50 protein-coding genes and 4 pseudogenes (1 of these 54 cut by a window edge) are annotated in these 56,877 nt (G+C 68.9%); 24 read left to right on the top strand and 30 right to left on the bottom strand.

The window, feature by feature from the left end:
- The 6 genes and pseudogenes from ACFQ6S_RS07880 to ACFQ6S_RS07855 all read left to right on the top strand — a co-directional run.
- Positions 1–239: the end of a PH domain-containing protein gene (locus tag ACFQ6S_RS07880; protein WP_383404897.1), read on the top strand. It extends 349 nt beyond the left edge of the window; only the last 239 of its 588 coding nucleotides appear in the window; the start codon falls outside the window, past its left edge; its stop codon occupies positions 237–239.
- Positions 240–580: 341 nt separating this feature from the next.
- A pseudogene (locus ACFQ6S_RS07875) lies at positions 581–1,357 on the top strand (ABC transporter ATP-binding protein); the annotation flags it as partial.
- Between the two features lie 137 nt (positions 1,358–1,494).
- Positions 1,495–2,295, top strand: coding sequence for an ABC transporter ATP-binding protein (locus ACFQ6S_RS07870; RefSeq protein ID WP_383404895.1), 801 nt, complete (start codon positions 1,495–1,497; stop codon positions 2,293–2,295).
- Entirely contained in the window at positions 2,292–3,191 is a 900-nt protein-coding gene (locus tag ACFQ6S_RS07865; RefSeq protein WP_383404893.1) for a branched-chain amino acid ABC transporter permease, read from the top strand. Before ACFQ6S_RS07870 ends, ACFQ6S_RS07865 begins: the two co-directional genes overlap by 4 nt.
- Positions 3,184–4,323 carry a branched-chain amino acid ABC transporter permease gene (locus ACFQ6S_RS07860; RefSeq protein ID WP_383404891.1) on the top strand — a complete coding sequence of 380 codons (1,140 nt, stop codon included), beginning with the start codon at positions 3,184–3,186 and terminating at the stop codon, positions 4,321–4,323. Before ACFQ6S_RS07865 ends, ACFQ6S_RS07860 begins: the two co-directional genes overlap by 8 nt.
- Complete coding sequence (locus tag ACFQ6S_RS07855; protein ID WP_383404889.1) at positions 4,320–5,615, top strand: ABC transporter substrate-binding protein; 1,296 nt, start codon at positions 4,320–4,322, stop codon at positions 5,613–5,615. The genes ACFQ6S_RS07860 and ACFQ6S_RS07855 overlap by 4 nt, the downstream gene beginning before the upstream one ends.
- Positions 5,616–5,685: 70 nt before the next feature.
- Here ACFQ6S_RS07855 and ACFQ6S_RS07850 read toward each other — a convergent pair whose 3' ends face one another.
- The gene (locus ACFQ6S_RS07850; RefSeq protein ID WP_383404887.1) at positions 5,686–6,120 is read right to left on the bottom strand and encodes a subtilase-type protease inhibitor; all 435 of its coding nucleotides are present in this window, start codon (positions 6,118–6,120) and stop codon (positions 5,686–5,688) included.
- 298 nt (positions 6,121–6,418) lie between these two features.
- Between ACFQ6S_RS07850 and ACFQ6S_RS07845 the strand changes: the two genes are divergently transcribed.
- Positions 6,419–7,084 (top strand): nitroreductase, encoded by a 666-nt coding sequence (locus tag ACFQ6S_RS07845; protein WP_383404885.1) that lies wholly within the window; start codon positions 6,419–6,421, stop codon positions 7,082–7,084.
- Positions 7,085–7,092: 8 nt separating this feature from the next.
- Here the strand turns inward: ACFQ6S_RS07845 and ACFQ6S_RS07840 are convergent, their stop codons facing one another.
- On the bottom strand, positions 7,093–9,555 hold the full coding sequence (locus ACFQ6S_RS07840) for a SpoIIE family protein phosphatase (protein ID WP_383404883.1): 2,463 nt from the start codon (positions 9,553–9,555) through the stop codon (positions 7,093–7,095).
- 76 nt (positions 9,556–9,631) lie between these two features.
- On the bottom strand, positions 9,632–13,903 hold the full coding sequence (locus ACFQ6S_RS07835; RefSeq protein ID WP_383404881.1) for a HAMP domain-containing protein: 4,272 nt from the start codon (positions 13,901–13,903) through the stop codon (positions 9,632–9,634).
- 334 nt (positions 13,904–14,237) lie between these two features.
- On the opposite strand from ACFQ6S_RS07835, the gene ACFQ6S_RS07830 reads away from it, so the two are divergent.
- A complete protein-coding gene (locus tag ACFQ6S_RS07830) occupies positions 14,238–15,854 on the top strand; it encodes a phospholipase D family protein (protein WP_383404879.1) in 1,617 nt (538 codons plus the stop codon).
- Between the two features lie 46 nt (positions 15,855–15,900).
- Positions 15,901–16,866, top strand: a complete 966-nt coding sequence (locus tag ACFQ6S_RS07825; RefSeq protein ID WP_383404877.1) for a YihY/virulence factor BrkB family protein — start codon at positions 15,901–15,903, stop codon at positions 16,864–16,866.
- Between the two features lie 555 nt (positions 16,867–17,421).
- Here the strand turns inward: ACFQ6S_RS07825 and ACFQ6S_RS07820 are convergent.
- The 5 genes from ACFQ6S_RS07820 to ACFQ6S_RS07800 all read right to left on the bottom strand — a co-directional run bounded on the left by ACFQ6S_RS07820 (position 17,422) and on the right by ACFQ6S_RS07800 (position 22,111).
- Positions 17,422–17,685 (bottom strand): GlsB/YeaQ/YmgE family stress response membrane protein, encoded by a 264-nt coding sequence (locus ACFQ6S_RS07820; protein WP_383404875.1) that lies wholly within the window; start codon positions 17,683–17,685, stop codon positions 17,422–17,424.
- A gap of 70 nt (positions 17,686–17,755) precedes the next feature.
- Positions 17,756–18,592 carry a carbohydrate ABC transporter permease gene (locus tag ACFQ6S_RS07815; protein ID WP_383404873.1) on the bottom strand — a complete coding sequence of 279 codons (837 nt, stop codon included), beginning with the start codon at positions 18,590–18,592 and terminating at the stop codon, positions 17,756–17,758.
- Positions 18,589–19,569 carry a carbohydrate ABC transporter permease gene (locus ACFQ6S_RS07810; RefSeq protein ID WP_383404871.1) on the bottom strand — a complete coding sequence of 327 codons (981 nt, stop codon included), beginning with the start codon at positions 19,567–19,569 and terminating at the stop codon, positions 18,589–18,591. The genes ACFQ6S_RS07815 and ACFQ6S_RS07810 overlap by 4 nt, the downstream gene beginning before the upstream one ends.
- 2 nt (positions 19,570–19,571) lie before the next feature.
- A complete protein-coding gene (locus ACFQ6S_RS07805; RefSeq protein WP_383404869.1) occupies positions 19,572–20,873 on the bottom strand; it encodes an ABC transporter substrate-binding protein in 1,302 nt (433 codons plus the stop codon).
- Positions 20,870–22,111, bottom strand: coding sequence for an aminotransferase class V-fold PLP-dependent enzyme (locus ACFQ6S_RS07800; protein WP_383404867.1), 1,242 nt, complete (start codon positions 22,109–22,111; stop codon positions 20,870–20,872). The genes ACFQ6S_RS07805 and ACFQ6S_RS07800 overlap by 4 nt, the downstream gene beginning before the upstream one ends.
- A 233-nt stretch (positions 22,112–22,344) precedes the next feature.
- Between ACFQ6S_RS07800 and ACFQ6S_RS07795 the strand changes: the two genes are divergently transcribed.
- Positions 22,345–23,073 (top strand): FadR/GntR family transcriptional regulator, encoded by a 729-nt coding sequence (locus tag ACFQ6S_RS07795; protein WP_383404866.1) that lies wholly within the window; start codon positions 22,345–22,347, stop codon positions 23,071–23,073.
- 94 nt (positions 23,074–23,167) lie between these two features.
- Here ACFQ6S_RS07795 and ACFQ6S_RS07790 read toward each other — a convergent pair whose 3' ends face one another.
- The 3 genes from ACFQ6S_RS07790 to ACFQ6S_RS07780 all read right to left on the bottom strand — a co-directional run bounded on the left by ACFQ6S_RS07790 (position 23,168) and on the right by ACFQ6S_RS07780 (position 25,596).
- Positions 23,168–24,037, bottom strand: a complete 870-nt coding sequence (locus ACFQ6S_RS07790; protein WP_383406488.1) for an endonuclease/exonuclease/phosphatase family protein — start codon at positions 24,035–24,037, stop codon at positions 23,168–23,170.
- Between the two features lie 247 nt (positions 24,038–24,284).
- Positions 24,285–25,052, bottom strand: coding sequence for a hypothetical protein (locus ACFQ6S_RS07785; RefSeq protein ID WP_383404864.1), 768 nt, complete (start codon positions 25,050–25,052; stop codon positions 24,285–24,287).
- A gap of 19 nt (positions 25,053–25,071) precedes the next feature.
- Positions 25,072–25,596, bottom strand: a complete 525-nt coding sequence (locus ACFQ6S_RS07780; RefSeq protein WP_383404862.1) for a MepB family protein — start codon at positions 25,594–25,596, stop codon at positions 25,072–25,074.
- Between the two features lie 300 nt (positions 25,597–25,896).
- On the opposite strand from ACFQ6S_RS07780, the gene ACFQ6S_RS07775 reads away from it, so the two are divergent.
- The 4 genes from ACFQ6S_RS07775 (at position 25,897) to ykgO (ending at position 27,524) form a co-directional block, all read left to right on the top strand.
- Positions 25,897–26,721: a class I SAM-dependent methyltransferase gene (locus ACFQ6S_RS07775; RefSeq protein ID WP_383404860.1), complete on the top strand. Its 825-nt coding sequence runs from the start codon at positions 25,897–25,899 to the stop codon at positions 26,719–26,721.
- 169 nt (positions 26,722–26,890) lie between these two features.
- Positions 26,891–27,055, top strand: coding sequence for a 50S ribosomal protein L33 (gene rpmG / locus ACFQ6S_RS07770; protein WP_383404858.1), 165 nt, complete (start codon positions 26,891–26,893; stop codon positions 27,053–27,055).
- Positions 27,056–27,105: 50 nt separating this feature from the next.
- Positions 27,106–27,366 (top strand): type B 50S ribosomal protein L31, encoded by a 261-nt coding sequence (locus ACFQ6S_RS07765; protein ID WP_383404856.1) that lies wholly within the window; start codon positions 27,106–27,108, stop codon positions 27,364–27,366.
- Between the two features lie 35 nt (positions 27,367–27,401).
- A complete protein-coding gene (gene ykgO, locus ACFQ6S_RS07760; RefSeq protein ID WP_055619862.1) occupies positions 27,402–27,524 on the top strand; it encodes a type B 50S ribosomal protein L36 in 123 nt (40 codons plus the stop codon).
- Positions 27,525–27,653: 129 nt separating this feature from the next.
- Here the strand turns inward: ykgO and ACFQ6S_RS07755 are convergent, their stop codons facing one another.
- The 4 genes from ACFQ6S_RS07755 to ACFQ6S_RS07740 form a co-directional block, all read right to left on the bottom strand.
- Positions 27,654–28,271, bottom strand: coding sequence for a VOC family protein (locus tag ACFQ6S_RS07755; RefSeq protein ID WP_383404854.1), 618 nt, complete (start codon positions 28,269–28,271; stop codon positions 27,654–27,656).
- A 262-nt stretch (positions 28,272–28,533) separates the two neighbouring features.
- On the bottom strand, positions 28,534–29,292 hold the full coding sequence (locus tag ACFQ6S_RS07750) for an SDR family oxidoreductase (protein ID WP_383404852.1): 759 nt from the start codon (positions 29,290–29,292) through the stop codon (positions 28,534–28,536).
- A gap of 213 nt (positions 29,293–29,505) precedes the next feature.
- Positions 29,506–31,500, bottom strand: a complete 1,995-nt coding sequence (locus ACFQ6S_RS07745; RefSeq protein WP_383404850.1) for a spermidine synthase — start codon at positions 31,498–31,500, stop codon at positions 29,506–29,508.
- Between the two features lie 174 nt (positions 31,501–31,674).
- Positions 31,675–32,802: a hypothetical protein gene (locus ACFQ6S_RS07740; protein ID WP_383404848.1), complete on the bottom strand. Its 1,128-nt coding sequence runs from the start codon at positions 32,800–32,802 to the stop codon at positions 31,675–31,677.
- A 294-nt stretch (positions 32,803–33,096) separates the two neighbouring features.
- On the opposite strand from ACFQ6S_RS07740, the gene ACFQ6S_RS07735 reads away from it, so the two are divergent.
- Both ACFQ6S_RS07735 and ACFQ6S_RS07730 read left to right on the top strand, forming a co-directional pair.
- Complete coding sequence (locus tag ACFQ6S_RS07735; RefSeq protein WP_383404846.1) at positions 33,097–34,776, top strand: SpoIIE family protein phosphatase; 1,680 nt, start codon at positions 33,097–33,099, stop codon at positions 34,774–34,776.
- A 192-nt stretch (positions 34,777–34,968) separates the two neighbouring features.
- Positions 34,969–36,174, top strand: coding sequence for a glycoside hydrolase family 64 protein (locus tag ACFQ6S_RS07730; RefSeq protein WP_383404844.1), 1,206 nt, complete (start codon positions 34,969–34,971; stop codon positions 36,172–36,174).
- A gap of 129 nt (positions 36,175–36,303) precedes the next feature.
- Here ACFQ6S_RS07730 and ACFQ6S_RS07725 read toward each other — a convergent pair whose 3' ends face one another.
- Positions 36,304–36,873: a hypothetical protein gene (locus ACFQ6S_RS07725; RefSeq protein ID WP_383404842.1), complete on the bottom strand. Its 570-nt coding sequence runs from the start codon at positions 36,871–36,873 to the stop codon at positions 36,304–36,306.
- A gap of 112 nt (positions 36,874–36,985) precedes the next feature.
- Between ACFQ6S_RS07725 and ACFQ6S_RS07720 the strand changes: the two are divergent.
- A pseudogene (locus tag ACFQ6S_RS07720) lies at positions 36,986–37,477 on the top strand (class I SAM-dependent methyltransferase); the annotation flags it as partial.
- A gap of 179 nt (positions 37,478–37,656) precedes the next feature.
- The gene (locus ACFQ6S_RS07715; protein WP_383406556.1) at positions 37,657–37,914 is read left to right on the top strand and encodes a hypothetical protein; all 258 of its coding nucleotides are present in this window, start codon (positions 37,657–37,659) and stop codon (positions 37,912–37,914) included.
- Between the two features lie 4 nt (positions 37,915–37,918).
- Here the strand turns inward: ACFQ6S_RS07715 and ACFQ6S_RS07710 are convergent, their stop codons facing one another.
- Both ACFQ6S_RS07710 and ACFQ6S_RS07705 read right to left on the bottom strand, forming a co-directional pair.
- Positions 37,919–38,296 (bottom strand): DUF6069 family protein, encoded by a 378-nt coding sequence (locus ACFQ6S_RS07710; protein ID WP_383406485.1) that lies wholly within the window; start codon positions 38,294–38,296, stop codon positions 37,919–37,921.
- A gap of 56 nt (positions 38,297–38,352) precedes the next feature.
- Complete coding sequence (locus ACFQ6S_RS07705) at positions 38,353–38,967, bottom strand: TetR/AcrR family transcriptional regulator (RefSeq protein WP_383404840.1); 615 nt, start codon at positions 38,965–38,967, stop codon at positions 38,353–38,355.
- Between the two features lie 234 nt (positions 38,968–39,201).
- Here ACFQ6S_RS07705 and ACFQ6S_RS07700 point away from each other — a divergent pair, with 234 nt between their 5' ends.
- Together ACFQ6S_RS07700 and ACFQ6S_RS07695 are read left to right on the top strand one after the other, a co-directional pair.
- On the top strand, positions 39,202–39,654 hold the full coding sequence (locus ACFQ6S_RS07700; RefSeq protein ID WP_383404838.1) for a VOC family protein: 453 nt from the start codon (positions 39,202–39,204) through the stop codon (positions 39,652–39,654).
- A 51-nt stretch (positions 39,655–39,705) separates the two neighbouring features.
- Positions 39,706–39,948, top strand: a complete 243-nt coding sequence (locus ACFQ6S_RS07695) for a DUF4291 family protein (protein ID WP_383404836.1) — start codon at positions 39,706–39,708, stop codon at positions 39,946–39,948.
- A gap of 38 nt (positions 39,949–39,986) precedes the next feature.
- Here the strand turns inward: ACFQ6S_RS07695 and ACFQ6S_RS07690 are convergent, their stop codons facing one another.
- Together ACFQ6S_RS07690 and ACFQ6S_RS07685 are read right to left on the bottom strand one after the other, a co-directional pair.
- The gene (locus ACFQ6S_RS07690) at positions 39,987–41,006 is read right to left on the bottom strand and encodes a hypothetical protein (protein ID WP_383404834.1); all 1,020 of its coding nucleotides are present in this window, start codon (positions 41,004–41,006) and stop codon (positions 39,987–39,989) included.
- 263 nt (positions 41,007–41,269) lie between these two features.
- Positions 41,270–43,330, bottom strand: coding sequence for a restriction endonuclease (locus ACFQ6S_RS07685; RefSeq protein ID WP_383404832.1), 2,061 nt, complete (start codon positions 43,328–43,330; stop codon positions 41,270–41,272).
- Positions 43,331–43,465: 135 nt separating this feature from the next.
- Between ACFQ6S_RS07685 and ACFQ6S_RS07680 the strand changes: the two genes are divergently transcribed.
- Positions 43,466–44,068, top strand: coding sequence for a DUF4291 domain-containing protein (locus tag ACFQ6S_RS07680; protein WP_383406483.1), 603 nt, complete (start codon positions 43,466–43,468; stop codon positions 44,066–44,068).
- A gap of 61 nt (positions 44,069–44,129) precedes the next feature.
- On the opposite strand, the gene ACFQ6S_RS07675 is transcribed toward ACFQ6S_RS07680, so the two are convergent.
- Positions 44,130–44,921, bottom strand: a complete 792-nt coding sequence (locus tag ACFQ6S_RS07675; RefSeq protein ID WP_383404830.1) for a hypothetical protein — start codon at positions 44,919–44,921, stop codon at positions 44,130–44,132.
- Complete coding sequence (locus ACFQ6S_RS07670) at positions 44,918–46,573, bottom strand: serine/threonine-protein kinase (RefSeq protein ID WP_383404828.1); 1,656 nt, start codon at positions 46,571–46,573, stop codon at positions 44,918–44,920. The genes ACFQ6S_RS07675 and ACFQ6S_RS07670 overlap by 4 nt, the downstream gene beginning before the upstream one ends.
- A gap of 229 nt (positions 46,574–46,802) precedes the next feature.
- Between ACFQ6S_RS07670 and ACFQ6S_RS07665 the strand changes: the two are divergent.
- Positions 46,803–47,676: pseudogene (locus ACFQ6S_RS07665) on the top strand (IS5 family transposase).
- An 18-nt stretch (positions 47,677–47,694) separates the two neighbouring features.
- On the opposite strand, the gene ACFQ6S_RS07660 reads toward ACFQ6S_RS07665, so the two are convergent.
- On the bottom strand, positions 47,695–48,192 hold the full coding sequence (locus tag ACFQ6S_RS07660; protein ID WP_383404826.1) for a DUF1877 family protein: 498 nt from the start codon (positions 48,190–48,192) through the stop codon (positions 47,695–47,697).
- A gap of 114 nt (positions 48,193–48,306) precedes the next feature.
- On the opposite strand from ACFQ6S_RS07660, the pseudogene ACFQ6S_RS07655 reads away from it, so the two are divergent.
- Positions 48,307–48,531, top strand: a pseudogene (locus tag ACFQ6S_RS07655) (VOC family protein); the annotation flags it as partial.
- Positions 48,532–48,539: 8 nt separating this feature from the next.
- Here the strand turns inward: ACFQ6S_RS07655 and ACFQ6S_RS07650 are convergent.
- The 7 genes from ACFQ6S_RS07650 to ACFQ6S_RS07620 form a co-directional block, all read right to left on the bottom strand.
- Positions 48,540–49,529 carry a zinc-dependent alcohol dehydrogenase family protein gene (locus ACFQ6S_RS07650; protein WP_383404824.1) on the bottom strand — a complete coding sequence of 330 codons (990 nt, stop codon included), beginning with the start codon at positions 49,527–49,529 and terminating at the stop codon, positions 48,540–48,542.
- Positions 49,526–50,413, bottom strand: coding sequence for a carbohydrate ABC transporter permease (locus ACFQ6S_RS07645; RefSeq protein ID WP_383404822.1), 888 nt, complete (start codon positions 50,411–50,413; stop codon positions 49,526–49,528). Before ACFQ6S_RS07645 ends, ACFQ6S_RS07650 begins: the two co-directional genes overlap by 4 nt.
- Positions 50,410–51,369, bottom strand: a complete 960-nt coding sequence (locus ACFQ6S_RS07640) for a carbohydrate ABC transporter permease (protein WP_383404820.1) — start codon at positions 51,367–51,369, stop codon at positions 50,410–50,412. Before ACFQ6S_RS07640 ends, ACFQ6S_RS07645 begins: the two co-directional genes overlap by 4 nt.
- A gap of 77 nt (positions 51,370–51,446) precedes the next feature.
- Entirely contained in the window at positions 51,447–52,802 is a 1,356-nt protein-coding gene (locus tag ACFQ6S_RS07635) for an ABC transporter substrate-binding protein (protein WP_383404818.1), read from the bottom strand.
- Between the two features lie 88 nt (positions 52,803–52,890).
- A complete protein-coding gene (locus ACFQ6S_RS07630) occupies positions 52,891–53,652 on the bottom strand; it encodes a DeoR/GlpR family DNA-binding transcription regulator (protein WP_383404816.1) in 762 nt (253 codons plus the stop codon).
- An 839-nt stretch (positions 53,653–54,491) separates the two neighbouring features.
- Positions 54,492–54,785, bottom strand: coding sequence for a peptidase inhibitor family I36 protein (locus ACFQ6S_RS07625; RefSeq protein ID WP_383404814.1), 294 nt, complete (start codon positions 54,783–54,785; stop codon positions 54,492–54,494).
- A gap of 544 nt (positions 54,786–55,329) precedes the next feature.
- Positions 55,330–55,767 (bottom strand): winged helix-turn-helix transcriptional regulator, encoded by a 438-nt coding sequence (locus ACFQ6S_RS07620; RefSeq protein WP_383406480.1) that lies wholly within the window; start codon positions 55,765–55,767, stop codon positions 55,330–55,332.
- Between the two features lie 141 nt (positions 55,768–55,908).
- Between ACFQ6S_RS07620 and ACFQ6S_RS07615 the strand changes: the two genes are divergently transcribed.
- On the top strand, positions 55,909–56,781 hold the full coding sequence (locus tag ACFQ6S_RS07615; protein ID WP_383404812.1) for an aldo/keto reductase family oxidoreductase: 873 nt from the start codon (positions 55,909–55,911) through the stop codon (positions 56,779–56,781).
- Positions 56,782–56,877: the final 96 nt, after the last annotated feature.

The raw sequence follows: 56,877 nt of genomic DNA, 5'->3' as shown, positions 1-56,877 counted from the left end.
CGGGCGACAGGACCGAGATCAGGCAGGTGCCGAGAGATCAGGGGAAGGCACTCGCCGATCTGCTGGGGCAACGGATCTCGGCCGGCGCGCTGCGCCCTGAGGCACAGCCCGCGCGCACCCTCGGGTCTGCCGATTACATCGCTGCCCGCCTGGGGACGCTGGACCAGTTGCGCGCGGCCGGCGCGATCACGGAAGAGGAGTACCGGGGCCGCCGGACCACCATCCTGCACGGCCTCTAGGGGAAGCGGCTCCGTGCGCGGACCCGCGGGGCGTCCGGCCGGCGCGGGAACGAGCGCCGCGAACGGCTGTTTGGCACCGCCCCGTTGAGTGCACGCGTGCCCCCTCGCCTGAGTGCATGCGCACCCGCTCGCCCGAGTGCACACGCGCCCGCCCCGCCGATCCGTGGCCCGGCCTTCGGCACCACTGCCCCTGGGCACCCGCACAACCCCCGGCCACCTGCGTTGGGACCACGCAGCGACCTCGCCCGAACACCTGTACCGCCCGCCCGACCCCGTGCTGTCGTGGGCTGCCCCTCCCCCCGAAGCACCCGTGCCCGACGGCACGGATCCGAGGAGTCGTGATGCCCGAAGCACCACCGGACGAAGAGCCCGCCCTGTACGTCGAGGGCCTCGACGTGACCTACGGCCGCGCCCTGTCCGCCCTTCGTTCCGTGTCCCTGACCGTCCCGCACGGCACGGTCGTCGCCCTGCTCGGCGCCAACGGCGCGGGCAAGACGACCCTGTTGCGGGCGGTGTCGGGCACCCTGCGCCTGCACCGCGGCGCGATCACGGCCGGCCGTATCCGCTACGGCACCACGGAACTCGACGGGCGTGACCCGGTCGCCGCGGTGCGCGCCGGAGTCGTCCAGGTCCCCGAGGGCCGCCGGGTCTTCGCCGGGCTCACCGTCGACGAGAACCTGCGCAGCGGCGGTCTCGGTCTCGGACGGCGCCGCCCCGCTCAGGTCGCCGAGGCCCGGGACCGGGTCTTCGCGCTCTTCCCGCGACTGGCCGAGCGCACCCGGCAGGCGGCCGGTCTGCTCTCCGGCGGCGAGCAGCAGATGCTCGCCATCGGCCGCGCCCTGATGGCCGCACCGCGACTGCTCCTGCTCGACGAGCCCTCCCTGGGCCTCGCCCCGCAGATGGTGTACCGGATCGCCGAGGTCGTCCGCGAGATCAACACCCAGGGCACCGCAGTCCTGCTGGTCGAGCAGAACGCGGGCATGGCACTGTCCCTCGCCGACACCGCCCACGTCTTGGAGGTCGGAGAGGTCCGCCTCTCCGGGCCCGCCGACGAACTCGCCCGCACCGACGCCGTACGGCGCCTGTACCTGGGCGAGACCCCAGAGGCCATGGACGCCACAGAGGCCATGGAGACCCCAGAGGTCATGGACACCACAGAGACCATGAGGACCACAAACACCACGGAGACCACCTCGGACACGGAGACCAGCGAGGTCGCCAAGGCCGCCGGAACCACCGAGGGGCAGGGAGCCGCGTGACCGTCCGCGCCACCGCACCGCCCGAACTCGCCGTGACGGACGTGACAGTCCGGTTCGCCGGGCTCACCGCCCTGGACGCGGTGTCCTTCACCGTCGCCCCGGGCTCGATCCACGCACTCATCGGACCCAACGGAGCGGGCAAGTCGACCTGTTTCAACGTGCTGTCGGGGCTGTGCCGCCCGGCCGCCGGGGCCGTACGCCTCGGCGACGCCGAACTGACCCGGCTCGCCCCACACCGCATCGCCGCCCTCGGCGTCGCCCGCACCTTCCAGAACATCGTTACCACCCAGGGCACGGTCGCCGACAACCTGATGCTCGGCCGCCATGTCCTGTCCCGGGCCGGATTCGCCGCCAGCGCGCTGCGCCTGCCCCACGCACGGCGCGAACAGCGCGAACACCTCGACCGCGCCCGCGAGATCGCCGAACTCACCGGTCTGGCACAGCACTTCGAAAGCCCGGTCGCCCTGCTCTCCTACGGCGACCGCAAGCGAGTGGAGTTCGCCCGCGCCCTGTGCCTGGAACCCAGCGTCCTGCTGCTGGACGAGCCGGTCGCCGGGATGAACGCGGCCGAGCGCGCCCGCACGGCGCAGGTCGTACACGCCGTACGTGCCGAACTCGGCCTGTCCGTAGTGCTGGTGGAGCACGACATGGGGCTGGTGATGCGGCTCGCCGACGAGGTCACCGTCCTCGACTTCGGCCGGGTCATCGCGCACGGCACCCCGGACGAGGTCCGCAGTGACCCGGAAGTGCTGCGCGCCTACCTCGGCACCGGGGCCGAAGAGGAGGACGCGGCATGACCACCTTCCTGGACAACGTCTTCAACGGCCTCGCCCTCGGCGCGGTCTACGCCCTCGTCGCCCTCGGCTTCGTGATCATCTTCAAGGCGTCCGGGGTGATGAACTTCGCCCACGGCTCGCTGCTCCTGCTCGGCGGCTATCTCACCGCGGTACTCCACGACGACCTCGGCTTCGCGGCGGCCCTCGCGGTGTCCGTCCTGGTGACCGCGGCCGTGGCCGGGGCCATGGACCGCTTCCTGCTCCAGGCCGGCGGGGGAGCGGACCCGCACGCCGCCCATGTGCAGACCATCGTCACCATCGGCGTCGACATCGTCATCCTCACCGACCTGTCGCGGCGCATCGGCGGCGACCTGCTCACGCTCGGCGACCCGTGGGGCGACTCGGTCAGCGGGCTGGGTCCGGTGACCGTCGCCGACAGCCGCATCGCCGCGATCGTGGTCTCCACCGTGGTCATCGCCGGTGTCTTCGCCCTGTTCCGGTACACCTCCTGGGGCCTGTCGCTGCGCGCCTCGGCCGAGGACGTCGAGGCGGCCGCCCTGATGGGCGTACGGCTGGTGCGGGTGCGCACGCTCGCCTGGTGCCTGGCCGGTGCGCTGGCGGCCCTCGCGGCGGTCTTCCTCGCCGCGTTCCCGGCGCCCGGCCTGGAGCGCACCACGGGACAGATCGCCCTGAAGGCGTTCCCGGCGGCGATCCTCGGCGGCATGGCCTCGCCGCCCGGCGCCCTCGCGGGCAGCCTGCTGATCGGCCTGACCGAGGCGCTCGTCGCGGGCTACCAGTCCGATCTCCACGTCCTGGGCGAGGGGTTCGGCGACGTCGCCCCCTACGCGGTGATGGTGCTGGTCCTTCTGGTGCGGCCCACCGGGCTGTTCGGCGGAAAGGCGGCGGTCCGTGTCTGAGCGACTCTCCCGCGCCCGCGCCGTACGCCTCGGCTGGACCTTCGCCGCCGTCACCGTCCTGTGCGCGCTGCCGTTCTACCTCGACGCGTTCTGGCTGCGCATCGGCCTGTTCGCGATGGCGGCGGCCGTCGGGGCGGTGGGCCTCGGCCTGCTGTCCGGCACCGCCGGCCAACTCTCCCTCGGCCATGCCTTCTTCCTCGCCGTGGGCGCCTACGGCTACGTATGGCTGGCCGGTGAGCCCGGACCCGGGTTGCCCACCGCCCCGGCCGCCGTACTCGCGGTCCTGCTCGCCGGAGCGGCGGGCGGCCTGTTCAGCCCCGTCGCCGGCCGGGTGCGCGGCATCTACCTCGGCGTCGCCACCCTCGCCCTGGTCTTCCTCGGACACCACGTCCTGCTCACCGCGGACTCCGTCACCGGCGGATTCAACGGCCGTTCGGTGCCACCGCTGGAAGTGGGCGGCTTCTCCTTCTCCGCCGACTCCGAACTGACCCTGCTGGGTGTGCCGTTCGGCGCCGAGGAACGGCTGTGGTACCTGGGGCTCGCGCTGTTCGCGCTCACCTGGTTCACCGCCAGAGGCCTGCTCCGCGGCCGTCCCGGACGCGCCCTGGTGGCCCTGCGCGACAGCGAGACCGCGGCCGCGGTGATGGGCGTCGACGTCTCCCGCTACCGCTCGGCGGCCTTCGTGGTGTCGTCCATGTACGCGGGCCTGGCCGGGGTGATGCTCGCCCTCTCCTTCCGCCGCGTGGTGCCCGACTACTTCGGCCTCGTCCTATCGGTCGACTACCTCGCCATGATCGTCATCGGCGGGCTCGGATCGGTGGCCGGAGCCACCGTCGGCGCCGTGTTCGTCACGGCACTGCCGCTGCTGATGACCCGATACGCCGATCAACTCCCGCTGGTGGCCGCCCCCGGCACCACCGGCGGCACGGTCGGCCCCACCGAGGCGGCCCGCTACCTCTACGGAGCGTCGATCGTCCTGATCCTCCTCTTCGCCCCCGACGGCCTGCACGGCCTGGTCCGGCGCCTGCGCGCCCGCCTGCGCAAGCCCCGGACCGCACCACCACCCTCGAACGCCACCTCCCCGTCCCAGCCACCCGCGCCAGCCGTACGAGCCAAGGAGCCCACCCCGTGAAGCCCACGCACGACCACACGCACCGCGCCGCACCGCGCACCAAGCCGCTCCTGGCCGCGGCCCTCGCCGCCCTCCTGCTCGCCGGCACCGGATGCAGCTCCAAGGCCAACTCCTCCGACAGCGCGGGCGACGGCGCCGACGGCATCAAGACCGGGCCCGGAGTGAGTGACAAGACCATCAAGCTCGGCGCCCTGACGGACCTCACCGGCCCGTACGCGACCCTCGGCAAGAGCATCGTGCAGGCCCAGCAGATGTGGGCCGACGAGGTCAACGCCGACGGCGGCATCTGCGACCGCCGCGTCGAAATCGTCGTCAAGGACCACGGCTACGACGTCCAGAAGGCCGTCACCGCCTACGCCGACATCTCCGCGGACGTCGTGGCGATGCCCCAGGTCATCGGATCGCCCGTGATGGCCGCCCTGCTCGACGACATCGAGCGGGACAAGGTGCTCACCTTCCCGCAGGCCTGGGCCGCCTCCCTCCTCGACCGGGAGTCCGTGCAAGTCCTGGGCACCACCTATGACATCGACATGATCGCCGCGGTCGACTTCCTCACCCGCACCAAGGGGCTGGCGAAGGGCGACACGATCGGTCACGTCTACTTCGAGGGTGACTACGGCGCCAACGCGCTCGAAGGCTCGCAGTGGGCCGGGAAGAAGGCGGGCCTGAAGGTCGTCGGACAGAAGATCAAGGCCACCGACACCGATCTGTCCGCGCAGGTCTCGGCGCTGCGAAAGGAGGGCGTCAAGGCGATCCTGATCAGTGCCGGACCGGCCCAGACCGCCTCGCTGGTCGGCGTCGCGGCCTCCCGCGGCCTGAAGGTCCCCGTCGTCAGCAGCGCCCCCGGATACGCGCCGCAGCTGATGAAGACGCCGGCGGCGCCCGCCCTCACCGCCATGCTGAACATCGTCAGCGCCGCACCGGCCGCAAGCTCCGACCTGGCCGGGGTGCGCAAGATGGTCGCCTCGTACAAGAAGAAGTACCCGGACTCCCTGGTCGATGCCGGAGTTCTCTCCGGCTACAACGCCGCTCAGATCATGGGCGCCGACCTGAAGAAGGCCTGCGAGAACGGCAGCCTCGCCCGCGAGGACGTGGTCAAGGCGCACCGCGCCCAGTCCAACGTCGACGTCGGCCTCGGCACCGCGCAGGACTTCTCCGACAAGGCGCAGCCCGCGAGTTCCTCGACGTACGTGCAGAAGCCGGACGCCAAGGCGGTCGGAGCCGCGGTGAACGTGGAGGAGGCGCACACCGCGCCGGGTGTCGAGGAATACCTCGCCTCTCGGAGCCAGTGACCCCGGGGGCTCCCTGACGGCACGTCGGCCGGGCCGCGGCACCATCGCCGTGGCCCGGCATGACGGTGGCTCAGAAGGCGAATGCCGATGCTCCCTGAGTTTCCTTGATGCATGAATTGGCGAATGTGTGCTCGTAGTTCACGCGCGTACCCCGCCATACACCCACGATGGTGACGACAACGGGCCGGTACTCCCTCGTGCAGGGGCGTCCCGTGTCATTTCCGCGGAGGGTGGCCAGGCGGTCGAGGTCGCCGTTCACGCGATCCAGTTCCGCACAGGCCTGCCGCGAGTCGGGGTGAGTCCCCGAAGTGGTGTACGCACAGTTCAGCGTCACCGCGCGCTCCGGGGTCGCGCTGACGGCGCTCTCGCCGTGGCCGGTGGTGAGGACCAGGGCCGAGGGGGCGTACAGCGAAGCGGGGGCACTGTGGGCGGGCGTACTCAAGGGCCCCGCCACGGCTGCGGTGAGCAGAACTCCCGACATTGCCCAGCGTGTCATCGGTCGCATGGTGTGTCTCCCTTGTGGTCGTGGTGCTGAAGGCCTCGAAGTACCCGTCCTATTGCCTCTGTTTCAGGGCGGACAAGAATGAAGCACTCGCATCGCTTCAATTCAGACCAAATTGCCTATTGAATCACTGGCTTGATTGGCCAAGTGGGCTTCACGGTCGAGGAGGTGAGGGGTCTTGCGGGCTATTCGCCGGTTGCGGGTGTGGCCGAGGTGCCCGGGGTGTGAAATGGCCTGAATGTTGTGAGCGTTTCTTCGGTGGCGTGAGGGGACGCACCGAGAAGCAAGAGGACGATCAGACGTGGATGTGTATGAGGCCGTGAACAGTCGTCGAGCTGTTCGTGCCTTCCGCGATGACCCGGTGCCCAAGGAGGTACTCGAACGCGTGCTGGCCGCATCCTCGCGGGCTCCTTCGAGTGGGAACCTCCAGCCGTGGCTTGTGTACGTCGTGGCCGGCGAGCCCTTGGCCGAACTGAAGCGGCGCGCGACGGCCAGGGCACGGGCGGGAGACCCTGGTGATGAGCGGGAGTATCCGATGTACCCGGCCGAACTGGTATCGCCGTATCTGGACCGCTTCTCAGCCGCGGCCGCCCAGCGATACGAAGCGCTGGGAATCGAGCGCGACGACCTCGACAGGCCCAGGAAGATCGCCACCTTGAACTCGGAGGCCTTCGGAGCGCCGGTCGTGCTCTTCTGCTACCTCGACCGGACGATGGGGCGAGGGCAGTGGGGGGACGCGGGGATGTACCTGCAGACGGTCATGCTGTTGCTGAGGGCGGAAGGGCTGCACAGCTGCCCCCAGGTGATGTGGACGATGTATCGCAGGACCGTCAGCGAGATGGTCGGGGCCGACCACGGGCTCGTGCTGTTCTGCGGAGTCGCGGTGGGATTCGAGAAGGAGGGCGTCCCGCCGCTGCGTACCGGGCGGGCGGACATGACGGACACGGTGAGCTTCGTCGGACTGTGAGGGAGGGGCTAGGCGACCCGGACGCCCACGATGCAGGTGTCGTCGTCCGTGTCGGACCTGCTGTAGGTGAGCAGGCGGTCCAATTGCTGTTCGAGCGTGGGCCGGAGCGTGCGGGCGGCCGCGAGCAGTTGGGTCAGGGATTCCTCCACGGACCGGTCTCGGCGCTCGATCAGGCCATCCGTGTACATCAACAAGGTGTCGTCGATGGCCAGTTGGACCTCGTGTTCCTCGTACGTCGCCTGGGGTACGGCCCCCAGCAGCATGCCCTTGACCAGCGGCAGGGGCGTCGCTTCTCCGTCGCGTACCAGAACGGGCGGCAGATGGCCGGCCCTGGCCCAGCGCAGGGTGTGGCGCTCGGGGTCGTACAGGCCGCAGACCGCCGTCGCGGTGACGCCGCCGGTCAGATGGTGGGCCACCATGTTGAGCCAGGACAGCAACTGGGCCGGCCCGGCACCCGTCACGGCGAGGCCACGCAGCGCGTTGCGCAGGACGACCATGGTGGTGGCGGCGTCGATGCCGTGTCCGGCGACGTCTCCCACGCACAGCAGCACCAGCCGGGACGGCAGCACGACGGCGTCGTACCAGTCGCCGCCCACGAGCTGCTGGGTTTCCGCCGGCCGGTAACGAACCGCCACCTGGAGGCCGGGGGCGTCCAGGGGCGCCTGCGCCGGCGGCATGATCGCGTGCTGCAACTGGAGGGTGAGCCGGTTGCGTTCGCTCGCCTGCTGCTCGGAGTGGGCGAGCTGGTCACGTGTGGCGGCCAGCGCCACCTCCGTCCAGTGGTGCGCGGAGATGTCCTGGTAGGCGCCCCGTACGACGAACAGCCGGCCGTCGGAGTCCAGTTCCGGTTCGGCCACCACACGGATGTGCCGGGTCACCCCGTCGGGTCGCTGGAGCCGGAAGGCCGTGGACGCGGGACGGCGGTGGTGCAGCAGCGTACGCAGGAACCTGCCGATGGCGACGGTGTCGTCCGGGTGGGCATGGGCGGGCAGGTCCTCCAACGGAACCGGGCCGCTCGCGGGAGTCTTGCCGTAGAGGCTGTAGAGCTGGGCGTTCCAGGTGATCTCACCGGTGAGGAGGTTCTCCTCGAAACCGCCGATGCGACCGAGGCGCTGAGCGTGCTGCAGCAGGCTCGCCAGCCGTGCCGTCTCGTTCTCCGTGCGCCAGATGAGCAGGACGCAGCCGCCGTGCCGAGTGATGCCTATGTCGGCGACCGCTGCCAGCGGAACGTCGTCGACCAGCGCGGTCAGCCGCACCCGGCGGGCGCGGAAGGGCTCGCCCGTGGCGTAGACCCGTTCGATCTGCTCGAACAGCTCGCTCTCGCCGGCGACCATCGGGTACGCCTCGAGCAGCAGGGAGCCGTTGACGACGCCTCGGGGCCGCCCGCTCGGGTCGAGGAAGCGGTTGTTGACGTGGTGGATACGGAAGTCGACGAGTTCCCCGCCGTTGTCCAGATGCGGGACCAGTACCAGCGCCGGGTCGTGCAGACCGTCGGCCAGATCCATCAGCTCGGCGACGTCCGGCAGCACACCGGGCCGCCCATCGCCGTCCGGCTGGCGCGGGGCGGAGGTTTCCAGGGTGTGCGCGCACAGCTCGGCCAGGGCCTCGACCTGGCGGACGATCTGCGGGGACTGGGGCTCCAGCGGTGAGGGCCAGACGATCTCGAGCACTCCGTGGATCCGGCCGCCGGTGCCGGCCGGTACGGCGACCCGGCCGCCGTCCGGGTGCTGGTGCCGGCCGATGGAGGGCAGCCCGCTTTCCGACAGGGAGCCGATCCAGTGGCCGGTGGTCTCGCCGAGCCCGCGACGCGCCACGGTCGCCACGCCCGGCGGCACATACCGCCAGCGTCCCGCCTCCGCGACCGAGAACCCGGCACTGCCCGCCAGGCTGAGCGAGCCGTCGCCGCCCAGCGCCCAGATGGCCACCGCTTCCGCACCGAGCGGCCTGAGGGCGTGTTCCATCAGGGACTCGGCGACGGTCTGGGTGTCGGGGGCGGCCAGTGCACCGCTCTCGGCGGCCCGCAGCCGTACGGCGCAGGAGCCGCTCTCCGTCGCGTCGGTGGACTCCACACCGCCCGCCGTGTTCGCGAGGAACGCGGTGGCCACCTCGGAGAGCCGGTCGCGCGAAGCCTGGTTGATGACCTCGACGGCGAATTCGAGGGGCGCCATCCCGGCCTGCTCGGCAAGCTCTGCGAGTTGCCGTGCGGCCTGCGTCGGTCCGCACCCGAGCCGCTCGACCAGGATGCCCTTGGCCAGCTCGATCAGGGCCCGCCCGTCCGCCTCGGCCTGGGCCGCCCGCACCTCCCGGCGCAGCCGCTCCACGGTCGCCGCCAGCCTGCCGACGGGGGAGCGACGGCCGTCGTCGTCCCGTCCGCCCCCGTCGCTCCCGGCCACCGTGCCGGGCCGGGCGGCGGGAAGAGATTCCGCGCCGCCAGCGGTCTCCGGCTCGGTCGGATGGTGGGAATTGCTCACGGTTGACCTGTTCCTCGGCTGGGACGTCCGAGGACGCCGGACGGTCGGATGCTGCGCACGGCGGCTCGACCGCCCGTCACATGGACAGCCAGCGCTGGACGCGGCTGATGAGGTCGTTGGTGTCGACGGGCTTGGTGACGTAGTCGTTCGCCCCGGACGCCAGGCTCTTCTCCTGGTCCCCGGGCATGGCCTTGGCGGTGACCGTGATGATGGGCAGGTCCGCGTACTGGGGCATCGAGCGGATCTCCGTGGTGGCGGCGTAGCCGTCCATCTCCGGCATCATCACGTCCATCAGGACCAGCGAGACATCCTTGTGGGCAAGCAGCGTCTGGATGCCCTTGCGGCCGTTCTCGGCGTGCAGGACATGGAAGCCGTGGAGCTCCAGTGCCCCGCTGAGCGCGAAGAGGTTGCGCGCGTCGTCGTCGACCACGAGCACCGTACGGCCGACGAGGGCGTCGTCGACGACCTGTGCGACCGCGTGCTGGGGTTCCTCGGTGCGCACCAGCTGGAGCACGTCTCCGGGTTCCTCGGCGGACAGGTGCAGGGTGATGCGTTCGCGCAGCTCGTCCAGGCTGGAGAGGAAGTCCAGCGGGCGACCGTCGGCGCGTGAGCGCAAGAGCTGCTCCTGCGCCAGGTCCATGTGATGACCGGTGTGCACGAGCACCGGCACACTGGCCAGCGCCGAGTCACCTTCCATGGCCTGCAGCAGACGTGCGCCCTCGTCGTCGGGCATGCCGAGCTCCAGGACGACACAGTGGCAGGGGTCGGCGGCCAGTGTGCTCGCCGCCTCCTGCGCCCCGACCGCCGTGATGATGTCGATCGCCCCGAGCGGGTGGTCGGGGTCCGGTGCGATGTCAGCGACCGCGCGTTCGGCGACCAGGGTGAGCAGTCCGCGCGTACGGCCTTCGACGACGAGCAGTCGGCGCCTGCGCTCCGCGGGAGCCTTGATGGAGGGTGCGTCCGACGGCGAGGCCGGCAGGAGCTCGGCGGCGGTGGTGGGCGGCTGCTCCGCCGGCCGGCCGCCACCGTCGAGCACCATCTCGAAGTCGGCGCGTGCCACGGGAAGGTAGAGCGTGAAGGTGCTGCCCTGACCGGGCGTGCTGTCGACCGTGACCGCGCCGCCGAGCAGATGGGCGATCTCCCGGGTGATGGACAGGCCGAGGCCGGTGCCGCCGTACTTGCGACTGGTGGTGCCGTCCGCCTGCTGGAACGCCCCGAAGATCGTCTCCAGTTGCTGCTTGGGGATGCCGATGCCGGTGTCCTTGACACGGAAGGCCACCAGGGGACTGTCGCGGCGGACGCCCATGGGCACCTCCCGCTCCGCGGCACGTTCGATCCGCAGTTCCACGCCGCCCTGCTCGGTGAACTTCACCGCGTTCGACAGCAGATTGCGCAGGACCTGCCGCAACCGGGAGCCGTCGGTGAGCAGATCGGTCGGCGTGCCCGGTGCGGTGGCCACCGCGAAGTCCAGGCTCTTCTGCGTCGTCATCGGGCGGAACGTCGCCTCGACGTACTCCAGCAGCTCGCGCAGCGGGATGCATTCGGGAGTGACGTCCATCTTGCCGGCCTCGACCTTCGAGAGATCGAGGATGTCGTTGATCAGCTGCAGCAGGTCCGAGCCCGCCGAGTGGATGATGCCCGCGTACTCGACCTGCTTCGGCGTGAGGTTGCGCGAGGGGTTCTGCGCCAGCAACTGCGCGAGGATCAGCAGGCTGTTGAGCGGTGTGCGCAGCTCGTGGCTCATGTTCGCCAGGAACTCCGACTTGTACTTCGACGCCAGCGCCAGCTCCCGCGCGCGGGTCTCCAGTTCCTGCCGTGCCTGCTCGATCTGCAGGTTCTTGGCCTCGATGTCACGGTTCTGCGAGGCCAGCAGGGAGGCCTTCTCCTCCAGTTCGGCGTTGGAGCGCTGCAGTTCGTCCTGCTGGACCTGCAACTCCTCGGACCGGGCCTGGAGTTCGGCGGTGAGCCGCTGGGACTCGTCCAGCAGCTCGTCGGTGCGGGCGTTGGCCACGATGGTGTTGAGGTTGACGCCGATGGTCGGCATCAGCTGGGCGAGGAAGTCCTGGTGGATCTGGGTGAAGCGGGTGACGGAGGCCAGCTCGATCACACCGAGGACCTGGTCCTCGACCACGATGGGCAGTATCACCAAGGCACTGGGAACCGTCTGCCCGAGGCCGGAGGAGATGGTCACATAGCCCGGCGGCAGCTCCTCCACGCTGACGGTACGGCGGTTGCGCGCGGCCTGCCCGAGCAACGAGCGTCCGACGCGGACGCGTTCGGGCCGGTCGGTGTCGTCGGGACGGCCGTACGAGCCCACCAGCCGCAGTTCGGGCCCGCGCACGGTGTCCTCGGCGGCGTAGAAGGCGCCGTACTGCGCCGAGACCAGGGGCGCGAGCTCGTCCATGATGAGCTCGGCGACGACGGGAAGATCACGGTGGCCCTGCATCAGCCCGGAGATCCGGGCGAGGTTGGTCTTGAGCCAGTCCTGCTCCTGGTTGGCCCGTGTGGTCTCCCGCAGGGACCCCACCATGGAGTTGATGTTGTCCTTGAGTTCGGCGACCTCGCCCGATGCCTCCACGGTGATCGAGCGGGTCAGGTCGCCCTCGGCGACGGCGCTCGCGACCTCGGCGATGGCGCGGACCTGGCGGGTGAGGTTCCCGGCCAGTTCATTGACGTTCTCCGTCAGCCGCTTCCAGGTGCCCTCGACTCCCTCGACCTCCGCCTGTCCGCCGAGCCGTCCCTCGCTGCCGACCTCACGGGCGACGCGGGTGACCTCGGCGGCGAACGACGACAGTTGGTCGACCATCGTGTTGATGGTGGTCTTCAGCTCCAGGATCTCGCCCCGGGCATCGACGTCGATCTTCTTCGACAGGTCGCCGCCCGCCACCGCCGTCGTCACCAGCGCGATGTTGCGGACCTGGCCGGTCAGGTTGTTGGCCATGGAGTTGACGTTGTCGGTGAGGTCCTTCCACGTGCCCGCCACGTTCGGCACGTGCGCCTGACCGCCGAGCCGGCCCTCGGTGCCGACCTCACGGGCGACACGGGTCACCTCGTCGGCGAACGCGGAGAGCGTGTCGACCATCGTGTTGATGACGTCCGCCAGGGCGGCGACCTCGCCCTCGGCCTCGACCGTGATCTTCTGGGACAGGTCACCCCGTGCGACCGCGGTGGCGACCTTGGTGATCGAGCGGACCTGGCCGGTCAGGTTCGACGCCATCACATTGACGTTGTCCGTGAGGTCCTTCCACGTCCCCGAGGCGCCCCGGACGATCGCCTGGCCGCCCAGATTGCCCTCGGTGCCGACCTCCCGGGCGACGCGGGTGACTTCGTCGGCGAAGGCCGACAGTTGGTCGACCATCGTGTTGATCGTGGTCTTCAGCTCCAGGATCTCGCCGCGGGCGTCCACGGTGATCTTCTGTGAGAGGTCGCCCTGTGCGACGGCCGTGGCCACCTGGGCGACATTGCGAACCTGCGCGGTGAGATTGCCCGCCATGAAGTTCACGGAGTCCGTGAGGTCGCGCCAAGTGCCCTTCACCCCCTTGACGTCCGCCTGGCCGCCCAGGCGGCCCTCGGTGCCGACCTCCCGGGCGACGCGGGTGACCTCGTCGCCGAAGGCGGAGAGCTGGTCGACCATCGTGTTGATGGTGTTCTTGAGCTGAAGGATCTCGCCGCGGGCGTCCACGGTGATCTTCTGCGAGAGGTCGCCCTGCGCGACCGCGGTGGTCACCTGGGCGATGTTGCGGACCTGGGAAGTGAGGTTGCCCGCCATGAAGTTGACCGAATCGGTCAGGTCGCGCCACACCCCGCCCACCCCGGGCACCTGGGCCTGACCGCCGAGACGGCCCTCGCTTCCGACCTCGCGGGCCACGCGGGTGACTTCGTCGGCGAAGGCCGACAGTTGGTCGACCATCGTGTTGACGGTCTCCTTCAGCTGCAGGATCTCGCCCCGCGCGGGCACGTCGACCTTCTGCGACAGATCGCCCTTGGCGACCGCCGTCGCCACCTGCGCGATGTCACGCACCTGAGTGGTGAGATTGCCCGCCATGGCGTTGACCGAGTCCGTCAGATCGGCCCAGGTGCCCGAGACGCCCGGCACCTCGGCCTGGCCCCCCAGCGTTCCCTCGGTGCCGACCTCGCGCGCCACCCGGGTCACTTCCGAGGTGAACACCGACAGCTGGTCCACCATGCCGTTGAAGACGGTGGCGATGTCGCCGAGCAGGCCCTCACCGTCGGACGGCAACCGGGTGCCGAAGTCGCCGTCGCGCACGGCGGTCAGTCCGGCCAGCAGCTGCCGTAGCTCACGCTCGCCAGGGGCTCCGTCGACGGCCTCGATCGTCTTGCTCGTCATGCGCACCCTCGTTCCGCTCCCCAAGAGCCCTCGTACCGAGGACTCGGAACCGCGCCGGCCCGTGAAGGCCCACTCATCGTCCGGTTTCCGCTGTTCACGGGTTCGGCCGGATGAAAAGATCCGGTGAAGGTTAACTCAGTTGCCGAGCGACAACAAAAGCCTGGGGCGGGGGTTCCTGCAAGACGGCGAACTCGCCGCCGGGGACGCATACCCCGGGGGATTCGGGGTACTTGGACGCGTTCAGCGCAGCCGCCGTCACGACCGTGGGCTTCTCATCGGACGAAGTGGGTACCCGGGTGCCCTGTCTGGAGGACTTGGGCTGAGGACGTGGGCTGTGGAACTCACCGAATGGCTGCTGGCCCCGGGCGAACGGGGCAACGGCGCCACTCGTCTGGACAACCGCCGATCAGAACGAGTGGCTTGGTCGCGCGGCAACCTGGTGCGGCCCCTCGTCCATGGGGCGATGTACTTCCGGGCACTGCTCAGCGCGATCAGAGCGCAGCGCGCGGGGGACCTGCTGCTGTTCACCGATTGGCGGGGGGACCCGGACGAGCGCCTGGACGGCCCCGGCAGCGAGATCGGCCGGGTCCTGGCGGAGGCGGCCGAGCGCGGAGTGATCGTCAAGGGGCTGCTGTGGCGCTCCCACCTGGACCGCTTCCAGTTCAGCGAGGCGGAGAACCGCCACCTCGGCGAGGAGATCGAAGCGGCCGGCGGCGAATGCCTGCTCGACATGCGGGTGCGCCCCGGCGGCTCGCACCACCAGAAGCTCGTGGTGCTCCGCCACGTCGACCGTCCCGAGCTCGACGTCGCGTTCGTCGGCGGCATCGACCTGTGCCACAACCGCAACGACGACGCGACGCACCGCGGCGATCCGCAGTCACTGCGCATCGCCGCCGCGTACGGACCGCACCCACCGTGGCACGACGTCCAGCTCGCGATAAGCGGACCTGCCGTCGGCGACATCGAGGCAGTCTTCCGGGAACGCTGGGAAGACCCCGCACCACTCACCCGCAGCCCCCTCGTCCGCCTGCGGGAGCTCGCTCACCGCGAGGACACGGATGCCGACCGGCTACCACCGCAGACGTCCGACCCCCAGCCGTGCGGCACACAGACCCTCCAGGTCCTCCGTACCTATCCCAACCGGCTGCTGCGCGGCTACGACTTCGCCCCCGACGGCGAGCGCAGCATCGCCCGCGGCTACCGCAAGTCGCTCAGCCGGGCCCGGGCCCTGATCTACCTCGAGGACCAGTACCTGTGGTCACCGCACGTGGTGGAATGCTTCGCCGAGGCGCTGTCGGCCAACCCCGGACTACGCCTGATCGCGGTCATCCCCTCCGTCCCCGAACAGGACGGCCGACTCACCCTGCCGATGAACCTGATCGGCCGGATCACGGCGCTGGACAGGCTGCGCCGTGCCGGTGGCGGGCGCGTCGCGGTCTACGGGCTCGAGAACCACGCCGGGACACCGGTGTACGTACACGCCAAGGTCTGTGTGATCGACGACGTGTGGGCCTCGGTCGGATCGGACAACGTCAACCTCCGCTCCTGGACCCACGACTCGGAACTCACCTGCGCCGTGCTGGACGAGACCACAGACCCGCGCGAGCCGCGCGACCCCGGTGGTCTCGGCGACGGCGCACGTGGCTTCGCCAGGGATCTCCGCCTGGAACTGTCGCGCGAGCACCTGGACCTGGCCGCACCCCCGGCCCCGCACGCGCCGGACCCGCTGTGCGACCCCGCCAAGGCCTTCGACGCCTTCGCCGCGAGCGCCGCCGCACTGGACGCCTGGCACGACAACGGCCACCGCGGCCCGAGGCCTCCGGGACGCCTGCGCACCTATCGCCGCCCGAACCTTTCCCGTACGACCAAGACACTCTGCACGCCGCTGCATCGCCTCCTCATCGACCCGGACGGCCGGCCCTTCGGGATGCGGCGTCGCAACGAGTACTGATGCGCCGACGTGCGGGAGCAGCCGCACAGCTAGGAGCCTCGACGCCATGGGTACTGCCGTCCACGTCCCCCAGACCCGGGACATGATCGGGGACGAGCTCTCCGGAGACGAGGCGTTCGCCGCGTTGCGCCACTACGGGGGAGTGCGGCTGCTGATGGACTCGTTCGCACGGTTCCGTTACGCGGACGGCTTCACCAACGCGCGTGCGCTCGCCTTCCAGGTGGTGCTCGGGCTGGTGCCGTGCACCGTGGCGCTGGTCGGGCTGGCCACGTCGGTGCACACGGAGGGCGTGGGCCGGATCATCGAGCTCACACTCGGCCGGATCGTGCCGGGGGCGAGCGCCGAGATCGTCGAGGGCGCGTTCCAGGGGACCCGGCGGACCGCTCACGGCGATGTCTGGAGCACGCTCGCGCTGTGGCTCGGTCTGGGCTTCGCGCTGTTGAACCTCGCCTCGGCCATGGGGCAGATCGAGCGCGGCGCCAACCGTATCTACGGTATCGAGCGCGACCGCCCCCTTCCGCGCAAGTATGGGCGGGCGATGGTTCTCGCACTCGCCGCCGGTGTGCCCCTGGTGCTGGGGTTCGTCGTACTCGTCGCCGGCGAGGCCGTGGGCGACGCGGTGGCGGACTCCGCCGGCTGGGAAGGCGGCGGGCCGCAGTGGTGGGGTGTGCTCGACATCCCCGTGGGGCTCGCGCTGGCCTGGGTCGCCTCCGCCGTGATCTTCCGCTGGTCGCCCCGCCGGGTCCAGCCGGGCTACACCTGGCTGGCGTTCGGCTCGGCCGTGCACCTGCTGCTGTGGGTGTCGGCCACCTGGCTGCTGGCGCTGTACGTCGAGGAGAGCGGTGCCTTCGGCGCCGTGTACGGCCCCCTCACCGCCTTCATCGCCCTGCTGCTGTGGGCCAACCTCACCGCCGTGGCACTCTTCCTCGGCATCGCCTTCGCGGCGCAGCTGGAGGCGGCCCGCGCAGGCATCGAATCGGCGGTTCGGCCGGATCCTGGACCAGGTGCGTGAGGCGAGGCGACGGCCAAGACCGTGCGGGGATGCCGCCGCTTCGCCTGGCACCTGCCTGAGTGCAACCGAACCGGTATGGATCGGTGGCCGTGCAAAGCGCTCGGCCGATGCAAGAACACAGGGCGGGCTCGCAGCCGCCCGACTGGCTGCGGACGGCCATCCGGTGGTGGCCATCCAGCCGTGCGGAAACGACCGGGTCGGGCCGCTCAACCTCTGGGAAAGGCCGGAGGACTGGGCCGAGTCCGAGGATGCGACCGACTACGCCGGCTGGGGCACTTCCCTCGATGACGACGCGAAAGGCGCCCTCACCTTCCGGTTGTTCCCGCCCCTCGCTCCTGGGCCCCGGAGACACGAGGCCCACAGGTCTTCCGCCCTCACCGCAGCGGGTTCTCGAACTACAACATCGCAGCAGCAGGCCATGAGCCGCCGCGAATTCCAGTAGCTCGCCGAAGCTTCGTGTGGAGATCAAGGCCCGGATGTCAGAGATGGCCTTCCCGCCGGTGGCCGTGCCGCACCGGCCACCGGATTTGCTTCATGTGCTGTGAGACGGTCCGTTCAGCGGCGCAGCTTCACCTTGTTGACCGCGGCCACACCCAGTGCCGCGAGAGCGATCTGGAACAGCCACTCGACCCAGTCGACGCCCTTGGTGTCGGCGACGTCGAGGCCGGAGGCGATGCCGGTTCCGATGAACGCGGCGATGATGCCGACGGCGATGGTCCACAGGACGCCGATGCGCTGGCGGCCGGGAACCACGAGTCGGCCGAGAACACCGATCACAATGCCGATAACAATGGCGCTGAACACGCCCGAGATCTCCATGAGCGGTATGCCACCCCTCAATCGTTGGTGGCATACGAGTGCCCGTTCGAATCGATTTCAGTCCTTCGTCTCAGCCCTTCACCGCCCCCGACGTGAGGCCTTGAACGATATGACGGCTGGCGAAGGCGAACAGGAGCATGGTCGGCAGGATGGTGAGCACGGCCGCCGCGGACATCGAGCCCCAGTCGATGTTGAAGCTGGAGATGAAGCCGTTCAGGGCCGTCGGGACGGTCTTGTTGCTGTCGCTGTTCATGAGCGTCACCGACAGGAAGAGCTCGTTCCAGCAGTTGACGAAGTTGAAGATGAACGCGGCGATGATGCCGGGGCGCATCACCGGCAACAGAACCCGGAAGAGCGCTCCGAACCGGGACAGGCCGTCGATCATGGCGGCCTCTTCCAGCGCGTCCGGGATGTTCTCGAAGAAGCCGCGCAGCATCACCGTGCAGAAGGGGACGCACACCGCGATGTAGACGAGGATCAGGCCGAAGCGATTGTCGACCAGCTTCAGATCGGTCATCAGCAGGTAGAGCGGTCCCAGCGCGATGAACGACGGGATCATCTGGGTCACCAGCGCGGCCATCAGCAGTGCGGACTTGGTGCGGAACTCGAAGCGGGCCAGCACATACGCCGAGAGCATCGAGATCGCCGTGGCCGTCACGCCCGCCACGGTGGAGACGATCAGACTGTTGGTGAGGTACGTCCCGAAGTCGGCCGTGCCGAACAGGCCGCTGTAGTTCTCCAGGGAGAAGCGCTCGGGCCAGTAGGCGAGCGGGAAGTGGAAGATGTCGCCGGGCGCCTTGAGCGAGGTGACGGTGATCCAGTAGAGCGGGAAGACGGTGAAGAGCAGCCACACACCGAGGAAGGTGAACTTGACGGCCCGGCCGACCGCGGTCTCCTTGCCGATCACGGCCTCAGTCCCTTCTTCTCACGCGTGGCCATGAGGAAGAACACCGCGAACACCAGCAGCGCGGCCACCACGAGGAGGCCGAGCGCGGAGGCCCTGCCGTAGTCGCCCTGCTGAGTGATCTTGATCATCCAGGTGGTCACGATGTGCGTCTCGTTGTTGGGCCCGCCGCCGGTCATGCCGAAGATCAGGTCGGGGAAGTTGAAGATCCAGATCACCCGCAGCAGCACGGTCAGTGCCAGCGTGGTGCGGATGTACGGGATGGTGATCTGGAAGAGCGTGCGTGCCTTGCCCGCGCCGTCCAGCGCGGCGGCTTCGTAGAGCTCGTCGGGGATCGACTGGAGCGCCGCCAGGATCATGATCGCGAAGAAGGTGACGCCGTACCAGACGTTGGCGATGAGGACCGCCACCATCGCCGTCTTCGGGTCCGCCAGCCAGGCGATCGGCTCGTCGATCAGACCGGCCTTCTGCAGCAGGTCGTTGACGACGCCGAACTCGCTGTTGAACAGCCAGCGGAACAGGATGCCGATGAGGAATCCGGAGATCGCCCAGGGGAAGAAGATCAGCGCCTGGTAGAGGCCGCGGAAGCGGAAGCGGCGGCGCAGCCACAGCGCGAGGGCGAAGCCGATCACCAGCTGGGGGACGATCGAACCGACCACCCAGACCGCGGTGTTGCCCAGTACGGTGCCCCAGGCCGGGTCGGCGAAGACGTCGCGGAAGTTCTTGAGCCCGACCCAGGAAGTGTCGGTCAGGTCGGTCAACTTCCAGTTGCGGAAGGCCATCTGGCCGCCCGCGATCATGGGGTAGTAGGTGAAGACCGCCACGAAGACCGCGGCCGGCGCCATGAAGGCGGCGATGCTCAGGCCGCGCCGGGTGGTGAACTCCCGTCGGCGGCCCCGCTGGGGGAGACCTCGCTTGCGAGAGGCCTCCCCACCGCCCGGCGCCGGCGTCTTCGCCGTAGTCGTTGAAGCGACGGACATGTCTACTGCTCCTGCCGCCACTTCTCGGTCCAGTACGCGTCCCAGCCCGCCAGCAGTTTCTTGGGCGTCGTCTTGCCGAGGATCAGCTTCTGTACGTCGGCGTCCGCCTTCTGCTGCCACTCGGCCCACCAGGTGACTCCTCGCGGCTGGGTGACGACCAGGTACTGCTCCGGATGCTCGGTCATGGTGACGTAGCTCGACCAGGGGCCGGTCCTGTAGAAGGAGTCGCTGCTCGCGGACTTGAGGATGGGCACAAGGCTGTTCTTCTTGGTGAACGTCGTCGACGCCTCGCCCTCGGAGAGGAACTCGACCAGCTTGACGGCCTCGGCCTTGTGCCCGCTGCCCTTGGCGACACCCCACCCGGCGGTGGCCAGCGGCTGCACGGTCTTGCCGCCGGGCCCGGCCACCAGCGGCGCGGTGCTCCACTGGTCCTTCGAGATCGACTTCGACTTCGAGACCGTGGCGATCACCTCGGGGTCCTGCAACAGGAACGCCGTCGACCCGTTGGAGAAGGCCTCGACCATCTCCGGATAGCCCCAGGAGACGGACGACTTGGGAGAGGCCTGCTTGAAGAGCTCAAGGTAGTTCTCGATCGCGTCCTCCGCCTCGGGGGCGGAGAAGATCGTACGGCCGTTCTTGAGCTTGAAGCCGTTGGCCGGGTCGACATGGTCGGCGAGGTAGGCCTCGATGGCGGCGGTGGCATTGCTGTTGGAGTTGGCGCCACCGCGGAAGGCGTAGCCGTAGCGGCGCTTGGCCGGGTCGTGAACAGCGGAAGCCTGCTCCACGAGTTCCGCCCAGCTGGCCGGCGGCTTGCTGAAGCCCGCCTCCTTGATCAGGTCGGTGCGGTAGAAGAGGCTCAGACCGTAGAAGCCGTACGGGACGAAGTACGTCCTGCCCTTGGCGTCCTTGGAGGCTTTGACGGCGTTCTCCGTCATGCCCTCCCAGCCCTTCCAGCCGTCGAGGTCCTTCTTCATGTCGTAGAGCCAGCCGTTGTTCGACCAGGGCCCTACGGTGATGTCGCGGACCTCCAGCACATCCACTCCGCTGCCGGACTGGAGCATCTGCTGGAGCTTCTGGTCGGCCTGCTCGGTGGGCGGGGAGACCAGGTTGACCTTGATCTTGGGGTTCTGCTGCTCGAAGTCGGCTATGAGGTCCTTGAGCAGGTCGGTGCGGGTGGGGTTCGTCAGGCTCTCGACCATGTTGAGGGTGACTGTTCCGTTCGCCTCGGGGCTCATGGTGGAACAGCCGGTCAGGACCATCGCGGCGGCGGTGCCGAGCGCGAGAGCTGCCGTCCTTCTTCTCATTGTGCTGACCTCTTCCCTGAGTTTTCTCGGGCCCACTTGCCGAGGACGGGGACGCATTCCTCGGCGAAGTACTCGTAGTCGGCGGCGGTGTTGTAGACGTGGGCGGACAGGCGCATGTAGCCGACGCCGTCGAAGCTGGTGAAGGCCGCCTCCACACCCAGTTCGAGGGCCACCCGGTCGCGCAGTGCGTCGGCCTCGATCCGGTCGGCGGCGAGGCCGTCCGGGAGGCGCACCAGACGCATGCCGGGCACGGGCATGCCGACGTCGACCGCGCGGTCCGCGCCGGTCGGCTCGGCGAGCGCGGTGCCGATGACATGGGCGCCGTAGTCGGCCAGTTCGTCCATGTAGCGGCGGGCGGCGGGCCACCCCCAAGCGCGCTCGACGAAGGCGAGGGACGTCGGCGCGGCCAGGTAGGCGGTGGCGTCGATGGTGCCCTGCTGGTCGAAGCGGTCGGGGAAGGGGTCGGCCGCCGCCCACGAGTCGATGAGGGGGTGGAGCCGGTCGCGCAGCGGGCCGCGCGCGACCAGCGCCGCGGTGCCGCGTGGGGCACAGCCCCACTTGTGCAGATTGCCGGTCCAGAAGTCGTATGTGGCATCGGCGAGCGGGTCGGCGAGCAGCCCCGGCGCGTGCGCGCCGTCGACGAGGACGGGGATGCCGCGCCGGCGGGCCTCCGCCCCGATGCGTTCCACGGGCAGCCGCCGCGCGGTGGCCGAGGTGATCTGATCGACGACCACGAGCTCGGTGGCGTCGCTGAACTCGCCGGCCACGGCCTCGTACGCCTGGTCCTCGTCCGCGTCCAGCGGCACTCGGGCGGTACGGACCCGGCCGCCCCACCGACGTGCCAGCCGCTCGGCACCCATCGTGACGGCGCCGTAGCCGTGGTCGGTGACGAGGATTTCCCCGCCGTGGCGAACCGGGAGGGCGGCGTAGACGACGCTCGCGCCGGCACTGGCATTCGGTACGAGGGCAAGGTCGTCGGCACTGACGCGCAGGAAGTCGGCGAGCTCGGCACGGGTGGCGGCGAGCCGCTGCGGTAGCGCGGGGAACCACACCACGGGCGAGCGCTCCATCTCCACCCGCAGCAGTTCCTGCCGCTCCTGCGCCACCAGCGGAACCGCCCCGAAGGAGCCGTGGTTCAGGTGCTTGAGGGCAGGATCCAGCGACCACGCCCGCTCGGCGGGCCGGCCGTCCGCCAGCAGCAGAGGGCGCGGTGCGATGGTCACCTCGGTCTCGCTCACAGGACTCCACATCTGGACAGGGACAAGCCCGCGGAAGCTCACACTCCGTTCCGGGACTCATATGATGACTCGGCATCCTGCACGGCTTCCATGGCGGAAACAAGGGTCGTACAGTGAAAGTCATCAGATGACTTTGGGGGACGAGGCGCATCCGACACATCTGGGACTCGCTAGAGTGCTCCGAGGGGACCGCGGCGTGATCGCGGGCCCGTCAGGGGAGGAAGAGGGGACGGATGTCCGCAGTCGAGAGGGCGTTCCACGGCCTACGGCACATGATCGCCACGGGGCGCCTCGGCCCGGGCGAACGCATTCCGCCCGAGGGGGACCTGTGTGAGGAGCTGGGTGTCTCACGAGGGTCCCTGCGCGAGGCCGTACGGATGCTCGCCGCCCTGGGCGTCATCGAGCCGCGGCACGGCTCGGGGACGTACGTCTCACAGCTGAGGCCCGAGGATGTGATCGGCAGCCTGTCCCTGACGCTCGAACTCCTCCCGCTTTCGGGCCTGTTGGAGGTCTACGAGATCCGGCGCGTCCTCGAGGCCCACGTCGCCGCCCAGGCGGCCGCCCGCTGCACGCCGGAGACGGTGCGCACGCTCTTCTCGCTCATCGAGGACATGGAGGCCACGAGCGACCCCACCAAGGCCTCCGAACTCGACCACCGCTTCCATGCGGAGATCGCCCAGGTCGGCGGCAACCCCACCCTGGCCTCCCTGTTGGCGGTCTTCCGCGCCCGCTCCCGCAAATACCAGGTCTTCACCCTGCCCGAAGGCCCTGAACTGCGCAGGAAGAGCGACGACGACCACCGCGTCCTGGCCACTGCCATCGCCGACCGTGACCCCGTCGCCGCGGCCGGTGCGGCACAGGCACACGTCGCGCAGACAGAGCGGTGGCTGCGCGCGTTCATGCCGCCGGTGGAGGAGGTCGACGGGTCGGAAAAGCCATCACGGAAGGGTGGGTCGGCCTGACGGCTGCGGATCGCGGCGCACGCGCTGGATTTCCGGCAGCCGGGTCGAACCGACCCCTGTGCCGGTCATGGCTGTTGCGGTCTCCATGACTCGTTCAACCCAGTGTGACCCGAGCGAGGACCGGTAGGTGGTCGCTGCCGGTGGCGGACAGCGTGCGTATGTGGCCCACGGTCGCTGAACGGGCCATGACCTGGTCGATTCGGGCCAGGGGAAAGGCCTCGGGGAAGCTGAAGGCGAAGCCGCGCGCCGCTGTGTTCAGCCGTGAGGTCAGTGGGGTCAGCCCACGGTCGTCCACGGTGCCGTTGAGATCGCCGAGCAGGAGGACCCTCTTCAGGTTCTCGGCCGCGATGGCCTGGCCCAGCAGGCGGGCGCTCTCGTCGCGCCCGGAGGAGGCGAGGCCGCTCGCCCGGATGCGGACCGAGGGCAGGTGCGCGACGTACGCCGCGATGTCGCCATGCGGCGTGTGGACCACGGTCCGCAATCCGCGACTCCAACTCTCGGTGATCTGCCGGGGTTTGATGTCCACCGGCCGGGCACCGGTCAGCGGGTGCTTCGACCAGAGCCCGACGGTGCCCCGGACGGCGTGGTAGGGGTAGTCCGAGGCCAATGTCTGCGCGTACACCGCCAGTGCCGGTGGCACCAGCTCCTCCAACGCGATGAGATCGGGCTCGGCGCCGGCCAGGGCGCGTGCCGTGCCCGCCGGGTCGGTGTTCTCGTCGCTGACGTTGTGCTGCACCACGACCAGGTCATGCGGGCCAGGGGCCGACCCGGGCAGGAGCAGGCCGCCGAACAGATGCGTCCAGGTTGCCACCGGCAGCAGCAGCGCCAGCAGCGCGATGCCCGAACGGCGGGGCAGCGCCAGGACGAGAAGCGCCATGACCACCAGTCCGAGCCATGGAAGGAACGCTTCCAGCAGACTGCCCAGGCGACCAACGGAGTTGGGCACCGCCCGATGGAAGGCCATGAGCCCGCCCGTCACCACCGCGAGCAGCGCGAGCACCTGGCCGCGCCTCCAGCCCGGCCGCCACCCTTGCTCCCGTTTCGTGCTCCCGTCCGCCGCCGGCCGGGACCGGCACCCGGTCCACCGGCCCACGGATGTCATGCCCTCCACCACGGTGTCCCATCTGTCTTATTGACCTTGCTGCCCAGGACGGTTCACCAGCGGCGTTCAGTTCCGGCAGCCCCACCGGCACCCTCAGGGCACATACGGCTCAGGAGCAGGAGTGAAGCGCATCGTCCCAGGCACGGGGACTGCGGTAGTGGTTTTTGTGCCCTGCCGCGAGCACGTGGCGCAGCTCCGCGAGGTGCTGGGTGCCCGTAGGGAGATCCAGTTGGGCGAGGAGGGCCAGAGCTGCGGTCGGTTCCAGGTCGCCGTAGACGTCGTGGTAGCTCGCCCGGAGGCCCTTGAAGAGGGCGGTGTGCAGGGCTGGAAGCCGCACGGAGGTGCGGTACGCCGGCTCCTTCACCGGCCAGGGCACGGGGCCCGAACACTCCAGAACCCGACCGGCCCGGCGCAGCAGCGCTGCCGATGGTTCGGCCACCAGTCGTTCGATGTCGTTGCCGAGCACCTCGGCGAAGGCCGTCGCGGCAGTAGCGCGGTCCTCGAACCAATCGACCCACAGCGAGTAGGTGAGCGCCTCGGCGTCCCTGTCCGCCTCCAACCGCTGACGGTAGCCATCCCAGAGCACGTCGGCCGGCAGGGGACCCCCCGCACTCTCATGCGCGAACCGCATCTCGCACGTCACCCAGTACTCGTCGAGGAGATCCAGCAGCCCAAAGGCCAGCCGTACCTGGTCGGCTGCCGGTGTGTCCTCGGCGAATACGTCGCCTGCCCAGGAATGCGCCACTTGGCCGGCCGTGAGCAACACGCTCGGTGTCTCGGCGCTCACCCACCCGTCGTGCACTTGGCTGACGCCCTGATCGGCGAGCCAACGCCGCGCGGCCTGCATGGCTTTGGTCTGCATGGCTTGCATCTCCATCTCGATCAGGCAGGTGCCTCTACGGGTGGTAGAGGGCTTTGGCACGCGCCACGTCGACGGGTTCGGCCTGCCCGAGATACAGGAAGTAGTTCACCTGCCACGCCTGAGAGCCGTGTGCCTGACGATTCGCCGTGGTCACCCACGGCGGGTAGACGCGGAACCCTCGCTTGCCGCCGGAGCCGTTCCGGGACACGATGCCGCGCCGGCACAACACCTCTCGCGGGAACACGAACTGTCCGAAGTGACCGCTGTCGCGGCTGCTGATGACGAAGAGATCAACCCCGTCCTCGGCATCGAAGGGCCGGATCGGGCCCTCCTTGGATCGCTGCCACACGGTGACGAACTGGCCCACCTTCGTCGGGGTGGTCTTGGCCACGCGGAACCTGACCGACAGCCCATCGAGTGTGAACCCGTGCGCCGCGTACTCAGCACTCTTCGGTTCGGGCACCGGTTGTGCGCAAGCAAAGCCGCTCGGGTCGTACACCAATGTCTTCGCCGCGAGCAGGTCGCCATGAAGCCCTGCCCAGGGCTGATTCGCCGCCATCCGTACATCCTGCCATCACGTCCACCATGCATCGCCGAGTGCACAGGGCTGCTGTTCAGCAACGGGATGTGACTAGTCGGGGCCGATCGGTGGAGCGGCGGCGTGCCTCGGCCGAGAGGGCGGTGGCGGGTGGAGGATCGGTGGCGCGGCGCCCAGGGACGGGTCGCACGCGTACTGCCCTACCGCGTGAAGAGGTCCGGCTATGAATCTGTTGGTCGAAGCCCCGCTGACCGCTCAGGGCCAGCTGCTCTTGATCGGCCGGCTTCACGGCGCCTTCGGCGCCATCAGGGCGGTGGCGTGATGGCCGCTCCGCGCGGGGACGCGCCGGAGGGCGGTCGTTATGGCGAGGACGTCTTCCGCCCGGAGCAGGCGGGGGAGGGCGAGCGTATCGACTTCGGCGCCCTTGCCTACGACGACATCACCATGGCGCGGCTGCGGGCACTCGGGGTCGGCCCGGGGTGGAGTTGCCTCGATGTGGGTGCCGGTACGGGCACGGTCTCCCGAAGGCTGCTCGGTGAGGCCGGAGTGGCGAGCGTGCTTGCTGTGGATCGTGATGCACGTTTCCTCGCCGAGCGGTCCGTGCCCGGGCTGGAGGTGCTGGAGGCTGACATCACGTCCCCGAACTCTGTCTCCGGCCGCTTCCGGCTCGTGCACGCGCGCTTCGTGCTGATGCATTTGCCCCAGCGTGAACGCCTGATCAGAACGCTGTCCGGGCTGGTGGAGCCCGGGGGTGTGCTGGTGCTCAGCGACGCGGTCGACCTGACGAGCGAGCGGGCCCCCGACACGCCGTACACCGCGGTGATGCGGGCGATGTGGCAGGGGCTGCGGGCCACGATCGGTACGGATGTCTCCTGGGTGCCCTCGTACCCGCAGCTGCTGCGCGGGGCTGGGCTCGTGCCGGTCGCTGCCGAGATCCATGTGCCGCCGCTGGTGCCGGGCAGTCCCATCAGCCGGTTCTGGGCGGATACGTGGGAGCGGAGCAGGTCGGCGATGCTCGCGACCGGCCTGGTCGACGACGCCACGATCGACGCGGCGGTCCGGTACCTGGGCTCTCAGGAGTGCGCCGCGCTGTCGGCCGGCATGCTCACCGCCTGGGGACGGAAACCCGAGGACGCTCCGCACTGACCGCCTCACGACGTCGGGAATCTGCCGGTCGATGTGCGCGTTACCTGCCCACGAGCGGCGGTCATCCCCGCCGAGGGGGCTCGGGAATGCGGCGCAGGGGCATGTTGTTGAAACCTACGCCTGACATGCTCGAGTCAAATGGCTCGTGGTAGCGGAAGGGAGTCCCCCAATGGCACGCAGCAGCACACGCCCCGTCGTGAAGCTGACGTCGACGGCCGGCACCGGTGTCACCTATGTGACCCGCAAGAGCCGTCTCAACGACCCCGACCGGCTGGTCCTGCGCAAGTACGACCCGGTCGCCGACGCTCACGTCCTGTTCCGCGAGGAACGCTGACGCAGGCATCCCGGCACCCCGCGGTGAAGGCAGTGACGAAAGGACATTCCATGAGGCTCGGCATTCATCCCGTCTCCCGTCCGGTCATCTTCCGCGACCGCACGTCGGGATTCGCCCTGCTGACCCGCTCCACCCTCGACTCGCAGCGGACGGTCGAGTGGGAGGACGGCAACACCCACCCGGTGGTGGACGTCGAGATCTCGTCGGCAAGCCACCCGTTCTACACCGGCACCTCACGTGTCGTGGACACCGCAGGACGGGTGGAGCGATTCGAGCGGCGCTACGGCCGTACCGCTGCCGCCGGCGAATGACAGCCGGCACTCCGGCCCGTCGAAAGGAAACCACGATGAAGGTGCGCAAGTCACTGCGTTCGCTCAAGGCCAGGCCCGGCGCCCAGGTGGTGCGCCGAAGGGGCGTGACCTTCGTGATCAACAAGAAGGAGCCGCGCTTCAAGGCCCGCCAGGGCTGACGGATCGCCTCCCCGCACACAGTCGGCCGGCCCGGCATCCGCGATCATCACGGGTGCCGGGCCGGCGGCACGCCTGAGCGGCCGACCGGCGTGGGACCACCACCATCCGTGGAGCGCGCATCCGCACGCTCACGTGGGCGCTTCCGTCCCGGCCTGCTCGCTCACCATGTACCGCGCATACCAGTCCGGCCAGTCCGGGTCCTCCGCACCGATGCGCGCCTCGTGCTCGCCGTGCGCCGCCGCAGCCCGCCTCATGGCACCGGCCAGATCCTCGGCCGAGGCGAACGAGGTGGTGGCGGGATCCACCCGTCCCGGAAGCCTGCTGGTGATCTCCTGCAACAGCCAGCCGTTGCCGTCCGGGTCACTGAACGACAGGAATGACCCGTAACTGCCGTGCTGCGGAGCGGGACCGGGTACCCGGGCGTCGCCGTCGGCGTGATGGAAGACGCCGCCGGCGTCGTGAAACACATCGCTCGGGTCGGCACCGCGCCGCATCAGCTCGTCGTGGGAGGCGTCGATGTCGTCGACGACCAGCTGCAGACCCTGAGCCGAGCCCGGGGCCTGATCGGTGACCGCGCTGCCGAAGATGACCGACGCCGGGGAACCGGGAGGCGTCACCTGCACCACCCGGAAGTCCCCGTCGGGGGCGACGTCCGCGTCGAGTCTCCAGCCCAGCCCCGTGTAGAAGTCCTTGGCCTGGTCGACGTCGGACACCGGCACAACGACGACCTCGAGTTTCATGTCCATGGCTTGCGCCTCCCGTCTCGGAGGGAATCCCGGCAACGACCGGACCCGCGATGGCGCCGGGCTTGGGCAACCCATCCGACGGCTCTCGAAACGCGTCACAAGCGCGTGGAATCTCGCGCCCGGCGCGGCGGCGCCCCGGCACCCGGACGAACGGGCCGTGCCGTGTTCCAGCGTAGACACGCCTCCGATCAGGCCGCACGTGGACGCTCGCCCACTTCTCCGGCGGCGGAGCCGGCCGCCGTCCGGGACGAGGCAGCGGACCTCAGTGTGCGATGAGCTGCTGGCCGCCGTCGATGTCGTACGTGGCGCCCGTGACAGCGCCGTTGGTCATGATGTGCAGGGCGAGGGCGGCGACATCCGACGGTCCGACCACCCGGCCGATGGGCAGCGTCTTTCTCAACTCCTGGCGCCTGGCCTCGAGTTGGTCACCGAGGAGGGCGGCCGACAGGGGCGTGTCCACGAACCCGGCCGCGATGAGGTTGACCCGGACCGGGGCGACCTCCAGCGCCAGGTTGGCGGTCAGCGGCGGCAGCGCCGCGGTGAGGGCGCCCATCACGGCCATCCCCGGCGCGGGCCGCCGGGCGCCGGTGCCTCCGATGAACAGCAGGGTTCCCCCGGCCCTGACCTTCTGCCTGCTCGCCCGTGCCACCGCCAGCATCATCGCGATACGCCTGCCGAAGTCATGCCCGGCCTCGGTCAGGTCGAGTTCGGCGAGGGGGGTGTACGACGGGCTCCCCGCCGTGACCATCACATGGTCGACCTGTCCGGGCAGGTCGTCGAGAAAGCGCTCCAGGCGGGCGGCGTCCTGGGCGTCGAACGCGGCCGTGCTCAGCGGGTTGAGTTCGTCCGCCGCCCGCTCGAGTCGTTCGGCGTCGCGCGCCACGAGCACCAGCTCGCCGTCGGCCGCACGCACCTGGCGCGCGGTCTCCAGGCCGATGCCGGAGCTGCCTCCCACCACCACGACCGTCTGTCCGGCCAGCTTTCCGCGCGCTCCACCGGCTCCTGCATCGGTTCCATTCACAGGGGTCACCACCCTCAGAACACGGTTTCCGTACGACCCGTCGCATGGTGCTGCCTGAGCAGGAAGACGGAGTGCATGAGCGGATGAGGCAGCCCCAGCTCGTCCGGTGGAGCGCCTCGAATCCGCAGCTCAAGTCTGTCACTTGTCCCGCTGAACGGCATTCTGACCCGGCTTCGGCCATGACCGGGCCTGGCATCCATCCGCCTGCCCCCGCTAGGTCCTGACGGCCGCCGTCCTGTCCGGCGCACGCGTGTCCTGCCCGTCCGACCCGCGGCCGGCGAAGCGCATGGCGACGCATGCCCCGAAGTACAGCGTGGCGACGATCAGCAGCAGTGCCTGGTAGCCCGTCACCAGGGCCAGGTACTCGAGCGCGCCCCCGGTCAGCGCACCCAGCAGGTTCGCGCCGAACGCGGATGTCGGGTCGGGCGCCAGCGCGAGCCGGTCCGAGAAGATGAGGTTGGCGCAGAAGATGGGCGCGAACGCCAGGGCGATAGCGGCGGCGAGTCGGCCGACGAAGGGCAGCGACAGCACGGCCTGCGTCGGCACCAGCCAGGCCAGCGCGAGGGAGCCGAAGAGCAGGAGCTGGAGCACCGGCATGTTGACGCGCCGCAACCTGCGTCTGACCTCGACCGCGGCGAGGACGGAGAGCAGGACGCCGAAGAACACGAGGGCGTTGACCAGCCAGGTCGTACCGAAGTAGAGCGCGAAGCCGATGACGTTCTTCGTCTCGAGCAGCATGAAGGCAGCGCCCAGCAGGAACATGTCGACATAGCGCAGAGTGCTCCGGATGCGCACCCCTGTCAGGCGCACCGACAGCAGCGTCACCAGCAGGATCGCGCCGAGCGAGCCCAGGTAGATCGTGGGAATGCTGCGATGGAGAAGATACGGGAAGGGGTGGTCGTCGGTCGCGGCCGCCGGGACGGGGCCGCTGGGCCGCCATACCTGCCTGCAGGACTGGTCGGCGGGGGTCATTCCGGCCACCAGCACGGCCGCGTTCCGCTTGTACGTCGTCATACAGGGAGCGTGGCCGTACACGTCGTCGAGGTCGCCGGCGAATCGGTCGACCAACCAGCTCTTGCGGTAGTAGTTGTACATGGCGAAGGCGCCGTCCGGCGTCAGGTGATCGCGGGCGGCCTCGAACGCCTGCTGGGTGAACAGGTAGCTCTCCAGCCGCAGATTGCTCGCCCCCGACACCAGCGTCAGGGAGTCCGGCAGCGCCAGGACGATGAGGTCGTACTTGGCGTTCGTGCGCTCCAGGAACGCCCGCCCGTCGTTGATGTGGACGTGCACCCGGGGATCGTCGTAGGGCCGGGCGGGGTGCAGTTGTGCGCCGATCTCCTGCAGACGGGGATCGATCTCGACCGCGTCCACATGCTCGGCTCCGTGTGCCAGCGCGACAGCGACGTCGTTGCCGTTGCCGGCCCCGATGATCAGCACCCGCTTGTGCGGGTTGCGGGGCGTCTGGTCATACGCCTGCCGGTAGGGCGAGTTGTCCCGCATCAGCACCGGCAGTGGCGCGGTGCTCTGGTGCGGGACGCCGTTGGCGGAGATGTAGTACGTCCGGGTCTTGGTCGGCGACGGCTCGAGCTCGATCTTGTAGTACGGCGACCAGGAGATATGCGGCGTCGTCGTCTCCAGGAGCAGCGCGGCGACCATCGCGGTGAGGGGGATGCCGTACAGCAGGGTGTTGCGGCGTCCGCCGAGGATCAGCAGCGCCGCGGCGGCGAGCACGCCCCACACCACGGAGGGTGCGCGCAGCCAGGACAGCGCGGCGAAGGAGGCCGAGCCGGTGATGCTGCCGAGCAGGTCGTAGCGGTAGGCGTCGAGGGAGGGGAGCTGCCGGAAGAGGTCCGCGGTGATCTTGCCGATTCCGGCCATGATCACCGCGGTCAGCAGGAAGATGGCCGGCAGCGTCACCCACTGGGGCAGGCCGGTGGTCTTCACGGCGGTGAAGTAGATGACGTCACCGCTGCTCTGGCGTACCTGCACCGGGTAGGTGCGTACGAGGATGACGAGAAGGGCGAGCGGAACGGGGGTCCAGCGTTTGAGCCACTGCCCGCGCTCGGCGGGGATCAGGAACCCGATGCCGATGCCGAGGAACGATCCCAGCAGGATGAAGTTCGAGAAGTAGCTCAGATGGACGACGTTGGCACCGGCCCATCTGATGAGCGCCAACTCGACGAAGAGCATGGTGGTGCTGGCCAGCACGAGCCTCCAGCGCACCGAGTGTACTGATTGCCCGGTTTTGGTCAGCTTCATGCGCGATTACGGTGCCAGGTTCGGAGGGACGAGTCGAGATGCCTTGCCGGTGACGCCTGACTCCGTAGGGCATCAGCGGGCGCGTCGGGCCAGGAGGATCCTCTACGTCCGCCGGGGATCCGGTCAGGCTTGGAGGCGTTCGGTGTAGGCCTCGGTCGGCGGAGCGGGGGTCGGGCTCGTCATGCCCACCGACCAGAACCCGGTGCTGCCGGGAACGGACGTCACGTCGTTGAGGTACGGCCCCGGCGCCGCGCCGGCAGGGCCCCGAACCACGCTCCAGCTGCCGCTGTCCCGGCGTAGGTATGTACTACGGTTCTGGTCCTGGTAGTTCCAGCCCGAGATCCAGGCGGCCCGGCCTTGTGCGTCCCCCGCGATTCCGGTCAACGACCCGAGGGTGAAGCCCGCTTCGACCCGGGTCCAGGCCGTTCCGTCCCAGTGGCTCAGGGCAGGATTGCCGGGACGGCCCGGCGGTCCACCGATGCCGGCCTCCGTGCCCACTGCCCAGACGTCGGCCGGACCGGCCGGGTGGAGATCGGCGATGCCCAGACGCAGGCCCGCGACCGGGGGCAGGACGGTCCATGACCCGTCCCAGCGGGCCACGAGTCCGGACCAGCCTCCGCCGTTCGACTGGTCACCGCACACCCACACTTCGCCCGGTGGGCGCAGTACGACCCGGTAGAGATTCGCGCTCGCCACCGGCAGCGGATCCAGCCATTGCCAGCGTTGCCCTTCCCGGTACAGCAGCCGGGCGGCTCCGTCCCGGCTGCCGCAGATCCACACCCGGCGGTCGGGGCCGACCGCCACCGAGTTCAGCCGGACGTCCGGCTCGCCCAAACCCGGGAACGCGGTCTCGCGCCAGGTTGCTCCGTCCCAGCGCAACAGCGGGCTGCCGTTTCCGGCGGGCCGGCCCACGCTCCATGCGGCGCTGGAGCAGACACCGGCGACATCGCTCAACCGTGTGTGCGTCAGATGCGACAGGTCCGTCTTCGTCCACGCGCTGCCGTTCCACAGCATGGCGAGACCTCGCCCGGAGGACGGACCCGCGAGGCCCTCCTCGCCCACGGCCCACGCCAGTTCGGGCCCCGCGGCGGCGATACGGCGCAGCTGGGCGGCGGGAGTGCTCCCGGATGCCGGCACGGACTGCCAGCCCTGCGCGCGAGGCGCCGCCGTGTCGGCCCGGGACGGTGCCGGGGCGAGCGCGAGCCCCGACAGTGCGCCGATCGTCCCTGCCACAAATCGCCGTCGTTTCACCGCTGGATCCCTCCGGGCACAGGGAACGGAATGGGGGACCACGGTGAACCAGCAGGCCGCGGTCGTCTAGATAGGCACATGACAAAGCGCTTGGTTTGGCGCGGATCCGAATGGTTGTTGCCGCGAAGAGGGCCGGGGCCGCAGGTCTGCCGCCCCCGTGCAATTTCGTCGTGCGCGGGCACACGGGAGGGGCATGGGCGTGCCGGCGGCCGGTGGGGGCGCTGGACTGATCAGCTGGGAGGCCAGAACGTGGAAGGGCCGCAGGATGCGGAGACCGGTCGGCGGGGGAGACGAGTGCCCGTTCCGGAAGTGTCCGCAGCGCTGACCGGAGCGCTGGACGCCATCGGCGCCAGTGCCTACGTGGTGGACGAGCGGGGCTGCATCATCGCGGTCAACGCCCGCGCCGAGAGCCTGCTCGCGAGGCCCGCCGACGACCTCCTCGGGTATGACGCGCACGACCTGCTGCATCGCGGACCGCACGGCCAGCCGCTGCCGAGATCCCAATGCGCCATGCGGCAGGCGTTTCACGCCGGGCGCCCCGCACAGGTCGACGAGGACTACTTCGCACGTGCGGACGGTTCCGTGCAGCCCATCTCGTGGCTGATCACGCCGTACGACACCGGCGACCACCAGGCCTGCACGCTCGTGATCTTCCACAGCCGGGAGAAGGTGCAGGAAGCCGATCCGCGACCGGAGCCGCCGACCGCTGCGCTGCCGGAGCTGGAGAGGCTGGCCCTGCTGGCCGAGGCCACCGGGCAGCTGACCTCCACGCTCGACGTCGACGACGCGCTGAAACGGCTGACCGCTCTGGTGGTGCCTCGGCTCGCGGACTGGGTCGTGGTCGATCTGATCACCGAGCGCGACGAGGTGTGGCGCGCCGTCGTCGTCCACGCGGACGGTGAGACTCACGCGCACCATGAGGACCTGGAGGGTCCGATGCCGCCGGTCCTGGAGGATTCCCCCATGCCTCTGTCCAGGGCACTGCGCGGTGTCGCCTCCACGGTGACCGGCCCTGAGACCTACCATCGGGCCCCGGATTCCGGCATCGCGGTCGAGCAGCGCCGCCTGTTCGACGCGACCGGCATGCACTCCGCGGCCATCGCCCCCGTCCGCGGCACACGCGAGGTCCTGGGAGCGCTGACCCTGGGCCGTGCCGAGAATCCGGTCGCCTTCACCACCGGGGACCTCACCTTGGTCGAGGACATCGCGCGCCGTGCCGGCCTCGCGCTGGACAACGCCCGCCTCTACCAGCGACAGCGCAAGGTCGCGGAGACCATGCAGAACCATCTGCTGCCGCAGATGCCGGTCGTCGCGGGCCTTCAGCTGACGGCCCGCTACCTGCCCGCGCCCGATGCCTCCCAGGTCGGCGGGGACTGGTACGACGCCTTCCCGCTCGCCGACGGAGCCACCGCCCTGGCCATCGGCGACGTCGTCGGCCATGACCTCGAGGCCGCGGCCGGCATGGCACAACTGCGCAACGTGCTGCGCGCCTATGCGTGGTCGCATCAGGAACCGCCCAGCCGGATCGTGGAACGGCTCGACGAGGCGATGGAGCACATCACCAATGTCACCATGGCGACCCTGATCTTCGCCCGCATCGAAGTGACGGGCGACGGGCACTGGCAGCTCTCCTGGACCAACGCGGGCCACCCTCCGCCGCTGCTGATCAGCCGCGACGGCGTGGCCGGTTACCTCACCGCCGGCCACGGTGTCGCACTGGGCACCGGATTGCGCACGCCGCGACCCGACGCCGAAGCGGTGCTGCGACCCGGATCCACACTGGTGCTGTACACCGACGGCCTCATCGAAGCGCCCGGCGTCATCCTCGACGTAGGCCTGAACCGGTTGCGCAAGCACGCCGCCGCATTCGCCCACCGCCCCCTCTCCGCCTTCACCGACCAGGTCCTACGCCGCGTTCGTCCCGCGTCCAACGACGACGACGTCGCCCTGCTGGCGCTGCGCGCCCCCGGCTGACCGCGACCGGGTCCCAGATTCCGGAGACTCCGCGAGCGACGCGCGCGGGGGCGGAGCCGTACAACCTGCTCCCGACTAATTGACAGGTCCATACCAGCGCGCAACGCTGAGAGCGCTCTCAAGAACCTCCAAAGAACCTCTCAAGACCTCTCGAGCGGCTCTGAATCGGCTACGGACGAACGGAGACAGAGCGTGTTAAGGACACTCAAACGCCGGGCCACCGCAGCGGGGTTGTCCCTCGCCACGGTGCTCGCCGGCACCCTGCTCGCGACCGGAGTGGATGCGCCGGCCCATGCCGCCGTCCCGGCGACGATCCCTCTGCAGATCACCAATAACTCGGCCCGAGGCGAGCAGGTGTACGTCTACAACCTCGGTACCGAACTGTCGACCGGACGCCAGGGGTGGGCCGACGCGAGCGGCGCGTTCCACCCTTGGCCCGCGGGCGGAAACCCGCCGACCCCCGCGCCGGACGCCGCGATCCCGGGACCCGCGGCAGGCCAGTCCACGACCATCCGCATGCCGAAGTTCTCGGGCCGGGTGTACTTCTCCTACGGCCAGAAACTGGTGTTCAAGCTCACCACCGGCGGCCTGGTCCAGCCCGCCGTGCAGAACCCGACCGACCCCAACCGCAACATCCTCTTCAACTGGTCGGAGTACACACTGAACGACGCGGGCCTGTGGATCAACAGCACACAGGTCGACATGTTCTCCGCGCCGTACGCGGTGGGAGTGCAGCGGGCCGACGGCAGCACCACGAGCACCGGCAGGCTCAAGCCCGGCGGATACAACGGCTTCTTCAACGCCCTCAGAGGGCAACCGGGCGGCTGGGCCAACCTGATCCAGACCCGCCCCGACGGCACCGTCCTGCGAGCCCTCTCACCCCTGTACGGCCTGGAAACGGGCGCACTCCCCGCCTCGGTCATGGACGACTACATCAACCGCGTCTGGCAGAAGTACTCGTCCTCGACGCTGACGGTCACGCCCTTCGCCGACCAGCCCAACACCAAGTACTACGGCCGGGTCTCCGGCGGCGTCATGAACTTCACCAACAGCGCCGGCGCCGTGGTCACCAGCTTCGAGAAGCCCGACGCCTCCTCCATCTTCGGCTGCCACCGCAGGCTGGACGCCCCGAACGACCTGGTGCGCGGCCCCATCTCGCGCACCCTGTGCGCCGGGTTCAACCGCTCCACTCTGCTGGTCAACCCCAACCAGCCCGACTCCACCGCCGACGCCTTCTACAAGGACGGCGTCACCAACCACTACGCCCGCAAGATCCACGCGCAGATGGCCGACGGCAAGGCATACGCCTTCGCCTTCGACGACGTGGGCCATCACGAGTCGCTGGTCCATGACGGCAACCCGCGCCAGGCCTACCTCACGCTCGACGCGTTCAACTGATCGGCTGTGAAAGATGATCCTTCGAGGCGGAACGGAGCATGACGGCGCCCTGTGAGGCTCGTGGCGACTCTCTGCCCGCTCCCCGGGGTGGGGATCACGATCAAGCCCCCGGCGGCGTCGGCCGGCCCGCTAGCCTGCCCGACCTCCCGAGCGATGCGAGCGATGCTCGGGGGGATGGGGCGGCTCGTCGTGGTGTGCGGAGGCTTCCGCGACCTGCTTGAGTGCCGAGGTTGTGACAGGGTCGCCGATCTTGGCGGGCTGCTCATGCGCCGGGTGATCGGGATGGTCCTGGCGGAAGTGGGAGGGAGCCAGACGGTCGCCGGAGGCATAGCGCTCGGAGAGGGGGTCGGCGGCCGGCTGCCTGCTGTCTTGCGCCGTGCCGGACTCGGGGTTTCGAACCCGGTCCTCCTCCTGCCCCGTCCCTTCCGTCGCGCCCTGTCCGGCATGCGGTTGCGTCAGCCAGGCAATGGCCGCGCCACTGAGAGCCACCGGCCATTCCACCACCCCGGCCACGCCGAGCAATCCGGCCCCGGTGTAGACCACGATCCGCCGGCCGCGTGGGGAAACCGCTCCTATCCAGTCCAGCGCGCCGTCGGTGACCTTGCCCACCTGCTCGACGCCGGGCAAGCGGCGGAGCGTGGAACCGACGATCCGCAACGGCTGAGGAAGATCTGACTGACTCGTCCTGACCTGGCTCATTACCGAACTCCCTCCGCGCATCCACGGGGTTTCAGTCCCGGGTTTCCCCCGTCACATCACCTAAGCGTGATTCGGTGGGCGCGTGGCCAGGCGGGTGCTGTCGGTGTGCTGGATGAGCGGAGTGAGGGGCGAATCGCACTCACTGAATACGGCGCACTTGCGGCCACCGTCTCCTGGCGGTACCCGTGCCCACACCCGGCGCCGAAATGGTGAGGCGGGGTGGTCGATCGCCAGGAGCACCGATAGCCCCCGCGCTTGGGCCAGGCCGAACGGCTGCTTCACGCCTCGTCGTTCGGTGCGGCAGCGGTCGCATACGCCGAGCATCGTCCCGACTACGCGCAGGCCGCGGTGCGCTGGGCGCTGGGCGCTCGAGCTTGCGCCCGGCCCGCGCGTGCTGGATCTCGGTGCCGGAACCGGCGAGCTGTCCGCCACGCTGGTCGCGCTGGGTGTCGAGGTCATTGCGGTCGAGTCCGACCCAGCGATGCTGACCGAGTTGCGCTGCTCGCTGCCGGCTGTCCGTCCCCTGTCGGGTGGTGCCGAGGCGATACCACTGCCGGACGCGTCCGTGGACGCCGTGCTGGCCGGCAACGCCATGCATCGGTTCGACACGGCCGTCGCGGGACCCGAGATCGCCAGGGTCCTCGCACCTGGCGGCATTCTGGCCGGCCTGTGGAATGTCATGGACGACGAGGTCGAGTGGGTGGCCGGGCTCGCACGGGTCAGCGGACCGCGGCCATCGGCCCGCGTGACACGCCCGCCGGCTGGCGCGCCGAGACGGCCGACATGCACCTTCCGAGGACGGGTGCGGCTGCCCGGTTCGGCTCGCCGGAGCAGGCCGAGTCCCCGCACGGGCAGCGCCGCACCGCCGACGCGCGCGTCGCGACGATCGCGACGCGCGCAGGGGTGCTGGTCATGCCGGAACTGGAACAACAAGCCACGTTGGGCCGGATCCGCGACTTCCTCGCGAGCAGACCGGAGACCGCGCGCGGCGGGTTCACTCTCCCGATGCTGACGGGCGTGCTGCGCGTCCGACGGCTGTGAAGCGTCAGGTCCACAGCGATCGACGGTGCGGGCGGCCACCCCGTAGCGGCACCGGCTCCCGACCCACGGGACCGGCCAGCCCCGGGATCAGCACCGCCGCCACCGCCAGGTGCATCAGAGCGAGGGACACCCGGGTGCCGCCGTCCATGCCGTCGCCGATGAGCGGCAGGAAGGACAAGGCGAGTACGACGCCGGCCACCCCGGTCCAGATGGCGCGGGCGCGCCGCGCCCCGAACCGCTCCAGGGCGGCCAGCAGTCCCCAGCCGAAGAGCGACGCGAGCAGCGCGACGACGGCTACGGGCACGGCGCCTATGTCGAGCGTCTGCTCGCCGTCGGCGATCCGCAGCCGGTGCCCCAGCAGTGGGTCCGCGACCAGCCACACCAAGACGGGCGCCAGGACGCCAAGGGCCGTAACCCCCAGGCGCCTTCTCCGCGCGCTCACTTGGCACCCCCCGAGACAACCGCCCCGTACAGGAAGACCTCCACCAGCTCCTGCGGGGTCAGGTCGGGCTCGTCCTCCGTACGCGGCTGAGTGAAGAGCTGCCCGAAGAACAGGGCCGCGATCTGCTCCGGTGGCCGCCGCAGGGTGGCCTCGTCGGGCTCCAGCAGCTCCGCGAGGGCCGCGCGGATACGGGTCGTCGACTCCTCGCGGCCCGCGCCCCGCACCGTGCCGGGGTGCTTGCCGCCGCGATGCCCCAGCGAGCCGAGGATCGCGCCCATCCTGGACATGTGCGCCTGCAGCGCCTCGGCCGCCTCCGCGAGCCGGTCGGGCAGCGGCTGAGACAGGTCGATCGCGTCGAGCTCGCGGACCGCGTGCTCGGGGGAGAGCGCCTCGGCGACGCAGGCCTGCAGCAGCTCGTCCTTGTCGGCGAAGACCCGGAAGATCGTGCCCTCGCCGATGCCCGCGGCGCGGGCGATCTTCGCGGTCGTCACCGCGGCGCCGTACTCGGCGATCAGCGGGATCGCCGTCTGGATGATCATTTCGCGGCGCTGCTCCGGCGACATGCCGGGGGCGCGGCGGCGGGGGGTCTGGTTCTCCTTAGGTGCTGTCATGACAGAGAGAGTACGGAGTGAGTACTCACTCCGTCAATGAGTGAGTACTCACTCCGCTCACTCTTCAAAACTGAGCGCGGCGACGTGGGCGAGGCGCTCGTCGCGGAGCGCAAGGGGCTGCGGAGGGTCCCGGTGGTCCGCGCGACCGGCTCCCCTCCCGGCCGTGTCTATCCCTGCCCACGGGCGTCCATCCACCACTATGAGAGGAACATCTGATTTACCCGGAGGTTTTGCATGCAACGTGATGGCTTTCCTGCCCCGGATTCCGGGCTGCTCCTCACTCATTTTCTGACGGTGGCTGACGTAGCCCGATCTCGCGCCTTCTACGCCGACGTTCTCGGCGGTGAGGTGGTGCTCGAAGAGAACCCTTGCACCATCAAGCTCGCCAACGGATGGATCATCATGAACCCCGGCGGCGGCCCCACCCCCGACAAACCGGACGTCACCCTGCGCCCGCCCGCCGACCCGAGCACGGTCAGCAGCTTTCTCAACCTTCGCGTCGCCGACATCGAGGCATGTCACCGGGAGTGGAGTGCGAAGGGCGCCCAATTCCTCACGCCACCCATCGATCGCAATGCCGAGGTGCGGTGCTACTTGCGCGACCCGGACGGCTATCTCATCGAAGTCGGACAGGCCACCGGCATGCTGCACGGCGTGTACGCCGACCCGCCGGCCGGCACGAGCTAGATCCTCGGCGGCCCCGCGCCGCTCTAATTGGATGGCACGCGCGATGTCAGTGTGAGCACCCTGGTGCCCGTGTCAGAACCCAAGTACCAGATTCGAGCCCTGCATACGGACGCCACGGTCACCGTCTACCAGGCGTACGCGCCGGAGATTGGTCTGCCGGCTGCCCGGGAGGGTCGTTTCCCGTCGGTGTGGCAGCGGGACCGGATGACATGGATCATCAAGCGGCGTTCACAGACCCCATCCATGCTCACAGCAGCCCGCCATCGAACAGTCCAGGCCGCTCGGCCTAACTGACCGAGCGTGCATTGTGCAGGTCTCGCGTCACTTGCGCGTTACTGAGTCACGACCGCGGCTGTGGCCAGCGCTTCAGGTCTGGCCGGCTGTACCTGGCACGAGGCCGCCCACTCGCCCAGAGCGTTCCCTAGCTCGTTCGAGAGCTTAGCCAGGTAATCGTCGGGGTTGTCGGCTGCGGTTCTCGCAGCTACTTGCAGGTTCTCGATGGTCACCATCTCTGTCTTCGGACCATGCACGAATTGCTTGACGCCGAAGTCGTCCAACCGCCCAATGATCTTTCCGATGAACTTGCCGATGCACCCTTTGACCTCTGGGCTGGGATCCCCATCCCAGATCGCGTAAAGGCGCACTGCCACCGACCGCAGAGCTCCTTCCTCTGCTGGACCAGACATGGTCATTCTCACCAAGGCTTCGACGATCAGTAGCTTCGTTTTCGGGCTGAACGTTGGATCCCAGCAGCCGTCCACCACACGGGGCCAGTGCAGGGAGTGGCAGGTGTCGAGTCTGGTCGCATTTCGGCAAAGCAGTTCTGCGGCGACAAGTCGTGCGCTGGGGGAGGCAGATCTGAGAGCCTCGTCGATCACAAGGATGGCTGTTTCGTGCGAGACCCTGGCCAACCTTTCACCTCCACTCGGAGGCTCAGGTTGGCTCACATTCGGGTCGCAGGACCACAGATCCACAAGGAGAACCACCGCGAGTTCCGCCTGATCAAGCTTTGTGAGAGCCAAGAGCCCCGAGGCCAGCGCTGCTGGATGCGCGGGCCCAGAATCACCGGGGGAGACGAGTTGCCCGGCACGCATCGCTGCGTCGAGCCGTAACTGCCGCTGCTGCTCATCTTGTTCGTTCCCCAGTCGCCGTTCCGTCTGGATATTGATTCCGTATCCGATCAGCGACACTGACGCGGTGACCAGTACTCCGATGTACGTGAGGACGGCTGCGAGCCGTGACGAGTCACCCGCGCCTAGGAGTTGGCCGCGCAGCAGCACCGCAGGCAGAAAGAGCGCTGCGAGCAGGGTGCCCCACGATAGGACAGTGATCGTCTTTGGTCTCTTACTCACGACGAGCCTCCATTTCTGAGGCCACGAGCAACTCATGGTTCCTCATGATGGTGTGGACGAAACGTGATGCGCAGCAGAAGGTAGGAGATATTCCGTTCCATCGGCTACTAAGAACAACCATTGGTCGCAGCCAACCTTTTTAGTCGCCATTGCCGGAATCAGCAGCTCCGCTAACCAGAGGTTATGTGGGGACGGCTTGGCCTCTTTCATCAAGCCGCGTTCACAGCCCTCATCCAGCGCAGCAGCTCTGGACCCAGGTGGAGCTACTCCACCTCGATGCCGAAATCCTGTACGAGTTCCTCTAGGCCGCCCGTGTAGCCCTTGCCGCCCAGGACGAAGTCCCAGTCTCCGTTCGACCTTCGGCGGAAGGAGCCGAGTACCAAGGCGGTTTCGCGCGGCCGGCCGTCGGAGACTTCAAGCTGTCCCTGCTCAGCCAGCCCCGGGTCGAGCAGGCGGATGCTGGCGTCCGTGAAACCGGAGAGGTCCGCGTCCGGGTTGACCTCTGGGTCGATGGCCGCCACGAGTACGAACCGGTCAGCCTCATCGGGCAATCCGTCGAAGGAGACACAGATCGCGGCCTTGTCAGGTGCAGTGGCGGGGAGAGCACGCACTGAACCGTCCGGCGTCTGCAGGTTGTTGAAGAAGACGAAGTGATCGTCACTGAGGACCCGGTTGCCACGGCAGACGAGAGCACACACGTCCAAGGCGACGCTTCCGGTCCACGACATGCCCAAAACGTTGTAGTCGTCTGGCAGCCGAGTGTCCGGCACGGTGGGCGTCGGCTGTGCTGGGACTTGCCGACCGCCGTCACCGAGCCGCCCACGCAGCCCATGACGATGCAGCAGGTCTACGAGTTCGGGGCCCGAGATGAGTTCCAGCGGCTTGCCGTTGGCGAAAGTGTGCGAGCCAGGGCCGAACCCTGACGTCGTCACGAGGACACCTTTGTTGGCGCCGGCGTCCTGCACGGTTCCGTACAGGTCGCGTACAGCGGTGGGCGGCACCGTGTTGCGGTAGCGCTTCACCTGCACGACGATCTTGCCGCCTCGGATCGGTGCCGGATCCAGTGCGTCGACGTCCACACCGCCATCGTTGGAGCGCTGGGTGGTCACCGCCTGCATCCCCATGGCCCGGAAGAGATCGGCAACGAGATTCTCGAAGGCGATCGGGTCCATGGCGAACAGGTCCGGCTCCTCATCGCTGCCGTGGGCGACAACGCGGTTCCCGACATCCTGCGGCCGCCTGCTCGGCCGTACCGGTGCGAGCTGGTCCGGTCGAGCCGAGAGCTGCCCGCGCATGGCGTCAGCCAGGCAACTGAGTGCGTCCACCTGTGCCAGGTGCAAGTCACGGAACGAAGAGCGCGAGGCCATGACGGTTGCAAGGAAGATCTGGCCCGGTCGGCCCGTCGTAGGGTCATGCCCATCGACGAACCCGTTCAAGGTCACGGACTCAAGCGCACCCAGCTCATCTGCGGCGAACAGCTCGTGCAGAACAAGCAACATGCACTGAGCCAGGATCTCCCTGTACAAAGAGCGGCGCTGGCCTACTGGGCGGGGAGTCTCCTTGTCCTGGTCGACCCCGGACATGTACCGAACGGCCTTGACCTCCGGCACGATGCTGTAGGCGGGCAACTCCCAATCCAGCACCAATTGCCGGGCTGCCGGGTCGTAGGCTGCTGCCACCTGGCGCGGGAAACCCTCCGGCCATGCCGTCGAGGCGTAGAGAGCAGCAGAGAAGTACTCGACCACGGAATCGGGATCCTGGCGCCTTACGCCGTCGGTTATCGCAACGACGCTGGCGTTGTGCCGCCGTACATCAGCCAGCTGAGTATCGGCCCACTGCTGGTACTCCCGCTGGTACGACGCCAACTGTTGCTGTCGGCGAGCCTCCGCGGCTTGAGCAACCTGCCAGTCCCGCTCGAAGCGCGCTCGTGCTTCGGCCTGCGCCTGTGCCCGGCGACTCGCAGTCCAGCCGCTCTGAGTTTGGTGGTGACTGAAATCCGGCATGGGCACTGGCTGCGCCAATGGTCCTGGAGCGAAGGGCTGGACCTCCTCAGGTCGCATGAGAGAGGCAGCCCTGAAGGCCGGAGCCCGGCAACCCGAGGCAAGAAGACCCTGCAACGACGCAACCTGCGCGTCCAGCTCCTCCGTACGCCGTAGAGCCTCTGCCTGCCGGTACTCGCGGTGGCTCTGAGTAGCTCGCCGCTGGTAGGCCCGCGCTTGCTGATCTTGCTGTCTCCGCCGTCTGGCTTCGGCTTCCAGTTGGCGCTGCTGCTGCCGTTGCACCTCAGCCCAGACACCGACAAAACCAGTAGAGCGATGACTCATGTGCTGCAGGCCCTCCCCAGGACGTTGGCAGCCGAAAGGTACTTTGGTTGTCCCCACAACCAGTTGTAACGAGACGACTCTAGCCAGCAATCACCGTCTCGCATATCCACTCGTCAAAGGAAGCACGGTCGGTCCATCTCCGCAGGTCACCGTGACTGGAGGGTAACCAGGGCCGCGCCTGCCCGCAGTGCCCAAACGCTCGCATATCCCGGCACTGGCCTCGCAGTCCGCATCGGAGCCAGAAAGGACTATGAACGCGGCTTGATGTGGATCAAGCCGTCGTTCCTGTGGATGATGTACCGCTCCGGATGGGGCACCAAGGAAGGCCAGGAGACCATCCTCGCCGTCGAGATGTCCCGCGAGGGCTTCGAGTGGGCTCTGGAACACGCCTGCCTGTCCCACTACGAGGATGGGCTCCACGCCGACCGTGCCACGTGGCGGCGCCAATTGAAGCTGGCTCCGGCCCGGGTGCAATGGGATCCCGAACGCGACCTGCACCTCCAGTCGCTTCCCCACCGGTCGCTCCAGCTTGGCCTCGCCGGCGAAGCCGCACATCGCTATGCCGACGAGTGGATCACCACCATCAGCGACGTCACCCCGCTTGCTCACACCATTCACGGACACGTAAGGGCCGGAGACCTGGATGCCGCACGGCAACTCCTGCCCCGTGAGCGCCCCTACCCCGTGGGTCACGTGGCCCTGTCTCACCTGAGCCAGACAGCGGCGACGGCTAAGTGACCGAGCAGCGTGTTGGGGTTGTGCGTACAACGAACGCTCGGACGACGTTCCCTTCGGTTCGTCAGCGGCAGTCGTAGGTGAACTTGGTGGCGACCGTGCTGTGGGCGGGCGAGATGATCTGCAGTTCGGCCCGCGCCGTGCGGTGACCCTTGCCCTGGAAGGTCCACAGCAGGTGGAGAGGTGTCTGTTTCTGGCCGCGGACCACCACTTCGCGCAGGACTTCGGAGGCGGTGCCGTCGCTGCGGGTCCAGCGGTAGGAGAGGGTGCCCGGACGGCCGTTCGTCCTGACGAGGCCGACGATGTCCGCGGTGTCGTCGCACCCCAGAACCGTCGGCTGGGCCGTGACCGCCACCGTGCTCACCTCGACGGACGGTCCGAGGCGCTGCCAGGCGAGGAACGCGAGGACGCAGAGCAGTACGAGCGCGGGCAGAGCGTGTCTGCGCAGCCGCCGCCGGCGAGGGGGTGCCGGCGGCGCCGGTACGGCGGGGACCGTCCGGTGAGTGCGGTGCGCGGCGGCGGTGACCCCTGGGCCGAAGCGCAGCACGGTACCTTCGACTCGGTCTGGCGGAGGCGTCGGCCGGGTCAGCGGGGCGGGCTGCTCGACGAGCGTGTCGTCCGGTCGAGGCCGCTGTATCCAGTGGCTGGCCAGCACTGTGGCGCTGTACTCGGCGTCGGGAGTGTCAGCTTCGTTGCTCTGGACGCCGTCGCCGGTCGAGCCCAGGGGGAGTGTGGCCGCGTGCTCGTCGGCGGGTGCCAGGACCTGCGTCGGCTCGTGATCCCCGTCGGGTACGAGGACCTTTGTCGGCTCACAGCCCTCGGCGGGCGCCGAAGTGCGGTCGTTCTGAGCGCTCATCGGATGTCACACTGCCTGGTCAGAAGCTGTTGAGAGGCGCCTCCGTCGGCCGCAGCCGGGTCGGTCGTGGCCTGAACCGACCAGTAGCAGCCGGTGTTCTGGAAGGTGTGATCGGCGGTTATCGAGTACTGGGTTGATCCGCTTCGCGTGAAGGTCTGGGACGCACCGTCGGCGGCGCCGAGTTGTCCCCCGATGTCACTTGTGAACCACGAGACGGTGATGGAGATCGGCCCGGTGCCTTCCGTGGTGACGTCGATGGTTGTGGTGGCGGTTGTGGGCCCCGTCTGGCGGAAGGCCGACACGGCAACGTCCTTGACTGCGGGCGCGGCAGGCGATGCGGGGGAGGCGGTTGTCGGCGTCGCTGTGCTCTCCCCGCCGCTGGGTGGCGTAGTCACCTCACCCCCGTCCGAAGTGGCGGAGGTCGAAGGTTCTCCGGTACCTGTGGCCTCCGGGCCCGAGGGCGACTGGCCGGGTGACGACGACGGGCTGCCCGAGGTCGTGGGCGTCGGGGACGAGGACGGGGAGTCCGACGCAGTCGGCACGGCGGATCCGGTCGGTTCCGCGTCGGGCTGGGCGCTGGTCGTGGCCAGAGCCTGCGCCGCCTGCTGCGCGGCTGTTCCCGGGGCGTACGGAATTCCATAGGTCAGGAGAACTCCGAGGAGCACGGCGGCACCGGACACCAGCATTCCGGGCCGGCTGGGCTGCCACGACCGAGCGGGAGCCGGGCCTGGCTTCTGCCGCAGAACCGTGCGTGCGGTGTCCGTGGTGGTCCGGGGGGTGCTACGGGCCGACGGCAGCAGCAATGGCAGCAGTGCCACCAGCGCGGCGAGTCGGCCTCGGCCACGTTCCTCCCAGTCGGATCCGTAGGCGGCGCCGGCGATCGCCTCCAGCTCCGTCACGAACTCCTCGGCCTGCGCGGGCCGTTCCGCCGGGTCCTTGGCCAGACCGCGACGAACCAGCTCACGCACCGGCTCGGGGGCCTCCTCGACGGGGACGGGCGCGTCGACGTGCTTCAGCGCCAGCTCGGCGAGGTTGTCGCCCGAGTACGGCTTGTGCCCTGTCAGACATTCGAAGAAGGTGGCTGTGGCCGCGTACACGTCGGCGGACGCGGAGGCCGGCGCGCCCGTCCATTGCTCCGGGGCCATGTAGGACGGGGTTCCCGCCACGCCTGCGCTGGTGCCCGAGTCCACCGCGATCCCGAAGTCGACGAGCTTGGACGACCCGTCCGGCACGACCAGGACGTTCTCGGGCTTGTAGTCGCGGTGGACGACACCGACGCGATGGGCGTCGGCGAGACCGAGGAGTGACCCCTTGAGGATCACGAGCGCGGCCTCGGGGTCGAGCGGGCCCTGACGGGTCAACAGCGTCCGCAGGGAGACGCCGTCCACCAGCTCCATCACGATGGCGGCACCGTGCGGACTCTCCACGTATTCGTACAACCCGGTGACGTACGCACTCTCAAGTCCGCCGAGCAGCCGGGCCTCCGCCCGGAAGTCGTGCACGAAGCCCGGACGGGTGCGCAGTGACTCGCTGAGGTACTTCACCGCGACCGGAACACCGGTCTCCTCGTGGACGGCCAGGACGACCCGCCCGCTGGCCCCCGACCCGAGTTCGAGCGACTCGGTGTATCCGGGCACTTCCCATGCTGCCATTCCATCCCCCCAGGCCACTGGCCGGCGTGCCGCCGGAGCCTCACCCCCTCCGCAGCGACCGTGCCATGCGCTCAGAGACACATTTTCGGCCACCGTGGTTGCGTGGCCAGAAGTATCCGCGAGGCGTAGCGCGACCGTGACACAGCGACCGCAGGCCGAACCTGCGTGGGCCGGCATGAGCCTGGCGGTGCTGCCGGGCTGGATCTTGAGCATGCAATGATCTCGATCCGTGGGGCGAGGAGACCTGACGGATGCGCAGTGGGCGGTGCTGGAGCCGCTGTTGCCGAGGGGCAAGCAGCCGGGCCGGCCGGCGATATGGATCCGGCGACGACTGATCGACGGCATACGGTGGCGGACCCGAACCGGGACGCCGTGGCGGGATGTTCCGGAGCGGTATGGGCACTGAGGTCGGGCGTACGACCTGTTTCGCCGCTGGCAGCGAGACGGTATCTGGCAGCGGATCTTTACCGAGCTGCAGGCTAAGGCCGACGCCCAGGACCTGATCACCTGGGACTTCAACGTCGACTCCACCTTCGTCCGGGCCCACCAGCACGCGGCCGGGGCAAGGAAAAGGGGGACCTGCAAAAGAAACCGCCCGGCGGCATCGCCATCGAGGCGGACGACCATGAGCTCGGGCGCTCCCGCGGCGGCCTGACCACCAAGCTACACATGGCCGCCGAGCAGGGGCAGAAGTCCATGTCCATCGTGGTCACAGCCGGACAGCGCGTCGACTCCCCGCAGTTCGAGCCCGTCCTGGACAAGGTCCGCGTGCCCCGCATGTGGCCTGGCAGGCCGCGCACTCGGCCCGATCGCGTGCGCGCCGACAAAGCGTACGCTTCCCGAAAAAACCGCGCCTACCTGAGCAGACGTAGAATCCGCTGCACCATCCCTGACAAGGTCGACCAGGCCCGCAACCGAGAGAAGCTCGGCTCCCGCGGCGGCCGTCCACCGAAGTTCGACCCGGAGGGCCACAAGGCCCGGCACGCCGTCGAGTGCGGCATCAACCGGCTGAAGCGGCACCGGGCCGTCGCCACGCGATGCGACAAACTTGCTGCCGCTGCGAAGCGACATTGCTGGTTGCCGCCATCAACGAATGGCTGTGACCGGCACGCGACCACGTCTCAAGCCCACACCGCCCTGACCACGGCATGGCCTGCTGCAGCCGCCCGCCCATAGAACCCTTGGAGGCCCCTGTGATAGTCGAGGAACTCCTGCCTGACCTGTGCCTCGTCCCAGCCGGCCCAGACGAGCTTGGCACCGGCGGCGTTCCACAGCTCGTCGAACGGGACACGTGCGAGGAAGCCTGCGGCCTGTGACACCACAGGCGGCTCCAGAATCCCCAAGGGTGGGTTGGATGGGTCGGCATCGGCGCTGTGGGCCGCTGGCCGCCCGCCGTAAATCGGCAGCTCCCAAGAGTCGTCGGCATCCGCATCGAGGACATCGGTAGCGGCATAGAGGTCATTGACGGAGCCCCAGACCTTGTCGATCGACTCGGCGATGCCCGCTGCGTACTCGTCGGGGTGGTTCTCCCACGCCTCCCACATGAACGCTGCAAGCCAGGTGTGGTCGTCCCGGATCTCGGATTCCGCGACGGCGCGCATGTGCATGTGGATGCTCACGGCGACGGGTCCTCCCAGTTCGGCGGCCCGCCTGTCGGGCCGAATGGAGAGAACGTACTCGACCGCACTGACGGCGCGATGCCCGTCTCTTGACGCCGGGATGCCCGGCTCTGCCACCAGGTGCCCGAGGCCAAGACGATGACGAACCGGATCCATCTGTGTCCGCGTCCAGAGACCTCGCGTGAGCAGGAGGTGGAACGGCTGCTGGACCTGGGGGCCACCCTTGTCACCGATCGCCGCAATCCCGACGGCTCCGGCTGGGCTGTCCTTGCCGATCCCGAAGGCAACGAATTCTGCGTTCTGCGCAGCGAGTCCGACCGAGCCGCCGGGACTTCCTGAGGCAGGTGTCAGGGCAGCACGACGATCTTGCGTCCTTGGCCGGCGGCGAACTGGGCCAAGGCCTGCGGGTATTCCGTGAGCGGTAGTCGATGGCTGATGAAGACCTGCGGATCGAGCACCCCGGTGGCGAACAGTTCCGCCGCGCGTTCGTAGCTGTGCAGCACCGCCATGGAGCCGGTGATCGTGATTTCCTGGTTGTAGATGCGGTACGGGGAGAAGGTGGCCGTTGTCGCGTAGTCGGCGACCCCGAACTGCAGGAACGTGCCCGCCTTGGCGACCCGCTCCAGGCCGTCCTGGATGGCGGCGGCGTTTCCGGTCGCGTCGACGACCACGTCCCAGCCGTCCGCCCGCCCCAACTCGTCGGCCGAGAGCGCCGTCCGTGAGCAGCCCAGCTTCTCGGCCGTCGTGAGCCGCTCCGGGTTGACGTCGACGACGTCCACCGAGGAGGCGCCGGTGCGCTTGGCCAGCTCGAGCATCATCAGGCCCATCGTGCCGCTGCCGTAGATGAGCACGTGGGAGCCGAGTCTGCTGTTGAGCACGTCGTAGCCGCGCACGGCGCAGGACAGTGGTTCGATCAGGGCCGCGTCCTGGACGTCCACGTGGTCGGGCAGACGTACGCAGTTGGCGACGGGTGCCACGGCGTACTCGGCGGCACCACCCGCCACGGTCACACCGATCGCCCGCCACCGGTCGCACAGGTTGTTGCGGCCAACCCGGCAGTAGCGGCACTCGTTGCAGTACAGCGAGGGGTCCACGGCGACCCGGTCGCCGAGGGCGAGTTCGGTGACCTCGCTGCCCAGGCCCACGACCTCGCCGGCGAACTCGTGGCCCGGCACGACCGGCAGGGTCGGCGCGAACTCGCCCTGGAGGATGTGCAGATCGGTCCCGCACAGCCCGCAGGCCGCCACGTCGACCACGACCTCGCGCGGCCCGGGGGTGGGGTCGGGCACCGTGGTGACGGTGACCTTGCCGGGGGCTTCGATGACGGCGGCTTTCACTTGACTGCTCCTAGGGACAGGCCCCGGACCAGTTTGTCCTGGGCGGCGAAACCGGCGATGAGCACCGGCAGGGAGACCAAGGTGGCGGCGGCGCAGAGCCGGGCGAGGAAGAGACCCTCGCTGGTGATGAAGCCGACCAGGAAGACCGGGGCGGTCGAGGCATTGGTCGCGGTGAGGTTGACGGCGAACATGAACTCGTTCCAGCTGAAGATGAAGCAGATCAGCGAGGTGGCGGCGAGTCCCGGCATGGCGACCGGTGCGACGATCCGCAGCAGCACCGTGGGCAGACCGGCGCCGTCGACCTCGGCGGCCTCGAGGATCTCCTTGGGCACCTCGGCGAGGAACGAGCGCATCATCCACACCGCGATCGGCAGATTCATGGCGGTGTAGAGGATGATCAGCGTCCACACGTTGTCGAGCATCCCGGCGTCCTTGACGATCAGGTAGACCGGCAGCAGGGCCGCGATGGCCGGCAGGAACTTGGTGGACAGGAAGAAGAACATCACGTCGGTCCACTTCTCGACCGGCTTGATGGACAGCGCGTAGGCCGTCGGCACCGCCAGGGCGAGCACGAGCAGCGTCGAAATGACGCTGGCCATGGCCGAGTTGAGGAGGAACGGGGTGATGTCCCGGCTGAACAGCAGCTTGTACTGGTCGAAGGTGACCGGCGCCAGCGGGCTGGGCGGGTTGGTCGCCGCGTCCGCCTCCTGGTGGAAGGAGGTGAGCACCATCCATGCCACCGGTGCGAAGAACGCCAGGGTGGCGAGCCAGGCGACGAAGGTCCACAGCGGTGAGAGGCGGGGCGTACCGCCGGGGTCGTCGTGGCGGCGGACCAGCTTCCTGAGTCTCGCGCCGGGCGCGGCGACGGCTGCGTGAGTGGTCATCGGGACACCTCCTCGCGGAACAGCGACGCGATGGTGCGCAGCGCGAAGGTCGCGATCACGATCGAGCCGAGTACGACGACCACACCGGCGGCGGCCGCCTGGCCGTACTCGTACTTGCGGAACATGGTCAGGTAGATCTCGTAGGGCAGGTTGGTGGTCCGGGAGCCGGGGCCGCCCTGGGTGATGGTGTAGACCGCGTCGAAGGTCTGCGCGACGTAGATCGTGCCGAGCAGGACGCCCAGTTCGATGTACTGGCGCAGGTGCGGCAGGGTGATGAAGCGGAAGGTCGCCATGGCCGACGCCCCGTCGACGCGGGCCGCCTCCAGGACGTCACCGGGCTGTGCCTGCAGACCGGCCAGGAGGATGAGCATCATGAACGGGGTCCACTGCCAGACCAGCGAGAGGACGACGGCGGGCATGGGGTAGGAGGACACCCAGTCGACCGTGGGGCCGTTGTCCGCGCCGAAGAGGCGGTACACGGCGTTGAGGGTGCCGTTGAGCAGGCCGTAGTCGGGGTTGTAGATGGCGTGCTTCCACAGCAGCGCCGCGGCGACCGGCATGACCAGGAACGGCGCGATGAGCATCGTCCGTGCCAGACCGCGGCCGATGAAGCGGCGGTCGAGCAGCATCGCCAGGCCCAGGCCGAGGACCACGCTGATGAGGACCACCGACGCGGTGAGTACGACGGTGTTGAGCACCGCCGTGCGCAGCCGCTCGTCGGTGAAGACGAACTTGAAGTTGGACAGGCCGACGAAGTGCCGCTCGCCCGGCCGCAGGATGTTCCACTGGAACGTGGAGATCACGAGCGTTGCCACGAAGGGCAGTTGGGTGACGACGATGGTGAAAACCAGTGCGGGCAGCAGCGGGATGCGGCGCCGCCACTTGCCGGCACCGGCGGTCGCGTGCCGGCGGTGGGGTGGTGAAGCGGTCTTGGGTGGGGTGGTGAGCGTGGTCATGGAGGTTCCTCTGCCGGTGACGGCCGGGGGTCGGGAAGGGGGCCCGGCCGGCTCGGCGGCCGGCCGGGCGGTGACGGTCACCGGTAGTTCTTGGCGACGTCCTCGGCGAGCTTCTGGCCGTCGTTGAGGGCCTTGTCCACGCTGGTCTTGCCGGCGATGGCGGCGGATATCTCCTGGGTGACCTTGGTGCCCAGGTCCTGGAACTCGGGGATGGCCACGTACTGGACGCCCACGGTCGGCCTGGGCTGGACACCGGGGTTGGCCGGGTCGGCCTGCTCGATGGACTTCAGCGTGATGTCACCGAATGACGCGGCGGCCTTCTGGTACTGCGGGATCTCGTAGGTGCTGGCCCGCTTGCCGGCCGGGACGCGGGACCAGCCGAGCTTCTCGCCGACCAACTTCTCGTAGTCCTTGCCGGACGCCCACAGCATGAACTTCGAGGCGGCGTCGGCGTTCTTCGTGGTCTTGGGCATGGCCCACGCCCAACTCCACAGCCAGCCGCTGCTCTTGGTCTCGGCGTTCGGCGCGTAGGCGTAGCCGACGTGTCCGGCGATCTTGCTGGAGCTCGGGTCCTCCAGCGATCCGGCCGCGCTGGTGGCGTCGTACCACATCGCGACCTTCTTCTGGCTCATGGCGTTCAGGCACTCGGTGAAGCCGGCCTGCGCCGCTCCCGCCTCTCCGTGCTTGCGGACCAGGTCGACGTAGAAGTTCGTGGCCTTCTTGAACTCCGGGGTGTTGACCTGGGCCTTCCAGTCCTTGGTGAACCAGGTGCCGCCGAAGGTGTTGACCACGGTCGTCAGCGACGCGCCGAGTTCGCCCCAGCCGGCCAGTCCGCGCAGGCAGATGCCGCGCATCCCCGGCTCCGCGCCGTCCACCTTGGCCGCGATGTCGGCTATCTGCTGCCAGGTCGGACGCTCGGGCACCGTGATGCCCTTCGCCTGCATGACGTCCTTGTTGTACATGAGGAAGGAGGACTCGCCGTAGAACGGCAGGGCGTAGAGCTTGCCGTCGGAGCCGGACAGGGAGGTGACCATCGGCTTGAGCAGGTCGGCCGTGTCGAAGCTCGTGTCCTTGTCGGCGTACGAACTGAGTTCGTGCAGCCAGCCGTTCTTCTCCCAGATGGGGACCTCGTAGGCGCCGATGGTGGCGACGTCGTACTGGCCGGCCTGGGTGGCGACGTCCTGGGTGACCTTGTCGCGGAGCTCGTTCTCGGGGAGGACGGTGAAGTTCACCTTGATGCCGGTGTCCTTCGTGAAGGTGTCCTTCGTCAGCTTCGCGATGTCCTCCATCTGCGGGTTGCCGACCATCAGTACGTTGATGCTCTTGCCGTCGCCACCGGAGCTCGAGGAGCCGCCCGCCCCGCTGCAGGCGACCAGCAGCGAGCCCGCGGCCGCCGCCGCGGCGAGGACGTGGATCATTCTTCGTGTGCGCATGACCAACTCCAGGGATGTGTTTCGAGGGTGTGCGGAACCAGGCCCCCGGACGTGCGGGGGATGGGATGGGGCGGAGATGAACCGCGGCTCAGACCCTGATGACCTCGGGGCCCAGCAGTGAGTAGCGGTGTGCTTCGGAGGCGGGCAGCCCGCCGTCGGTGACGATCGCCTCGAACTCGGTGACGTCCGCGAAGCGGCAGAAGCTCACGGCGCCGAACTTCGTATGGACACCGGAGAAGACCCGGCGCCTGGCGGTCCTGATGACCTGGGACTTGACCTCACTGACCGCGGGATCGGGGGTGGTGAGCCCGTGCTCGCGGGAGATGCCGTTCGCGCCGACGTACGCCAGGTCGATGACGAGGCCGGACAGCATGCGCGTCGCCCAGTGGTCGACCGTGGCCAGCGTCCCGCCGCGCACCCGGCCGCCGAGCAGCAGGACGGTGATGTGTTCGGCGGATGCCAGGGCACTCGCGGTGGCCAACGAAGAGGTGACCACGGTCAGTTGGCGGTCACGGGGGAGTGCGGCGGCGATGAGCTGCGGGGTGTAGCCCTCGTCGATGAAGACGGACTCCGCGTCCCCGAGCAGGTCGGCCGCGGCGGTCGCGATCCGGGACTTCTCGGGGATGTGCATGGTGGTGCGGAAGGGGAGCGTGGTCTCGAAACCCCGGCTCTCCACGGGATGGGCGCCGCCATGCGTCCGCCGGACCAGGCCGTGCCCCTCCAGGAGATTCAGATCGCGCCTCACGGTCTCCTTGGAAACCCCGAGGTCGGCTGCCAGCATTCCGACGTCCACGGCACCGGAAGAACGTGCCCTTTCCAGAATTCCGCGTCTTCGTTCCTCGGCATCCACGGCGACACCTCCGTTTCACGCCCGGCGCGATGCTCCCGTGCCGGCTGTTTCCCGGAGCCCGTCCCATTCGGCTTCGGTGGCCAAATTTCTACAAGGGGATCAGCGGTGGTGGCCAGGTTCGTCGTAGAGCGGTTCATGACCGAATGTGCCCGTATTCCCACGTGCTCAGTGCCGCGATCAGGGAGGTGAGGGCTATTCGGTGCGGGAGGCCGCGGCCCGTTTACTAACACCACGTGCCCATTTGGTGCCTGTTTTCCTGACCGGTTTCGGCCAGCCGACCCGGATCAGCGGCAGTCGAACGCGAACCGGGCGGTCATCCGGCGGGTGCGCGAGAGGGTGGTGTGGCGTCGTCTCTTCTCGCCTCCGGCCGAGGTGGCGCAGGCTGAGGGCGACGCGCTGCCGCTTGCCGCCAGCCCCAGTGACGACTGCCTCGGGGACGACGACGGGCCGGCCGACTCGATGGCGCCGGGGGGTGGGCGAAGAGGCCGACGCTATGGGTGCGGTGGATCCGGCCGGCTCCGCGCCGGGCCGGGGGTGGGGCGTGGCCAGGGTCCAGCGCAGGTCGCTGCGCCGCGGCTCCACGTCGAATTGCTGGGGTGCGAGACTTCGGCGCGGTCGGTTGGGCCCGGTACCCGTTCACCCACTTGGCACCGGAGAACGTCCAGCGCCCGGCGTGTGCGTGCCCGAGGGTGCGGAGCAGCGACCGTTCATTGCCGGTGCCCGCGCACCGCACGACAGAACCGTGCATCCCCGCCGACCAGCAGGTCTCGGCCGTGCTGCCCGGCGGGGGACCGCTGCGCACTGCGGGCCGCGTGGTCCCGCTTACGTCTCAGCTACGGCTAGAAGCATCCCAGGGCCAGCGAGCTGATGTTTTCGTCGCGGTGGTACTGGGCCGTGTTTCCACGCCAGTTGCCCACCACCCAGGTGGCGCCATTGAAATTGATGTCCAGGAAGGTGCAGAAAGTCTGGCCGTTTCCGAGGTTGTTGAACACCGAGGAGATCTGGTCGTTCAGGCGGAAGTCGCGAAGGTCGGCGGCGCCCTTCTGGAAGCGCGCCATCCTGCCCAATCCGTTCTCGTGCTCGTAGGCACAGAACCAGCCGCGCGGACAGTCGGAGTAGGAGGTGATCGACACCCCCGTTCGGACGTTTGCCGGAGCTGCCTGAACAGCGGGCGCGGACACCGCTGTTGCGGCCGCGGTGAGTCCGAGTACGGCCAAAAGGCCAGTGAACCCTCGCTTGTGCACTTCATCCCCCTGTGTGCTCGCGTTGCGGTGAGGGCCACCGTAGTCGCGCACTCACTTGCGCCACAGGCGATTCAACGCCAATCAAACCGGGCGCGGCGCGTACGAGGCAGATGCCAGCCTCGCCCCGCGTAGCGATCGAATTGACGCAGTGCAGTCGCGATGAAGGCCGGGCCTGTTGCGAAAACCGGGGCGACTGGACTCGTCCGCCCGGTCGAGGCCATCTGAACCCGGAAGCCGGGACAGGCCGTCAGCGCAGGCTGACAGCTCGGGATCGCGTCCGTGGCACTCTCCCCAAGGTCGCGGCGGGAAGAGGGGCTTGAAGGCGGTCCTCGGAAATTGTCGAGTTTCGCCGGGAGGGCGGGGATAGCGGCTCTTGGCAGTTGAGGGTGTAGCGCCGAGAATGCGGAGCTGTTGGACGGTTGGATGTGAGTCGTCAGGAGGTGCGAGAGTCGTAGTTCTCGCGGTTTGCGAGGACCTCGGCCATGTGCGCCTGCGCCCAGTTTCTGAGCCCGCGCGTCATGTGGTGGAGCGAGAGGCCGAGGTCGGTCAGCTCGTAGGCGACGGTGACAGGGACGGTGGGCGTCACGGTACGGGTGAGCAGACCATCGTGCTCCAGCGATCGTAGCGTCTGGGTCAGCATCTTCTGGCTGACCCCGGCCAGAAGACGAGAGATCTCGGAGTAACGCATCGCCTTCGGAGCGTCTGCGTGTGCTGCACCGGGCTGGCCAGCGCTGTTGTCGCCGCCCAGCGCGCACAAGATCAGGACGACCCACTTGTCCGAGATCCGGTCGAGCAGCTGCCGACTGGGGCACCCTGCCAGGAACGCGTTGTACTCCACCTTGGCCTGAGCCCTCTTCTGGGCCGCCTTCATCGTCGTCACTGATCGCACCTCTCACCAATGGGTGGGTTACGCACTTCCAAGTGCCTACTTCCCGACAGGAAGTTTCTCTCCAATGCTGATGCAGGGAGGCAGCAGGCGCCACCCCCCAAGTGCACGACGAAAGGCAACAAGATGAGCACACCCTCCCCCTCTCTTCCCGGCGGCACCTGGACTCTGGGTGACCTGACCGTCACCCGGTTCGGCTACGGCGCCATGCAACTGGCCGGCCCGTGGGTCATGGGGCCGCCCGCCGATCGCGAGGGTGCCCTGGCCGTTCTGCGTGAAGCGGTCGACGTCGGTATCACCCACATCGACACCAGCGACGCCTACGGGCCGTGCGTCACCAACGAGTTGATCCGCGAGGCACTGCACCCCTACCCCGAGTCGCTGCACATCGTGACCAAGGTGGGCGCGACCCGCGACGAACAGGGTGGCTGGCCTCCGGCCCGGCGACCCGAAGATCTGCGCCGCCAGGTCCACGACAACCTCAAGTCCCTCCGGCTCGACGTACTCGACCTGGTCAACCTCCGACTCGGCAACGCCGAAGGTCCCCAGCCCGGCTCGCTCGCCGAGGCGTTCGAGACGCTCGTCGAACTTCAGCAGCAGGGCCTGATCCGCCACCTCGGGGTCAGCAACGCCACCGAGGAGCAGGTCACCGAGGCACAGAGCATCGCGCCGATTGTGTGCGTGCAGAACATGTACAACCTCGCCCACCGCCACGACGACAAGCTCATCGACCGGCTCGCCCCCGACGGTGTCGCGTACGTGCCGTTCTTCCCCCTCGGGGGCTTTACCCCGCTTCAGTCCTCGGCGCTCTCGGCGGTCGCCGCTCGATTGGAGGCGGTACCGATGTCCGTCGCACTGGCCTGGCTGCTGCAGCGATCACCGAGCATCCTGCTTATCCCCGGCACGTCATCGACGGCGCACCTGCGCGAGAACATCGCCGGCGCGGGACTCTCGCTCTCTCATGAGGACCTGACCGAGCTGGACGACATCGGCCGCTGAATGCCCCAGAGCTGAACGGCTCACAAGCCACGACCGAAGCCACCGTTCAAGTTCCGGCCCCGGTCACCCTCGCCCGACCGGGGCCAAAGCAGAACG

It is taken from the genome of Streptomyces sp. NPDC056479 (genome assembly GCF_042795335.1).
Classification (GTDB): domain Bacteria; phylum Actinomycetota; class Actinomycetes; order Streptomycetales; family Streptomycetaceae; genus Streptomyces.
The sequence above is the reverse complement of the archived record's forward strand: the minus strand, read 5'-3'. Positions and strand labels throughout refer to the sequence as shown.

What these genes read in the sequence shown, in the direction of transcription:
- ACFQ6S_RS07620 (WP_383406480.1), bottom strand. Translation starts at nt 55,767, where the DNA reads ATGAAGGCGGCCCAGAAGAGGGCTCAGGCCAAGGTGGAGTACAACGCG.
- ACFQ6S_RS07765 (WP_383404856.1), top strand. Translation starts at nt 27,106, where the DNA reads ATGAGGCTCGGCATTCATCCCGTCTCCCGTCCGGTCATCTTCCGCGAC.
- ACFQ6S_RS07675 (WP_383404830.1), bottom strand. Translation starts at nt 44,921, where the DNA reads ATGAGCGCTCAGAACGACCGCACTTCGGCGCCCGCCGAGGGCTGTGAG.
- ACFQ6S_RS07645 (WP_383404822.1), bottom strand. Translation starts at nt 50,413, where the DNA reads ATGACCACTCACGCAGCCGTCGCCGCGCCCGGCGCGAGACTCAGGAAG.
- ACFQ6S_RS07810 (WP_383404871.1), bottom strand. Translation starts at nt 19,569, where the DNA reads ATGTCCGTCGCTTCAACGACTACGGCGAAGACGCCGGCGCCGGGCGGT.
- ykgO (WP_055619862.1), top strand. Translation starts at nt 27,402, where the DNA reads ATGAAGGTGCGCAAGTCACTGCGTTCGCTCAAGGCCAGGCCCGGCGCC.
- ACFQ6S_RS07850 (WP_383404887.1), bottom strand. Translation starts at nt 6,120, where the DNA reads ATGCGACCGATGACACGCTGGGCAATGTCGGGAGTTCTGCTCACCGCA.
- ACFQ6S_RS07700 (WP_383404838.1), top strand. Translation starts at nt 39,202, where the DNA reads ATGCAACGTGATGGCTTTCCTGCCCCGGATTCCGGGCTGCTCCTCACT.
- ACFQ6S_RS07755 (WP_383404854.1), bottom strand. Translation starts at nt 28,271, where the DNA reads ATGGACATGAAACTCGAGGTCGTCGTTGTGCCGGTGTCCGACGTCGAC.
- ACFQ6S_RS07775 (WP_383404860.1), top strand. Translation starts at nt 25,897, where the DNA reads ATGGCCGCTCCGCGCGGGGACGCGCCGGAGGGCGGTCGTTATGGCGAG.
- ACFQ6S_RS07835 (WP_383404881.1), bottom strand. Translation starts at nt 13,903, where the DNA reads ATGACGAGCAAGACGATCGAGGCCGTCGACGGAGCCCCTGGCGAGCGT.
- ACFQ6S_RS07785 (WP_383404864.1), bottom strand. Translation starts at nt 25,052, where the DNA reads ATGGAGATGCAAGCCATGCAGACCAAAGCCATGCAGGCCGCGCGGCGT.
- ACFQ6S_RS07685 (WP_383404832.1), bottom strand. Translation starts at nt 43,330, where the DNA reads ATGAGTCATCGCTCTACTGGTTTTGTCGGTGTCTGGGCTGAGGTGCAA.
- ACFQ6S_RS07725 (WP_383404842.1), bottom strand. Translation starts at nt 36,873, where the DNA reads ATGAGCCAGGTCAGGACGAGTCAGTCAGATCTTCCTCAGCCGTTGCGG.
- ACFQ6S_RS07825 (WP_383404877.1), top strand. Translation starts at nt 15,901, where the DNA reads ATGGGTACTGCCGTCCACGTCCCCCAGACCCGGGACATGATCGGGGAC.
- ACFQ6S_RS07795 (WP_383404866.1), top strand. Translation starts at nt 22,345, where the DNA reads ATGTCCGCAGTCGAGAGGGCGTTCCACGGCCTACGGCACATGATCGCC.
- ACFQ6S_RS07780 (WP_383404862.1), bottom strand. Translation starts at nt 25,596, where the DNA reads ATGGCGGCGAATCAGCCCTGGGCAGGGCTTCATGGCGACCTGCTCGCG.
- ACFQ6S_RS07640 (WP_383404820.1), bottom strand. Translation starts at nt 51,369, where the DNA reads ATGACCACGCTCACCACCCCACCCAAGACCGCTTCACCACCCCACCGC.
- ACFQ6S_RS07705 (WP_383404840.1), bottom strand. Translation starts at nt 38,967, where the DNA reads ATGACAGCACCTAAGGAGAACCAGACCCCCCGCCGCCGCGCCCCCGGC.
- ACFQ6S_RS07615 (WP_383404812.1), top strand. Translation starts at nt 55,909, where the DNA reads ATGAGCACACCCTCCCCCTCTCTTCCCGGCGGCACCTGGACTCTGGGT.
- ACFQ6S_RS07670 (WP_383404828.1), bottom strand. Translation starts at nt 46,573, where the DNA reads ATGGCAGCATGGGAAGTGCCCGGATACACCGAGTCGCTCGAACTCGGG.
- ACFQ6S_RS07635 (WP_383404818.1), bottom strand. Translation starts at nt 52,802, where the DNA reads ATGCGCACACGAAGAATGATCCACGTCCTCGCCGCGGCGGCGGCCGCG.
- ACFQ6S_RS07790 (WP_383406488.1), bottom strand. Translation starts at nt 24,037, where the DNA reads ATGGCCTTCCATCGGGCGGTGCCCAACTCCGTTGGTCGCCTGGGCAGT.
- ACFQ6S_RS07805 (WP_383404869.1), bottom strand. Translation starts at nt 20,873, where the DNA reads ATGAGAAGAAGGACGGCAGCTCTCGCGCTCGGCACCGCCGCCGCGATG.
- ACFQ6S_RS07715 (WP_383406556.1), top strand. Translation starts at nt 37,657, where the DNA reads ATGCACCTTCCGAGGACGGGTGCGGCTGCCCGGTTCGGCTCGCCGGAG.
- ACFQ6S_RS07820 (WP_383404875.1), bottom strand. Translation starts at nt 17,685, where the DNA reads ATGGAGATCTCGGGCGTGTTCAGCGCCATTGTTATCGGCATTGTGATC.
- ACFQ6S_RS07865 (WP_383404893.1), top strand. Translation starts at nt 2,292, where the DNA reads ATGACCACCTTCCTGGACAACGTCTTCAACGGCCTCGCCCTCGGCGCG.
- rpmG (WP_383404858.1), top strand. Translation starts at nt 26,891, where the DNA reads ATGGCACGCAGCAGCACACGCCCCGTCGTGAAGCTGACGTCGACGGCC.